The organism is Pseudomonas sp. Z1-14 (assembly GCF_051132005.1).
Classification (GTDB): domain Bacteria; phylum Pseudomonadota; class Gammaproteobacteria; order Pseudomonadales; family Pseudomonadaceae; genus Aquipseudomonas.
In genome coordinates this window covers 4,377,501-4,431,860 of sequence record NZ_CP071646.1, presented here as the reverse complement: position 1 = coordinate 4,431,860, position 54,360 = coordinate 4,377,501, and the positions used below count along the sequence as shown (strand labels likewise).

The 54,360-nt window shown below is 60.0% G+C and carries 59 protein-coding genes, 1 tRNA gene and 3 pseudogenes (2 of these 63 running past the window's edge); 31 read left to right on the top strand and 32 right to left on the bottom strand.

Features of this window, described 5'->3' with window-relative positions; genetic code table 11:
• The 3 genes from J3P89_RS20335 to J3P89_RS20325 form a co-directional block, all read right to left on the bottom strand.
• Nucleotides 1-632 carry the 5' portion of a magnesium and cobalt transport protein CorA gene (locus tag J3P89_RS20335; RefSeq protein ID WP_434603299.1) on the bottom strand. It extends 340 nt beyond the left edge of the window, so the window shows 632 of its 972 coding nt (coding positions 1-632); the start codon lies at nucleotides 630-632; its stop codon lies beyond the left edge, outside the window.
• Nucleotides 633-767: 135 nt separating this feature from the next.
• On the bottom strand, nucleotides 768-1,490 hold the full coding sequence (locus J3P89_RS20330; RefSeq protein ID WP_434695476.1) for a 1-acylglycerol-3-phosphate O-acyltransferase: 723 nt from the start codon (nucleotides 1,488-1,490) through the stop codon (nucleotides 768-770).
• 317 nt (nucleotides 1,491-1,807) lie between these two features.
• Nucleotides 1,808-2,497, bottom strand: a complete 690-nt coding sequence (locus J3P89_RS20325) for a crotonase/enoyl-CoA hydratase family protein (RefSeq protein WP_434695475.1) — start codon at nucleotides 2,495-2,497, stop codon at nucleotides 1,808-1,810.
• A 308-nt stretch (nucleotides 2,498-2,805) separates the two neighbouring features.
• Between J3P89_RS20325 and J3P89_RS20320 the strand changes: the two genes are divergently transcribed.
• Nucleotides 2,806-2,895: transfer RNA gene (locus tag J3P89_RS20320), tRNA-Ser, on the top strand.
• 29 nt (nucleotides 2,896-2,924) lie between these two features.
• Here the strand turns inward: J3P89_RS20320 and J3P89_RS20315 are convergent.
• Nucleotides 2,925-3,176 carry a hypothetical protein gene (locus J3P89_RS20315; protein WP_434695474.1) on the bottom strand — a complete coding sequence of 84 codons (252 nt, stop codon included), beginning with the start codon at nucleotides 3,174-3,176 and terminating at the stop codon, nucleotides 2,925-2,927.
• Nucleotides 3,177-3,220: 44 nt separating this feature from the next.
• Nucleotides 3,221-3,403, bottom strand: coding sequence for a hypothetical protein (locus tag J3P89_RS20310; protein ID WP_434698034.1), 183 nt, complete (start codon nucleotides 3,401-3,403; stop codon nucleotides 3,221-3,223).
• A gap of 317 nt (nucleotides 3,404-3,720) precedes the next feature.
• On the opposite strand from J3P89_RS20310, the gene uvsE reads away from it, so the two are divergent.
• Together uvsE and J3P89_RS20300 are read left to right on the top strand one after the other, a co-directional pair.
• Nucleotides 3,721-4,761, top strand: a complete 1,041-nt coding sequence (uvsE, locus tag J3P89_RS20305; protein ID WP_434695473.1) for a UV DNA damage repair endonuclease UvsE — start codon at nucleotides 3,721-3,723, stop codon at nucleotides 4,759-4,761.
• Nucleotides 4,721-5,383 (top strand): nuclear transport factor 2 family protein, encoded by a 663-nt coding sequence (locus J3P89_RS20300; RefSeq protein ID WP_434695472.1) that lies wholly within the window; start codon nucleotides 4,721-4,723, stop codon nucleotides 5,381-5,383. Before uvsE ends, J3P89_RS20300 begins: the two co-directional genes overlap by 41 nt.
• A gap of 32 nt (nucleotides 5,384-5,415) precedes the next feature.
• Here the strand turns inward: J3P89_RS20300 and J3P89_RS20295 are convergent, their stop codons facing one another.
• From J3P89_RS20295 to J3P89_RS20285, 3 genes and pseudogenes are all read right to left on the bottom strand, one after another.
• Complete coding sequence (locus tag J3P89_RS20295; protein WP_434695471.1) at nucleotides 5,416-6,231, bottom strand: DUF1206 domain-containing protein; 816 nt, start codon at nucleotides 6,229-6,231, stop codon at nucleotides 5,416-5,418.
• Between the two features lie 187 nt (nucleotides 6,232-6,418).
• Complete coding sequence (locus J3P89_RS20290) at nucleotides 6,419-7,261, bottom strand: hypothetical protein (protein ID WP_434695470.1); 843 nt, start codon at nucleotides 7,259-7,261, stop codon at nucleotides 6,419-6,421.
• Nucleotides 7,262-7,957: 696 nt separating this feature from the next.
• A pseudogene (locus J3P89_RS20285) lies at nucleotides 7,958-8,152 on the bottom strand (helix-turn-helix transcriptional regulator); the annotation flags it as partial.
• Between J3P89_RS20285 and J3P89_RS20280 the strand changes: the two are divergent.
• From J3P89_RS20280 to J3P89_RS20270, 3 genes and pseudogenes are all read left to right on the top strand, one after another.
• A pseudogene (locus J3P89_RS20280) lies at nucleotides 8,153-8,487 on the top strand (NAD(P)-dependent oxidoreductase); the annotation flags it as partial.
• Nucleotides 8,488-8,665: 178 nt separating this feature from the next.
• A complete protein-coding gene (locus tag J3P89_RS20275; protein ID WP_434695469.1) occupies nucleotides 8,666-8,998 on the top strand; it encodes a type II toxin-antitoxin system HigB family toxin in 333 nt (110 codons plus the stop codon).
• Complete coding sequence (locus J3P89_RS20270; protein WP_434695468.1) at nucleotides 8,995-9,633, top strand: helix-turn-helix domain-containing protein; 639 nt, start codon at nucleotides 8,995-8,997, stop codon at nucleotides 9,631-9,633. Before J3P89_RS20275 ends, J3P89_RS20270 begins: the two co-directional genes overlap by 4 nt.
• A 14-nt stretch (nucleotides 9,634-9,647) precedes the next feature.
• On the opposite strand, the gene J3P89_RS20265 is transcribed toward J3P89_RS20270, so the two are convergent.
• Nucleotides 9,648-10,613, bottom strand: a complete 966-nt coding sequence (locus tag J3P89_RS20265) for an EamA family transporter (RefSeq protein ID WP_434695467.1) — start codon at nucleotides 10,611-10,613, stop codon at nucleotides 9,648-9,650.
• Between the two features lie 205 nt (nucleotides 10,614-10,818).
• On the bottom strand, nucleotides 10,819-11,160 hold the full coding sequence (locus tag J3P89_RS20260) for a DUF2834 domain-containing protein (protein WP_434625098.1): 342 nt from the start codon (nucleotides 11,158-11,160) through the stop codon (nucleotides 10,819-10,821).
• A gap of 116 nt (nucleotides 11,161-11,276) precedes the next feature.
• Here J3P89_RS20260 and J3P89_RS20255 point away from each other — a divergent pair, with 116 nt between their 5' ends.
• Both J3P89_RS20255 and dapF read left to right on the top strand, forming a co-directional pair.
• Nucleotides 11,277-12,083 (top strand): helix-turn-helix domain-containing protein, encoded by an 807-nt coding sequence (locus J3P89_RS20255; RefSeq protein ID WP_434698033.1) that lies wholly within the window; start codon nucleotides 11,277-11,279, stop codon nucleotides 12,081-12,083.
• Nucleotides 12,084-12,102: 19 nt separating this feature from the next.
• Entirely contained in the window at nucleotides 12,103-12,918 is an 816-nt protein-coding gene (gene dapF / locus J3P89_RS20250; RefSeq protein WP_434695466.1) for a diaminopimelate epimerase, read from the top strand.
• 326 nt (nucleotides 12,919-13,244) lie between these two features.
• Here dapF and J3P89_RS20245 read toward each other — a convergent pair.
• Nucleotides 13,245-13,391 (bottom strand): annotated as a pseudogene (locus J3P89_RS20245) (nucleotidyltransferase family protein); the annotation flags it as partial.
• A 75-nt stretch (nucleotides 13,392-13,466) separates the two neighbouring features.
• On the opposite strand from J3P89_RS20245, the gene J3P89_RS20240 reads away from it, so the two are divergent.
• The 10 genes from J3P89_RS20240 to J3P89_RS20195 all read left to right on the top strand — a co-directional run bounded on the left by J3P89_RS20240 (nucleotide 13,467) and on the right by J3P89_RS20195 (nucleotide 21,467).
• Entirely contained in the window at nucleotides 13,467-14,282 is an 816-nt protein-coding gene (locus J3P89_RS20240) for a suppressor of fused domain protein (RefSeq protein WP_434695465.1), read from the top strand.
• A 72-nt stretch (nucleotides 14,283-14,354) separates the two neighbouring features.
• On the top strand, nucleotides 14,355-14,657 hold the full coding sequence (locus J3P89_RS20235) for an ArsR/SmtB family transcription factor (RefSeq protein WP_305501316.1): 303 nt from the start codon (nucleotides 14,355-14,357) through the stop codon (nucleotides 14,655-14,657).
• A 63-nt stretch (nucleotides 14,658-14,720) separates the two neighbouring features.
• Entirely contained in the window at nucleotides 14,721-15,695 is a 975-nt protein-coding gene (locus J3P89_RS20230) for a zinc-dependent alcohol dehydrogenase family protein (RefSeq protein ID WP_434625092.1), read from the top strand.
• Nucleotides 15,696-15,734: 39 nt separating this feature from the next.
• Nucleotides 15,735-16,076 (top strand): antibiotic biosynthesis monooxygenase family protein, encoded by a 342-nt coding sequence (locus tag J3P89_RS20225; RefSeq protein ID WP_434695464.1) that lies wholly within the window; start codon nucleotides 15,735-15,737, stop codon nucleotides 16,074-16,076.
• A gap of 156 nt (nucleotides 16,077-16,232) precedes the next feature.
• Nucleotides 16,233-18,422: a response regulator gene (locus tag J3P89_RS20220; RefSeq protein ID WP_434695463.1), complete on the top strand. Its 2,190-nt coding sequence runs from the start codon at nucleotides 16,233-16,235 to the stop codon at nucleotides 18,420-18,422.
• Nucleotides 18,423-19,112: 690 nt separating this feature from the next.
• Nucleotides 19,113-19,523: a glycine zipper domain-containing protein gene (locus J3P89_RS20215; RefSeq protein WP_434603324.1), complete on the top strand. Its 411-nt coding sequence runs from the start codon at nucleotides 19,113-19,115 to the stop codon at nucleotides 19,521-19,523.
• A gap of 121 nt (nucleotides 19,524-19,644) precedes the next feature.
• Nucleotides 19,645-19,818 carry a hypothetical protein gene (locus J3P89_RS20210; RefSeq protein ID WP_305495999.1) on the top strand — a complete coding sequence of 58 codons (174 nt, stop codon included), beginning with the start codon at nucleotides 19,645-19,647 and terminating at the stop codon, nucleotides 19,816-19,818.
• A gap of 36 nt (nucleotides 19,819-19,854) precedes the next feature.
• A complete protein-coding gene (locus J3P89_RS20205) occupies nucleotides 19,855-20,058 on the top strand; it encodes a hypothetical protein (protein WP_305495998.1) in 204 nt (67 codons plus the stop codon).
• An 87-nt stretch (nucleotides 20,059-20,145) separates the two neighbouring features.
• Entirely contained in the window at nucleotides 20,146-20,517 is a 372-nt protein-coding gene (locus J3P89_RS20200; RefSeq protein ID WP_434695462.1) for a hypothetical protein, read from the top strand.
• Between the two features lie 254 nt (nucleotides 20,518-20,771).
• Nucleotides 20,772-21,467, top strand: a complete 696-nt coding sequence (locus J3P89_RS20195; RefSeq protein WP_305495996.1) for an HAD-IA family hydrolase — start codon at nucleotides 20,772-20,774, stop codon at nucleotides 21,465-21,467.
• 66 nt (nucleotides 21,468-21,533) lie between these two features.
• Here J3P89_RS20195 and J3P89_RS20190 read toward each other — a convergent pair whose 3' ends face one another.
• Entirely contained in the window at nucleotides 21,534-22,280 is a 747-nt protein-coding gene (locus J3P89_RS20190) for a 3-oxoacyl-ACP reductase family protein (RefSeq protein ID WP_434695461.1), read from the bottom strand.
• Between the two features lie 128 nt (nucleotides 22,281-22,408).
• Here J3P89_RS20190 and J3P89_RS20185 point away from each other — a divergent pair, with 128 nt between their 5' ends.
• Entirely contained in the window at nucleotides 22,409-23,332 is a 924-nt protein-coding gene (locus J3P89_RS20185; RefSeq protein ID WP_434603326.1) for a LysR family transcriptional regulator, read from the top strand.
• 144 nt (nucleotides 23,333-23,476) lie between these two features.
• On the opposite strand, the gene J3P89_RS20180 is transcribed toward J3P89_RS20185, so the two are convergent.
• The 3 genes from J3P89_RS20180 to J3P89_RS20170 all read right to left on the bottom strand — a co-directional run bounded on the left by J3P89_RS20180 (nucleotide 23,477) and on the right by J3P89_RS20170 (nucleotide 26,988).
• Nucleotides 23,477-24,205: an aspartate/glutamate racemase family protein gene (locus tag J3P89_RS20180; protein ID WP_434695460.1), complete on the bottom strand. Its 729-nt coding sequence runs from the start codon at nucleotides 24,203-24,205 to the stop codon at nucleotides 23,477-23,479.
• A 59-nt stretch (nucleotides 24,206-24,264) separates the two neighbouring features.
• Nucleotides 24,265-25,794 carry an NCS1 family nucleobase:cation symporter-1 gene (locus tag J3P89_RS20175; RefSeq protein WP_434695459.1) on the bottom strand — a complete coding sequence of 510 codons (1,530 nt, stop codon included), beginning with the start codon at nucleotides 25,792-25,794 and terminating at the stop codon, nucleotides 24,265-24,267.
• 450 nt (nucleotides 25,795-26,244) lie between these two features.
• Complete coding sequence (locus J3P89_RS20170) at nucleotides 26,245-26,988, bottom strand: phosphoadenylyl-sulfate reductase (protein WP_434569302.1); 744 nt, start codon at nucleotides 26,986-26,988, stop codon at nucleotides 26,245-26,247.
• A 172-nt stretch (nucleotides 26,989-27,160) separates the two neighbouring features.
• On the opposite strand from J3P89_RS20170, the gene thrH reads away from it, so the two are divergent.
• The gene (gene thrH, locus J3P89_RS20165; protein ID WP_434603332.1) at nucleotides 27,161-27,778 is read left to right on the top strand and encodes a bifunctional phosphoserine phosphatase/homoserine phosphotransferase ThrH; all 618 of its coding nucleotides are present in this window, start codon (nucleotides 27,161-27,163) and stop codon (nucleotides 27,776-27,778) included.
• Between the two features lie 131 nt (nucleotides 27,779-27,909).
• On the opposite strand, the gene pabB is transcribed toward thrH, so the two are convergent.
• From pabB to J3P89_RS20145, 4 genes are all read right to left on the bottom strand, one after another.
• A complete protein-coding gene (gene pabB, locus J3P89_RS20160) occupies nucleotides 27,910-29,253 on the bottom strand; it encodes an aminodeoxychorismate synthase component I (RefSeq protein ID WP_434695458.1) in 1,344 nt (447 codons plus the stop codon).
• A 289-nt stretch (nucleotides 29,254-29,542) separates the two neighbouring features.
• Nucleotides 29,543-30,529 (bottom strand): alpha-L-glutamate ligase-like protein, encoded by a 987-nt coding sequence (locus J3P89_RS20155; RefSeq protein WP_434695457.1) that lies wholly within the window; start codon nucleotides 30,527-30,529, stop codon nucleotides 29,543-29,545.
• Nucleotides 30,529-32,061 carry an inactive transglutaminase family protein gene (locus J3P89_RS20150; protein WP_434695456.1) on the bottom strand — a complete coding sequence of 511 codons (1,533 nt, stop codon included), beginning with the start codon at nucleotides 32,059-32,061 and terminating at the stop codon, nucleotides 30,529-30,531. The genes J3P89_RS20155 and J3P89_RS20150 overlap by 1 nt, the downstream gene beginning before the upstream one ends.
• A 5-nt stretch (nucleotides 32,062-32,066) precedes the next feature.
• Entirely contained in the window at nucleotides 32,067-32,603 is a 537-nt protein-coding gene (locus tag J3P89_RS20145; protein WP_305495987.1) for an ATP-dependent zinc protease family protein, read from the bottom strand.
• 280 nt (nucleotides 32,604-32,883) lie between these two features.
• Between J3P89_RS20145 and J3P89_RS20140 the strand changes: the two genes are divergently transcribed.
• The 5 genes from J3P89_RS20140 to prpF all read left to right on the top strand — a co-directional run bounded on the left by J3P89_RS20140 (nucleotide 32,884) and on the right by prpF (nucleotide 39,688).
• The gene (locus J3P89_RS20140) at nucleotides 32,884-33,597 is read left to right on the top strand and encodes a GntR family transcriptional regulator (RefSeq protein WP_434569299.1); all 714 of its coding nucleotides are present in this window, start codon (nucleotides 32,884-32,886) and stop codon (nucleotides 33,595-33,597) included.
• Nucleotides 33,594-34,484, top strand: coding sequence for a methylisocitrate lyase (prpB, locus tag J3P89_RS20135; protein WP_434695455.1), 891 nt, complete (start codon nucleotides 33,594-33,596; stop codon nucleotides 34,482-34,484). Before J3P89_RS20140 ends, prpB begins: the two co-directional genes overlap by 4 nt.
• 41 nt (nucleotides 34,485-34,525) lie before the next feature.
• The gene (prpC, locus tag J3P89_RS20130; RefSeq protein WP_434695453.1) at nucleotides 34,526-35,653 is read left to right on the top strand and encodes a bifunctional 2-methylcitrate synthase/citrate synthase; all 1,128 of its coding nucleotides are present in this window, start codon (nucleotides 34,526-34,528) and stop codon (nucleotides 35,651-35,653) included.
• Between the two features lie 199 nt (nucleotides 35,654-35,852).
• On the top strand, nucleotides 35,853-38,444 hold the full coding sequence (gene acnD / locus J3P89_RS20125) for a Fe/S-dependent 2-methylisocitrate dehydratase AcnD (protein WP_434695452.1): 2,592 nt from the start codon (nucleotides 35,853-35,855) through the stop codon (nucleotides 38,442-38,444).
• 53 nt (nucleotides 38,445-38,497) lie between these two features.
• On the top strand, nucleotides 38,498-39,688 hold the full coding sequence (gene prpF / locus J3P89_RS20120; RefSeq protein ID WP_434695451.1) for a 2-methylaconitate cis-trans isomerase PrpF: 1,191 nt from the start codon (nucleotides 38,498-38,500) through the stop codon (nucleotides 39,686-39,688).
• Nucleotides 39,689-40,226: 538 nt separating this feature from the next.
• On the opposite strand, the gene J3P89_RS20115 is transcribed toward prpF, so the two are convergent.
• From J3P89_RS20115 to soxR, 9 genes are all read right to left on the bottom strand, one after another.
• On the bottom strand, nucleotides 40,227-41,120 hold the full coding sequence (locus J3P89_RS20115; RefSeq protein WP_434695450.1) for a metal ABC transporter solute-binding protein, Zn/Mn family: 894 nt from the start codon (nucleotides 41,118-41,120) through the stop codon (nucleotides 40,227-40,229).
• Complete coding sequence (locus J3P89_RS20110; protein WP_434695449.1) at nucleotides 41,121-42,020, bottom strand: metal ABC transporter permease; 900 nt, start codon at nucleotides 42,018-42,020, stop codon at nucleotides 41,121-41,123.
• The gene (locus tag J3P89_RS20105; RefSeq protein ID WP_434695448.1) at nucleotides 42,020-42,772 is read right to left on the bottom strand and encodes a metal ABC transporter ATP-binding protein; all 753 of its coding nucleotides are present in this window, start codon (nucleotides 42,770-42,772) and stop codon (nucleotides 42,020-42,022) included. Before J3P89_RS20105 ends, J3P89_RS20110 begins: the two co-directional genes overlap by 1 nt.
• Nucleotides 42,769-43,698 carry a metal ABC transporter substrate-binding protein gene (locus J3P89_RS20100; RefSeq protein WP_434569292.1) on the bottom strand — a complete coding sequence of 310 codons (930 nt, stop codon included), beginning with the start codon at nucleotides 43,696-43,698 and terminating at the stop codon, nucleotides 42,769-42,771. The genes J3P89_RS20105 and J3P89_RS20100 overlap by 4 nt, the downstream gene beginning before the upstream one ends.
• Before the next feature lie 35 nt (nucleotides 43,699-43,733).
• A complete protein-coding gene (locus tag J3P89_RS20095) occupies nucleotides 43,734-44,309 on the bottom strand; it encodes a DUF6162 family protein (protein ID WP_434695447.1) in 576 nt (191 codons plus the stop codon).
• Complete coding sequence (locus tag J3P89_RS20090) at nucleotides 44,306-44,632, bottom strand: hypothetical protein (protein WP_434695446.1); 327 nt, start codon at nucleotides 44,630-44,632, stop codon at nucleotides 44,306-44,308. Before J3P89_RS20090 ends, J3P89_RS20095 begins: the two co-directional genes overlap by 4 nt.
• A complete protein-coding gene (locus J3P89_RS20085) occupies nucleotides 44,629-45,171 on the bottom strand; it encodes a thiamine pyrophosphate-binding protein (RefSeq protein ID WP_305495975.1) in 543 nt (180 codons plus the stop codon). Before J3P89_RS20085 ends, J3P89_RS20090 begins: the two co-directional genes overlap by 4 nt.
• A complete protein-coding gene (locus J3P89_RS20080; RefSeq protein WP_434673896.1) occupies nucleotides 45,168-46,382 on the bottom strand; it encodes a PepSY-associated TM helix domain-containing protein in 1,215 nt (404 codons plus the stop codon). Before J3P89_RS20080 ends, J3P89_RS20085 begins: the two co-directional genes overlap by 4 nt.
• Nucleotides 46,383-46,663: 281 nt before the next feature.
• The gene (gene soxR / locus J3P89_RS20075) at nucleotides 46,664-47,116 is read right to left on the bottom strand and encodes a redox-sensitive transcriptional activator SoxR (RefSeq protein ID WP_434695445.1); all 453 of its coding nucleotides are present in this window, start codon (nucleotides 47,114-47,116) and stop codon (nucleotides 46,664-46,666) included.
• A gap of 92 nt (nucleotides 47,117-47,208) precedes the next feature.
• On the opposite strand from soxR, the gene J3P89_RS20070 reads away from it, so the two are divergent.
• From J3P89_RS20070 to J3P89_RS20050, 5 genes are all read left to right on the top strand, one after another.
• The gene (locus J3P89_RS20070; protein ID WP_434653113.1) at nucleotides 47,209-47,622 is read left to right on the top strand and encodes an antibiotic biosynthesis monooxygenase; all 414 of its coding nucleotides are present in this window, start codon (nucleotides 47,209-47,211) and stop codon (nucleotides 47,620-47,622) included.
• A gap of 65 nt (nucleotides 47,623-47,687) precedes the next feature.
• Nucleotides 47,688-47,954 (top strand): hypothetical protein, encoded by a 267-nt coding sequence (locus tag J3P89_RS20065; protein ID WP_434603355.1) that lies wholly within the window; start codon nucleotides 47,688-47,690, stop codon nucleotides 47,952-47,954.
• Nucleotides 47,955-48,050: 96 nt separating this feature from the next.
• Nucleotides 48,051-48,665, top strand: a complete 615-nt coding sequence (locus J3P89_RS20060) for a LysE family translocator (RefSeq protein WP_434569284.1) — start codon at nucleotides 48,051-48,053, stop codon at nucleotides 48,663-48,665.
• 162 nt (nucleotides 48,666-48,827) lie between these two features.
• Nucleotides 48,828-49,994 carry an aminotransferase class V-fold PLP-dependent enzyme gene (locus J3P89_RS20055; protein ID WP_434695444.1) on the top strand — a complete coding sequence of 389 codons (1,167 nt, stop codon included), beginning with the start codon at nucleotides 48,828-48,830 and terminating at the stop codon, nucleotides 49,992-49,994.
• Nucleotides 49,995-50,043: 49 nt separating this feature from the next.
• A complete protein-coding gene (locus J3P89_RS20050; protein WP_434695443.1) occupies nucleotides 50,044-51,852 on the top strand; it encodes an aminopeptidase P family protein in 1,809 nt (602 codons plus the stop codon).
• Nucleotides 51,853-51,861: 9 nt separating this feature from the next.
• On the opposite strand, the gene J3P89_RS20045 is transcribed toward J3P89_RS20050, so the two are convergent.
• The gene (locus tag J3P89_RS20045; protein WP_434603360.1) at nucleotides 51,862-52,452 is read right to left on the bottom strand and encodes a 2-hydroxychromene-2-carboxylate isomerase; all 591 of its coding nucleotides are present in this window, start codon (nucleotides 52,450-52,452) and stop codon (nucleotides 51,862-51,864) included.
• A gap of 32 nt (nucleotides 52,453-52,484) precedes the next feature.
• Nucleotides 52,485-53,213, bottom strand: a complete 729-nt coding sequence (locus tag J3P89_RS20040) for an SDR family oxidoreductase (protein WP_434695442.1) — start codon at nucleotides 53,211-53,213, stop codon at nucleotides 52,485-52,487.
• An 89-nt stretch (nucleotides 53,214-53,302) separates the two neighbouring features.
• On the opposite strand from J3P89_RS20040, the gene J3P89_RS20035 reads away from it, so the two are divergent.
• Complete coding sequence (locus J3P89_RS20035; protein WP_434695441.1) at nucleotides 53,303-53,872, top strand: TetR/AcrR family transcriptional regulator; 570 nt, start codon at nucleotides 53,303-53,305, stop codon at nucleotides 53,870-53,872.
• Nucleotides 53,873-53,880: 8 nt separating this feature from the next.
• Here the strand turns inward: J3P89_RS20035 and J3P89_RS20030 are convergent, their stop codons facing one another.
• A complete protein-coding gene (locus tag J3P89_RS20030) occupies nucleotides 53,881-54,162 on the bottom strand; it encodes a hypothetical protein (protein ID WP_434569278.1) in 282 nt (93 codons plus the stop codon).
• Nucleotides 54,163-54,328: 166 nt separating this feature from the next.
• On the bottom strand, nucleotides 54,329-54,360 hold the 3' portion of the coding sequence (gene rhtA / locus J3P89_RS20025; protein ID WP_434625037.1) for a threonine/homoserine exporter RhtA. It continues 856 nt past the right edge of the window; the window shows 32 of its 888 coding nt (coding positions 857-888); its start codon lies off the right edge, out of view; its stop codon occupies nucleotides 54,329-54,331.

Here is a 54,360-nt window from a genome sequence, read left to right as displayed (position 1 = left end):
TCCAGGCGCTGCAGCTCTTCGCTGATTTCCACCATAGGTGCCGCATAACGACGCAGGCGTAGCACGTCGCGGCGCAGACTGTGCAGGTTCTGGATATCGCGCTCGTTCAAGGCGCTGCACAGTACGTTGCGCTCCAGTTCATCGATCTCGGTGTGGATGGCTTCGCCGACGGGCTGGTAGTTCTCGATGACGAAATCGAGGATGGCGTAGAGGACAAAATCCTCCCCATGCTCCAGCAAGATGGGACGCGCCTCACAGCGCTGCCGGACATGTGCGTAGGACGCCGAGTGGCCGTTGCGAGCGGTGATGATATAGCCCTTGCCGGCGAAGATATGGGTCTCGATGAATTGCAGCTTGCCGTTCTCGCGTACCGGTGAATAAGTGACGATGAACAGCGCATCGCCAAACGTCTCCAGCTTGGGACGGCTATGTTTCTCCATGGCGTCTTCAATTGCCAGTTCATGCAGGTTGAACTGGCGTTGCAGGTTGGTCAGTTCCAGCGCGCTGGGCTCTTCGAGGCCGATCCAGACAAAGTGTCCTGGTTTTGCAGCCCAGGCGCTGCCTTCGTCGAGGGTGATATTGGTGACTTTTTTACCGGCGCTGTAAACCGCAGCAGCAACGACTCTACCCATGGTGATGGTTCGCTTCTTCTTGGAAATTGGCAGTGGCAGGCAACGTGCAGCTTAGCGCGCCATGGTCTTTGAGAGTCAGCAAAATGCGCCGAGTTCGGTGCAAAAGAAAACCCGCCGTGAAGGCGGGTTTTTGGTTTACGCAACGCGCAGTTGCCGGTCCATCGTCTCGATGCATTCACGCATCTGTTCGCGGCATTGGGCGATGAGGCGGGGCATGTCATCCATGCTCAGGCCAGCGGTAGGAATGGCTGGCAGCGAACGAATGAGAATGTCACCGGCGTGCCAGCGATCCAGGCGCATATGCTTGATATAAGTGCTGACGCACACCGGGATAATCGGCACCCCGGCGGCAATCGCCATCTGGAACGCGCCTTTCTTGAAGGGCAACAGGTCTTCCCCCAAATTGCGCGTCCCTTCCGGGAACACCCAGATGGACGTGTTTTCATGCTGCAATGTATGGGTGGTGGTCAGCATCGATTTGCGCGCCTTGATCGCATTGCCGCGATCAATCAACACGTTGCCCGCCAGCCAGAACAGTTGGCCGAACAACGGCACCCACTTCAGGCTCTTCTTGCCAATGCACACGGTACGACGCGGCACCACATTGCCGAACACGAAAAGATCGTAGTTGGACTGATGATTGGCGATGATCACGCAGCCGTGAGTCTTGTTGACCAGCGTGTCGACCTCTGCCTTGACCCGCAGGCGTAGAAACCACATCGCAGGCAGCGCGTACAACCTGGCGCATATACGACTGTTGTCAGGATTGAACGGCCGGCACAGACCCAGGATCACGCCCAGCACACCCGCCAAAATAAAATGCAGGCCCATCAAACACATACGCAGTGCAAACAACATCAACAGGCCCCATCGGGACAAAAGGTGGCGCAGTGTACGGATGTGCACTGTTTTCGGCAATTGCGCCTGTATAGGGAGGAGATAGGCGATGTTTAAGCGTATGTTTCTAAACGACGCGTAAGAAGCGGGATAGAGCGGTTACCGATTCCTCAGTAACTTGCATGGGAAACGCACAGGTCCCGTGGCGAGGGAGCTTGCTCCCGCTTGAGTGCGAAGCGCTCATGAAAATGGGCCTGCTACGCAGTCCAGCGGGAGCAAGCTCCCTCGCCACGGGTATGTTGTTTTTCCAGGTGAGCGATATCGTCTTTAGCCAACGTTCAGCCCGTGTATTCCTGATCCAGCAGAATCGCGCTGTCCAATGCATCCAGCAACGCCTTGCGAACCTTGAGCTTGGTGTTCTTGTGGGCGGTCATGTTGATCTTCTTCAACTGACGCGCTGCCTCCAGTGCTGCAGCTTGCAAGTCGTCAGCCGCGACCACCTTGTCGAGGAAACCAGCGTCCACGGCGCTCTGCGGATTGAACATCTCGCCATTGATCACCGAGCGGTGGAACGCAGACTTGCGCAAGCGATCACGGGCCAGCTCGATACCGGCGTGGTGCATGGTCATGCCGATCTGCACCTCGTTCAGCCCGATGGTAAACGGCCCCTCCACACCAATGCGGTAGTCCGCCGACAGCAGCAGGAACGCACCCTTGGCCACCGCATGCCCAGGGCAGGCGACAACGACGGGGAAGGGGTGCGACAACAAACGACGGGCCAGAGTCGAGCCAGACGCGACCAGACTGACTGCCTCCTTGGGGCCGGCGGTCATCACCTTCAAATCGTAACCGCCCGACAGAATCCCCGGTTGCCCGGTAATGATTACCACCGCGCGATCAGACACTGCCTGGTCCAGCGCAGCGTTGAATGCGACGATCACATCAGGCGAAATGGCATTGACCTTGCCATTGTTCAAGGTCAGGGTCGCGATACCGTCTTCGAGATGGTAGGCAATCAGGTCGCTCATGACGCTATTCCTTGTAAGAGAAGTGAAGCAGACGTTACCCACCGCCGCAGGCCAGGTAAAGCGCCGTGACTGACTCACCGGTCAGCGCCGCCCCGCCCAAATCTCGCGAGGCGCCCAACAGCCAGCGCTTGCCCTCGTGGAGCCGCCCATAGCCGAAGCCGGAGTTTGGCCGGTTTGCCCTGCCTCGCCGCGTCCGAAATACCCGACCGGCCTTAACCGCATGAAAATTCTGAAAAAAACCTTTGCCATCGGAAAGGCTTTCGACTACATTAGCGCGCCTCGACAGACTGAACAGTTTGCCGAGACACGGTGAAGTGTCCGAGTGGCTTAAGGAGCACGCCTGGAAAGTGTGTATACAGGAAACTGTATCGAGAGTTCGAATCTCTCCTTCACCGCCATATTCTGTAAACACAAACCCCTGATTTTCCTAGAGAAAGTCGGGGGTTTGTGGTTTTTTGTGTCTGGAAAAGGGCGATATGGGAACATCTTGGGAACATTGGCTTTTTCTGCCGCATTTGCCCTTCAGCTCGCGCCACCCGTGTACTTGCGCCATTGCCCACCCTGAGCCCTGAGCCAGCCCTACCAGTTCGGCCATTTGCTGGCTGGTATAGCCGAGGTTGATTTTCAAGCGCGCCAATGCGTCCGCGGAGGGCGGACTGTACTGCTCTATGGTTTTCATGTGGCTCAAGGTAAGAAGGCCCCACGTTTGCAGGGCCTGTCAGGTTAGACGAATTTGATTAGCAGCGTAGTGACGGTGGCCACCGTACCGATCAGGCCGGTGGCAACCGCGACTGGGTACCAGAACGTTTCGCGAGTCATCTTGCCCGCTTCGGTGTTGAGCTTTTTGGTCTCAGCCATCAATTTGGCAATTTCGACATGGACCTTTTCCAATTCTGCGCCGCTCATACCGAATTCCCGCATGTGTGCGTCCTGTCGGGTCATGGGTCGCGCTCTGTGCGCTGCCCTGAGATCCATATTGTGCCTTTAAGGTACGGCTGCGAGTTTTTTCCTGCCCCAAGTATAGCCATTTGAATTCATCGCGGCTTGCCGATCAGCATGTACTTGGGTTTCAAGGTATGCCGAGCGCATCGCAATCGGTTTTTCTTGGCAGCGCCAAGCGTGTTCAACATATCGCCGAAAACAGTTTTCATCGAGCCAATCAAAAAGGACAACTCAGCCTCCAGAGTGTCTACCGCCAACACGGATGACGGCCAGGACCTCCCATGACTCACCCACGAATCGGCTTCGCCTGCCAATACCGGCACCCTGATCGCGGCCTTGCAGCGAGTGCGTTAAAGACCATCGAAGCGCCATACAACCCCCGCACCACGACGTTACGCTGGATGGATGGCGTCCCTCTCCAGGTCGCCCGCGATAAGCTGCTTGAAGTCGTGACGCACAATCTCGACGCACAGCTGCGCCTCATCGCTTACGTTGCCGAGCTTGGGCCAACGCTGCGCATGCTTCGATTGAGCAGTGATCTGTTGCCGTTCTACAGTCATCCGAAGGTGAGCGCTTTCTATCAGGACCCGGCCATTCAAAGCCAGCTGGAAGAACGCTTCGCTGTGATTGGCAACCTCGCGCGTTCGGCGGCTATCCGGCTGTCCTTCCACCCTGGCCAGTATTGTGTGTTGGGCTCGGATAAACCGGGCGTGGTGGAGAACAGCATCGCCGAGTTCGAGTACCACGCCGACATGATCCGGATGATGGGTTACGGTCGGCGCTTCCAGGACTTCAAATGCAACGTGCACATCGCCGGGCGCCTCGGGGGCGAGGGGATCCGTTCGATCTGGCCGCGGTTGTCGCAGGTGGCGCGCAATTGCATCACCTTCGAAAACGAGGAGAAGACCTACGGCGTCGATGATTGCCTGCAACTGGCTGACCTTGCCCCCGTCGTGCTGGATATCCACCACTGTTGGATCAACGAGAACGATTACATCGCACCGGACTCCCCGCGAGTCGATCGCATCATCGAAAGTTGGCGTGGAGTTCGGCCTACCATGCATTATTCACAGCCGCCGGAGCGATTGCAGGAATTGGGTTTCGATGCAGGCAAAAAGCTTGAGATGGATGCGTTATTGAAGGTGGTGTCCAAACGTGACTTGTACGGTCATAGTGACCAGATGTGGAATCGCTGGACCAACTCATACGCGCTCAAGTTTCTGAACCGTTTCGACATCATGTTGGAGGCGAAAGACAAGAATCTGGCTGCGCAGGCATTTTATGAAGATGTCGCTCGGCCTTATCTTCATCCCTGCGCATAGATCAAACGACCTGCGAACAGCATCAGGCAACCCCACAGCAGTATCGAGCAAAAGCTTCAAGGCGCATGCCGTTAAGGTTCTCAGAAAGAACTTCTATCAACTGCATTGCCGTGAGGTAAACATCATGACTACATGGAAAAGTTTGGCCTGGCGTGCCCAGGTTGTTGTTTTGGCGTTAATGCTTTCCACGAACACCTCCTGGGCTTCGGGAAACATTCAAGAGGCCAATACGAATCTGGTCCGCCAGGCATTCGCGAACTGGCAGCAGGGCAAAGGCACGGTCTTCGACCTGCTGGCGCCCGATGCGGTCTGGACAGTCGCCGGATCGAGCCCGGTTTCCGGCGTGTATTTCGGCAAGACCGAGCTGATCGAACAGGCCGTGCGGCCGATCAGCGCCCGACTGGCGACGCCAATTTCCCCCACGTTGCAGAGCATCATCGCCCAGGACGACATTGTCGTCGTCCTATGGAACGGCACTGCGACAGCCCTCGATCAAAAACCCTACAACAATACCTACCTGTGGCAACTGACCTTCAAGGATGGCCGGATCATTCAGGCAATGGCCTTCCTCGACACCTACGCGTTGAATGAGCTCATGCGCCGGGTAACGCCTGCGCAGTAGAGGGCAGCTGACATCGCAACGGCGCAAGTGCCTTATGTGTGCGCCACTCCTGGCACATCCATATTGATCTTGCGCCATGCCGCCTCGGAAAAGCTGTAGACCGAAAAGGCGATCAGCCCCAGGGCCATCACCATCAACACCAAGCCTCCGGCCGGCAGATTCTGCAACGCATCGAGGGCATCTTTCATGTCGGGCGGGTCCACGGCTTTATAGGCCGAGCCGCTGATGATCAGCAGCACGGCGATCTCGATAAACACCACCCCGCGGGCGATCAGGCCGAAGCGCGACACCGGCCGCACATAACGCATCACTTCTTGGTCAGCCTCGAAATATTTTTCGAACGAGGCCTTCCAGCCTTTAATGATGTGGGCAATGCCGACGCCCAGCGGCACCAGGGCGGCGAGGTAAACCAACAGGTTCGAATGGTCCCAGGACAGGACGCGCGCCAGCAGGTCCTGGGTTTGCCCACCGCCGGAATCCCCGGAGCTTTTCAAGCCACTGATCAGCAGGCCCAGGGCAAAGAACGCCAGCGCGCCATTGACCAGGCCGCCCGCCAGCAACCCGGCGCGAATCACCAGGCCCTTGAACTGCGTGCCGTGATGATCAACGTCGCGCGTGGCTTGCAAGATGCGCCAGCCGGCGAAGGCAAGCAGGCCTGCTACCACCAGCCCGACCAAGGCATGGCCGAAGGGCTGGCTAAGCAACATCTCCAGGCTTTTGTGACTGTCCTTCGGTTTGGTGGAGTCCTGGGCCGCGAGCAAGGCAAGAATGCCGACGATGAGATAAATAACGCCACGAGCGGCATAACCACCTCGGGCAAGTAGCACCAGGCTCTGGTGTGGGGACATGGGATCGATTCCGCGACAGTGATACAAAAACAGACCCATGGCGTCGGAAGGGGTTCGATTGAAGATGGGGCGCTGACCCATTGGCCCGATTCAAGGCCAACTGACCCACCGCATTCCGTGTCGGACTCGCGGATCAGTTGGGCTCCGGTCTTCAGGGTTTTTTAGCAATCACCCTTCAATACGTACTTTAAGCTTGCTTCTGCTTGTTGTGTATATCGACCAGCTTCGATAAGAAATCCAGAGAAGCGTCGGTGGCTCCCCTAAGTCCAAGTCTTGGGTTCAGCAGGTAGTCAATGAAATCACTGCCCAGACCCAGGTCACCTTGGATTTTGTTTCTTATCTCGTCGGCCTTGCTGGTGATTGAGTCCGGAAGCCGAATGATGGCTGCAGCGATCTTATCAGGGTCTGTTTCTGTAAAATCCCAGTCGCCAGGATAGAGATTACTTTCTTGTACGGTGTCTCCGTAGCGGTTTTGAACCCCTTTACGTAGTGCAAATGCTCCCGCTTCTTCAAGGTTCAGGCCGTTTTCCTTAGCCATGATGTAGACATCCGTCATGTTGTCCAAGTCGGAAAGCGTCAAGTCGGTAAAAACACTGCTTTGCCCCAGCTTGGCTTTCCGATCCCGATCATCCAGTTTTATAGCGGTTATATCAGAATTATCATTTTTCAACTGAGCCAGGACTTCTTCTTTGTCCAGAGTGATGCCGTTGTCTTTGGCCGCTGCCACCATGGTGGTTGCGGCTTTGTCGAATAGATAGGCATTGTATTTTTCAACGTTTATATAGCCGGAAGGAGCGATGTAGCCTTTCACCATTCCGGGGAAAGGCTCCATGTGTTCGGTCTTCAAATAATCGCTTGCAGAGGTGTATAAGGACGAGAGTATTTTTGCCTGGTCTGAAAGGAAGGGTTTGCTCCCGATCGCCGGTAACGGCGCCGCGGAGCTCGCCGTGTCCGCGTCACTTTTGATGGAGTTGGGTTTGAGGGTGACGGTTGTTACCTGAGTAGCATTTGACGTATTTATAGTCGTCATGGTTCTCTCCTTGAGAAGGATATCCCTTATCGTGGGCTTCGATAGTGTGCGGTGATTGAGTTGCTATGGGACGGATAAGCAGGGTAGGTCCCGCCAAACAGAATTCCTGTTATCTTGAATTTTCCCTTGGCATCCAGTCCATTAAAAAATTCGGTTGCGTTGGCAAGAATCGGTACGGAGTCCGTGCACTTGTCGTAGACAGTAGAGTAGCGGGCTGCATAGCAGACCTTATATAGCTGAGTCGTGGCTCCGTTTTTGTAGAGCCCGATATTCCAGGATACGGATGTTATCGTAGCTCCCAAGGGGATATCGAGCGGAGTCGAGAAAAAGTTCGAATTCTCCGAGCTTGGGCCGTACACGCTAGGCGCCAAGCGCGTTTGTGTCCAGCTGGATGTAGCGCCCAAAGAAGTTTGGCTCAGGGCCAATGCGACGATACCCGCAGACACTTGGATCAATTTTTTCACGTGCTTGGATTCCTTTTGATAGAACCTATCCTTGTTGTGTTTCCCATCTCTGTGTACATGTAGGAGTTGTACTACAGATATTCATCCGCGGTATAAGCCTTGGACTTTAAAAGTTGTCGGCGGCCCGGCGTTTAACTTTATCGATATTTATTGTTGATGAATCAAGTGCCCCTTTCCGCCGCTCCGTTAAACAGCGTTTGCGTCTGGGGCAGCGATCCTGTTCTTTGACTTCTCAGGTATTCAGCGGCGATTGCGGGGTGTCCGGGTTGAGTTGCTGCCGACGGAACTGACCCGGTGGCTGTCCATGAATCTGGCGAAAACGCCTGGAAAAATAAGCCTCGTCGGCAAAGCCGCACAACCTCGCCACTTCACCCACCGGACGGGTGCCGTTGAGCAAATAATTGCGTGCGGCATGCATTCTGCGTTCGCCGCAGCCGCCGACAAAGGTGAAGCGATCCAATGCCGAGGTGCTACGTGCCTTGGGCAAGGGCGGTTACCTGATCAACGTGGCCCGAGGCAAACTGGTCAACGAGCCGGACCTGGTAGCCGCCCTTGCCACCGGTGACATTGCCGGTGCCGCGCTGGAGTGTTTATCGATGAGCCGAACGTGCCTGAAGCGTTGTTTGGTAATGAGCAAGTGGTGCTGCAACCGCACAGGGCGAGCGCGACGCTGCAGACTCGCACGCGAATGGGCGAAATGGTGGTGGCGAGCCTGTGGACAGTTTTGCTGGAAAAGTCCCTCAGGGCTGCGTGACGGGTTGACGAGCGGGGCGCATCAGAAAGGCATTAGTGGAAGATGCGCTTGCGTCAGGCGTATCCAGGTGGGAACGCTTTGCGAATGGAATCGCGGGGTTCCCACAATGGAGCTTACATTTGCCAACAAACAAAAGTTGTTAAAAAACACAACCAGAGTACCATCGGCTCAAAGACAAGGACGCCCATGGATATACTCACGCCATCCCGCTTTGACGACGCTGCGATTCTGTACCCGAACGACAGGGCTGGGCTTGAACGCTGCCTGCGCATTTTGAGAATGGCGCGCCCCAAGGAATTCGCAGACCTGCAAAAGCTTTTCGGTACGCACGGTGTCGACTTGTTCAAGCCAAGAGCCGCAATGAATTGGGTTGTGATTAATGTAGGCGGCAATAATCTCAGGGTGATAGGCGGCGTTAACTACGCGCGGCAGAAGTTCTACGTCAAACACGTCTACACGCATGCCGATTACGACGTCGCCAACGTCTGGTATGCAAGAAACAAAGGGACAAAACGATGAGCGCAGCCCGGAACGACTTTCAAACGGTGATTGCAACGCTTGGCGAGCTTTACGCGATACTGGATCGCCTGCGGGGTGAGTTTGTGCACGGCATCAAGACCCCGGCCGACTACGAGCGCGCGACCGATTTGCTCGATGAACTCACCGATGGGCGTGGGCTGAGCAAGACCGAGGAAAGGATTCTCGCTGAGCTTGAAGAGGAAATCCTGGCGTACCAGCGTGATTCCGACCAGTTTCGCGAATCGAACGCTGCTTTTGAGGCGACCTGCACCCCGGTGCAACTGATCAAGGACCTTATGGAGACGCTCGGGCTCACCGGCTCAGACCTTCCTGAAATCGGTGATAAAACCGCGGTGTCCAAGGTGCTCAATGGCGATCGCCCCATCAGTCACAAGATGGCATATGCGCTGGCTGAGCGGTTTGCGATGGAACCGAGTGCTTTCTTGTCGGCTGGTCCTGCAAAGGCTGCTCATCTCGGAACTGTCGATCTTCCTGTCAGGAAACCCTCAGCGTATTACCGTTTTCGCAGCAACTCTCCAACTGCACAGCCAGTGAAAGAGGCCGATGCCGCCGATTACAAAGTAATGACTTCGAAGGGCCGCCGAAAGGCAGTGAAGGAGCCAGATAGGGGATAGCGATAACCTGTTGATCAAGTGGCAGCGGCCATTGTCGATCCACGCGAAACCAGAATGATACGCACCGCCATGATCACCCCGACAAGCACGGCAGCAAGCCCCGACATCTCCAGTAGCGTCGGCAGCCGGCCATGAAACCACAAGCCAAGCAGTGTCGCGAACAGCGATTCCAGGGCGATCAACTGCCCGGAAAGCACCATGGGCAGGCGCCGGGACGCGGCGTTCCAGGCCCAGGCACCGACGAAGGATGACATCAACGCAATAACGAAACTCCAGAGATACAAGTGTCCTGCAACGGAAAAACTCAAACCCACGCGCGGCAGTTCGAGCAAGTCGAACGCTTGTATCGCCGGTAACAGGCACACGGTGCCGATTCCCGCACCCGCCATCATGAGGCCTGTCCATACGCCCGAGGCGTTGGGCGATAGCTTCAGCAAGGCGCGTTGATTCAACCAACTGAACGCGAGCCACAAGATCACGGCACCGATAGAAAACAGCAAACCCATCAGCCAGGAACCCTGGCCTGCAACGGGTTGATGGACAGCGCCGAGATTGGACAGCAGCAGGCCCACGGTCAGGAAAACCAGTGGGATCGCCAGTTTGCTCCACTGGAGAGTTTTGGTCGTGGCGTTGCCCAGCAGTGCCAGCAAGACCGGCACCATGCCAATAAAGGCCGGGGTCAGCACCGGCCCACCAAAAATGATACCGGCGGCGATGCATGCGCTATAGCCGAGATAGCCGATCACACCCAGGCCAGCGGCCAGGAGCACCTGATCGAGGCGCAGGAGCCGAAGTCGGGCCCGGTAGAGCAGCACGACACCCAGGCCCAGCGCTCCGGCGATCAGGAATCGTACGATCATCAAATCATAGATTGTGTAGGCCCCGGTGACGTAGGGCGCAATGAAGTTCAGCGCCCAGCTCAGCGTTGCGACTACCGCGAGGGCCAATCCGACGATGAGGTTCGAGCGGACCCGCATCATCAGTCGTGCCCTCCGACATACTGCCCATTGACCAACAACTGCCTTGGTTCAGTACAACCATTGCAACGAATCCGAGTACCTTCGATAAAATCCTGCGTAGACATCGCGTTCTTCTCGACCGTCGTTGGGCCCTGGATGTTTGACAGCAGCGGGGTTCTGGAGGAAATACCCAAGGAAGTTTGGGTAATAATGCCTGAAGCGTGGTTCAAGACGGCGGATGAGCAGGTGCAACCGTCACCGGCGATTGACGTCCAAATCCGTTAACAACGATGTACAGCAACGGACCGATTGATACGAAGATGGCCGTGATCAGGATGTAAGGTAGCAACGATACGAGCGATTTGCCTCTTGCGCGTATGTCCCGGTACATCCAGATGCACGCCATGCAGGCGAGCAGATAAAGGTCGATGACTACTTGCGCGGTGTCTGCGCTGGACATAAGTCTGACGCCGAACGCCAAGAGCGATTGCTCGGCGAGCAACAACGTACACGCCGTGTAAACGGTAAAAAACAGCAGCGTAACAAGTGCGATATAAGGCTTCTTCACTTTGCCTCCCGGGACAGGTTCGTTGATCAGGGAGGTAGGCTAGTGATTTGACCATCATGGTTTCAATGACCTCCGAGGTCATCGACGCCGCCCACCTGCAATGCCAGAGTCAATGGATGACCAATCGACCCATGTCCCGAGCAACGCCGCCAACTTCAGCCGGTGCGCAACTGCGTCACTTGCGCCAACAGGCCAGACTGAGTCAGTTGGATTGCGCACTGATAACAGGGATATCTCAGCGTCACCTAAGCTGCATCGAGACGGGGCGCGCCACGCCAAGCCCTGGCACTCTGCATAACTTACTGACTGCCTTGGATGTACCTTTGGAGCAATGCAACGGCATCTTTCTCGCCAGCGGCTACGCCCCTCGCTACGAAACGACACCGCTCACGTCGTCGTCAATGGAAGTGGTACGTGATGCCATTGATCATATCCTTAATGCCAATAATCCCGCGCCGGCGATTGTTCTGGGCGCTCAATGGGACATCCTTGCAGCCAACGCCAGCGCGGGTGTCCTGTTCGATCTGGTGGGTCTTGCCAGGGATGCCGCGGATGGACTCAATCTCTTGGTGACACTGCTGCAACCCGGCGGCTTGGGCGACCATCTGAGCAACGCCGAGGAAATAAGATTAGTGGCCTGGCAACGGGCATCTCGGGAAGCCTTGAACAATCCCGCATTGGCTGGGATTCTGAAGAGTCTGCCGACTCCACACAGCGCTTCGGCGCTGGCTGACGATCTGCCTCCGTTGTTATTGACGCAGGTCGAGTCGCCCCATGGCGAGCTGACGTTCATGTCAACATTCACCACTTTTGGCATGCCGCTCGACATCACGATGAGCTCGTTGCGTATCGAGCATCTCATTCCTGCCGACGCCAAGACCTGGAAGGTCATGGCCAAGGCGTACGAGCAGACGCAACGCTAACGATTTCAGGGAAGAAAACATGCAACCGACACTCAATCTCAACTTCCAAAAAATGCACGCCAATGGCGACGATTTTGTCATCGTCGATTCGCGAAACTCGCCCAGTCCGGTGACCAGCGCGATAGCCCGGCGGATGGGGGATCGGAACCGCGGCGTGGGCTTCAATCAACTCGCGGTGCTGCTCGATTGTGAAGATGCCGATGCGCGGGTGGTGTTCTGGAACGCAGATGGCTCCGCGCTGGATGTGTGTGGCAGCGCGACGCGCGGGGCGGCGGACCTGCTCATGCGCGAAGCCAATGTTGCTTCGGTAGCGCTACGCACCAACCGCGGTCTGTTGATCTGCGAGCGAACGCCAAACGGCGACATTTGCGTCGACATGGGCGTGCCACTTTGCGGCTGGTCGGACATTCCCCTGTCGCAGGACCTCGACTCCACCGTTTTGCCCCTTGCCGGTAGTCCAGCCGCGTGCAGCATGGGCAACCCGCATTGCACATATTTTGTCGACGATCGGGCTGACGTTGATATCGCCACTATCGGACCAGCCATCGAAACCCACCCGCTATTTCCACTCAAGACCAATGTTCATTTCGTCCAGGTAGTTGATCGCACGCATATCCGATTGCGCATCTGGGAGCGCGGGGCGGGCATTGCGCTGGGTTCAGGTTCTTGCTCGTGCGGCGCGGTTGTCAACGGAATCCGTCGTGGACTGCTGGACAGTACCGTCGAAGTTGAATGTGATGGCGGAAACGTGACGGTGCAATGGGACGGCGTGGGTTCGGTCTTTCTGATCGGGCCGGTGGAGGCAAGCTTCTCAGGGACAATGAGTCAAGCTTGAATGGGCAGGTGCTTGAACCCTGAGCCGATTTCTGTGGCAGCGAGCCTGCTCGCGAAGGCGGCAGCAACTTCCGTACATAATCTTCCAGGTACACGCTTCGTGGCGAGGGAGCTTGCTCCCGCTCGGCGGCGTAGCCGTCGTAGACCGGTGGATGCAGTTCGTCTGGAAGAACGTTTGGGGCGGCTTTGCCCCCCAGCGGGAGCAAGCTCCCTCGCCACCAGGACCATGGAGATTTGCATCATGTCTCCATGATCCTGAGCCACGGCCAGCGGGCCTGATAACTTCTCGCTTTCTCGACGAACAAATCCGGCTGGGGGCGCTTGCTGCGTTTGATGATTCCAGACGGCCTGGAACAGGCAGCCAGCGGTAAGCATGCATTGATCCAGGCCGAGCGAAGGCAGGCGCGCGGTGATTTGCGCGTTGATGGGGTTGGTCATTGCTATCCTGACCAGGCTTTCGACCGTCAGCGTCATAGGTATCCCTTTGGAAAATCGATCCAGGCTGGCGCCTGACCTTACCGCAACTGCAAGTTTCAAACAGGAACACCCATGAATTTCTTCAAGAAGCTCTTCGGTTCATCAAAAGCCCCTGAAACCCAGGACGCGCAGCCAACGCCGCAGGTCCACGAGCTCGGCGACCTGACCGAGGCTGAAGCAGCCAATCTTGCGATCCGGGAAGCGGGTGAAGCGTGCCTGGATCGTCATTGGCGGGCTGTCGGCACCGTCGAGCGGGATGTCCTTGCCTATATGATCAGTCCAACCTTTTCCGGTGGCCCTTACTGGCCCTCCACCCGCCAGGCCTACCGCGTGGTTCGCCGTGGGGACACGATCATCCTAGCCACGGAAGGCCTGTCGGATCCGTTCGATGATACGGAAGGAATGGGCAACGGTTTCGAAATGGAGCTGTTCGTCGAAACTGCGGATATACCCGAGCACGCCTATGGCCCCGTGGGTGAGGTCGATCCTTTCAAGCGCAGTTGGGCATTCGAGCTCGTGGAGCATGTTGCCAGGACGGTCGCCGACGCTGGCGGCATCACGCACCAGCTTGATCAGTACGGGGCGCTGTCCCTGGAAATTCCCGGGTTCAGTCAATCGCACCATATGAGCGAGCAACTGCCCAAGCTCTTCGTAACGGATGATGATTGCACTGGGGTCCTGCTGGGAGGCCCGGAGCCGGATTTCTCTACTCGAGTGGAGGGCATGCCCTTGTCACCGGTCAGATTGGTGCCGGTGGTGTTGATCACCGCGGCGGAGTTGGATTACGTGCGTTCCGGTGGGCGAGCGGCGCGGGAGGATCTGGTGGGCCGTTTGCAGGAGGCGGGCGTCGGACATATGAGCAGCCTGCATCGAGCGAGTGTGGTGTGAGTCGGATGGGCTCGGACGAAAAGCTTGAAGTTGCGTATTGACATATCTAAAAATCTCGATATCCTCGGCGTCATGGAATTGATCGAAATATTCAAAGCGCTCTCGAACCCTACACGCCTTCAGATCCTGAAAGGTCTGAAGGATCCCGCAAAGAACTTCCCTCCGCAGGATGAAGGTGACGTTCATACGGTGGGAGTCTGCGTCAGCAGTATTCAGGAAGGTATCGGACTGTCGCAGTCGACGGTGTCCGGTTATCTTGCGACGCTGCAACGAGTGGGGTTGGTCGAAGTCAGGCGCATCGGTCAGTGGACTTACTACAAGCGCAATGAAGCAGCCATCAGCGCGCTGGCGGAGATCATAGGGACAGAACTGTAATTTTTTTGCCGTAATATATCGAGATATCTCGATATCCCTTTTTATCGATACGAGGATTTTGCAATGAAAGCGATGGTACTCAAGTCATTTGGCGGGTCGGGTTCGTTCGAGCTTCGCGATGTGCCCAAGCCTGTGCCGCAGACAGGACAAGTCCTGGTCCGGGTACATGCAACCTCCATCAATCCGTTGGATTACCAGGTTCGACGCGGCGACTATCCCGACCTGGTGCAACTGCCGGCCATTACCGGCCACGATGTATCGGGCGTTGTCGAAGAAGTTGGGCCGGGAGTGACCAACTTCGCTCCGGGCGATGAAGTCTGGTACACCCCGCAAATATTCGACGGGCCAGGAAGTTATGCCGAGTACCACGTCGCTGCCGAGAGCATCGTCGGGAAGAAGCCAGCCTCGCTGAGCCATCTTGAGGCGGCGAGCCTGACCCTGGTTGGCGGGACGGTATGGGAAGCATTGATCGTGCGTGCGGCGCTTAGAGTGGGAGAGAGCATTCTGATACACGGCGGCGCGGGAGGCGTCGGCCATGTGGCGATCCAGTTGGCAAAAGCCATGGGAGCACAGGTGTTCACCACCGTGCGCGAGGCAAACGCCGAGTTCGCACGCAGCATGGGCGCCGATGTGATCATCGACTACGAAAAACAGGATTATGTTGAAGCCGTCATGCGAGAAACGGGTGGCCGCGGTGTAGATGTCGTGTTCGACACCATCGGCGGCAACACATTGTCACGCAGCCCTGACGTGCTCGCACAACTTGGCCGCGTCGTCACGATCGTCGACATTTCACAGCCACAGAACGTCGTTCAGGCCTGGGGCAAGAACGCGAGTTATCACTTCGTTTTCACCAGACAGAACCGCGGCAAACTCGATGAGTTGAGCGCATTGGTAGCGCGAGGTCTGCTGCGGCCACATGTCGGCGCCGTCTATTCGCTGGCCGACATCGGGCTCGCCCATGCCCGGCTGGAAAGTCCAAACAATGGCATTCGAGGAAAAATCGCGATCGCAGTCGAGCCGTCGCTCATCGCGTAATGCGCTTTTTCAACCGCTTGAATCATTTCGAGGTACGCCATGATTTACGAGATCGCTCTGCTCCCGGTTCACAAAGAACGCATTGAAATGTTCAGACGAGCATTTGCCGAGGTCGCCCCTTTGCTCACCCGAGCAAAGGGCTACGGCGGCCATTTGCTGGCGCAAGGGATTGAAACCCCCGAGCAATTCAACCTGATCGTGCGATGGCAATCGCTTGAGCATCACACACCGGGTTTCGAAGAGAGTGAAGACCACCGGCTGTTCATGCTGGGCTTGGAGGAATACTTTTCTGAAGAACCGAGGGTTTACCACATCGAGGGGGCGGCGTTTTTTATCGGTGAAGGTGCTGATCCAGGCGGCGCCGTCAGCCGGGGAATCTAAGCCGATCCCCATTCTCCGAGTGTCCGGTCCTTCAGCCCGGCCCATCCGACAATCCAATCGCGCATTCTCACGTGACGCGGGATAATACGGCTCAGCTTGGGGTCACAAGCGTTTCCCCCCTCGTTGGGATTGGCGGTTGAGCAAGGATCGAAGGCAATGACAGATTGGCTCCAGAGCTACGGAGAAATGGCTGAACGGGTCCGCCGCCATGACTGGGACAGCACGCCACTCGGGCCGCCCGCACAATGGCCCGATGTGCTGAAGACGACCGTGGCGCTGAGCCTGGCTTCGCATTTCCCTCAGGCCATCGTCTGGGGACCGGACTTGATCACGTTATACAACGATGCGTTCATGCCCATTCTCGGCAGCAAACCCGAGGCGCTGGGGCGGCCGTTCAATGAGGTCTGGCGGGAGGCCTGGAGCGAGATCGGCCCTATCGTGTGGGCGGCTTTCGATGGGCAGGCGACGTTTATCGAGAACTTTCCCCTGGTGATCGAGCGCGGTGGTGGTCCTGAACAGGCCTATTTCACCTTCTGCTACAGCCCTATCCGCGACCAGTTCGGCAAAGTGGTGGGCATGCTCGACACCGTCACCGAGACCACTGCGACCGTATTCATGACCCAGCGCCTGGCGGTGCTCGATGCAATCGGCAGCGCCGTGGCGAATGCCACCGATCCACAGGCGATCATGGCGACCACCGCCCGGATCCTGGCGGCGCACCTCAACCTGTCCAACTGCGCATACGCAGACATGGACGAAGACGAGGACGGCTTTACGATTCGCGGCGATTGGGCCCGGGCCGGGTCGCCGAGTATCGTCGGGCACTACCGACTGGCGGATTTCGGTCGGCTGGCGGTCGCCAACCTGGGGGCCGGCAAGCCGCTGGTGATCAATGACAACCTGGCGGAGCTGGCACCGGAGGAGGCGGCAGCGTTCCAGTCGATCGGTATTGCGGCGACCATTTGTGTTCCATTGATCAAGAATGGACGGTTGACCGCCCTGATGGCCATCCACGATAAAACGCCCAGGATCTGGTCATCCAACGACCTCGCGCTGCTGCTGGAAGTCACCGAGCGATCCTGGGCGCACATCGAACGCGCTCGGGCGGACGCGGCCGTGCGTGAAGGCCTCGCCGCCCTGGCCGAACTGAACGCAACGCTGGAGCAACGGGTCGAGGAGCGCACTACACGATTGAGGCAGACCGAAGCGGCGCTGCACCAGTCGCAGAAACTCGAAGCCATCGGCCAGCTCACCGGCGGCGTGGCCCACGATTTCAACAATCTGCTGACGATCATCCGCTCCTCTGTCGACTTCCTGCGCATGCCCAACCTGTCCGACGAGCGCCGGCAACGCTACATGACCGCCGTTTCCGAGACGGTGGAACGTGCTTCGAAGCTGACCAGCCAACTGCTGGCGTTTGCCCGGCGCCAGCCGTTGACGCCGGAAATCATCGACGTGCGCAAGCAGGTACAGAGCCTCGGCGACATGTTGGAGACCGTGACCGGGGCGCGTATTCACGTCAAGGTCGAACTGTGCGAGCAGCCCTGTTACATCCGCGCCGACCTGAGCCAGTTCGAAACGGCGTTGATCAACATGGCCCTGAACGCCCGGGACGCAATGAACGGCCAAGGAACGCTGTGGCTACGGCTCAATTGCGGTGCAGGCATGCCGCCGATCCGCGGCCATTCCGGGGCAGGGCAGGCATTTGCCGCGATTGCCCTGGAAGACACCGGCACGGGTATTGCCCCGGAGGCACTTGAACACATCTTCGAACCGTTCTTCACCACCAAGGAGGTGGGCAAGGGAACGGGGTTGGGATTGTCCCAGGTGTTCGGTTTTGCCAAGCAGTCTGGCGGCAATGTCGATGTCTCTACCGTGGTCGGAAAGGGCAGCGTGTTTACCTTGTATCTTCCGGAGGTGGAGCCCGAGGAGCAGCATGAACCCGAGGGAGAGGAAGACTCTCTGCTGGTGCTGGAAAAAGGCCGGCGCCGGGTATTGGTCGTGGAGGACAATCTGGAGGTGGGGCGCTTTGCCAACCAGATCCTGCAAGACCTGGGCTATGAAACGGCCTGGGCGACCAATGCCGAACAGGCGCTGGAAATGGTCGGCCCGGATGCGATGGCGTTCGACGCGATATTTTCCGATGTGATCATGCCGGGCATCAGTGGCATTGCGCTTGCCCGGCAACTGCGCCAGCGCCGCAAGGATCTTCCGGTGGTGCTGACCTCCGGCTACAGCGAGGAGCTGGCCCACAGCGGGCATGAAGGTTTCGCGTTTTTGTCCAAGCCTTACTCGGCCGATCAGGTTTCCCGGGTTTTAAACCAGACGCTGTTGGGCTCGGACTGAGTTGTTTCGGTTTTGAAACAACGCTTACCCGTTCGTCGGCGAGGCGGTCCCTTGAATCATTGGTCTGTTGATGACCGGCTAGTCTCAATTCGAAGGTCGGTATTTCCAGGCAATTGGTTATTGCCGGTATCGGCTCGATGAAAGGGGAAAAATGCGATGGGAGCACCGTACAGCGAGGAGAACGGAGCCGCGTATCCGATCAATGAAGGGTTGCAGTGTGGGCAATCGGCCTATCGGTCGGATTTTGGTGACGAGCCAATCAAGTCAATCCGGACCAAGGTGGCCAAGGTGCCGCGGGGTGAGAAGGCCAAGTTCTTGCCCAGGGTCCCGCTCAGCAAATAACCGCCGTGGCCAGGGGGCATGTTCGCGCTCGGGCGCGATGGGATTGCGGTGCAATCCAGCGGGAGCAAGCCCCCTCGCCACTGGGAATTCCAGCGTTTGTATAAATATTTTTTTATCTTTTTTCGACTGACGTTTTCTTTCACGTTTCTTTCACAAGCAGGCGCGTAGTCTGAGCTCATCCGTTAGAAAGCAGTACCTGCCCGTTTCCCCAGCGGGCTTTTTTTTGCCTGTCATAAAACTACCCCTGCGTTTGTTGTCGAACCGTCATGGCTGACACGGTTTGGCGTACACTCGCGCCAGCGCGCACCGGCCATCTCTCCCCGATGCGGCATTCTTGAGGTTTTTATCATGCGTTTGACTTTGTCCACCTTGGTGCTTGGGCTTGTGTTCGCTCAGGGCGCGATGGCCGCTGGCGACGGTACCGCTGCGGTTGGCGGTGGCTTGGGCGGTGTTCTGGGGAACGTGGTCGGCCAGCAGATGGGCGGCAGCACAGGCGCGGCGATTGGCGCCGGTGTCGGCGGTGCAGCCGGCAGTGCGGTCGGGGCTCGCAAGGGCAGCCGTACGGAAGCGGCCATCGGTGGTGGTCTGGGATCGGCCGGTGGTTCGATTGTTGGCAATCGCCTGGGCGGGTCCACGGGCTCGACTATCGGCGCGGGCGTCGGTGGGGCGGCAGGCGGCGCGTTGGGCAGCAACCTGTCCAACGATAACGACGGACATTCGAAGAGCAAGAAGCACAAGCACAAGAGAAAGCATCGCTGAGCGAATGCATGCATGAAAAAACCCGGCCCTGTGCCGGGTTTTTTCATATTGGTTATTTCCCGGAACGTTTACCTCGTCATCGCCTCGAATTGATACATCCACTTGCATTGTGAGGTATGCCATGACCCCGGAAACCGAAGGCAAGGAAGAAAAAGGCCCCTCGGGCGTCCCGTTCATCAATGATCCAGGCGTCAACGACCCGGGCAACGAAGATCCCGGTTCCCTGATGGATGACGCCCAGGTGCCCTTGATCGAGGATGAAGAGACCGAAGTTGAGGATGAATCCTACGATTGAGCCTTCCAGCCCAAACTGCACGACCAGGAGATTGTTATGACTGCCGACTCGCCTGTTCCCGACGACGATGAAACCCCGGAATATCCGTTGCCTTCGCCAACCGACTCATTGAGCCGCGATCAGCGTCCACCTGACGACGATGCTGGAGTAGAGCAGGTGCCAAGCGAAGATGAAGACGTCGAGGCGGCGCCGGACGATCCCGATATTGCCGGTGATGATGCTTCCGGCAAGCCAAGCTGAAGAGCAGTTCCGTCCGTCCGGTTGTCGGCACCATCGGTCAATGATGGTTGCCACACATCAGGTAGCTATCTGAAAAGGAGACTTACCATGATGAAGCCAAACATGACCGCGCTGGCGTTGACCGGGATTCTGTCGGCCAGCTCGTTGGCGGCTTTTGCCCAATCCGACAGCGCGCCCGTGGACAAGGGAGGCATGCCGCCCTCTACCCAGATGGACGCCGGCTCCACCACCGAGAAAGCCGGTAACGCTCTGCCACCCGGTTCCGTGGGAGGAGGCAATGGCGGCGACGCCAGCGGCAGCAGCACCAGCCCGGGAACCGGGAGTGGCTCCACCAGCGGTGGCAGCACGATGGGCGGCGGTTCTTCCGGCTCAAGTAGTGGAACCGGTAGCAGCAGCAGTAGCGGTGGCAGCTCCAGCGGCGGCGGATCGGGCTCCGGCTCAGGCGGCTCCGGCGGCTAATACATGACCCTCTGCTGATCATCCAATCTGTTCGTGGCGAGGGAGCTTGCTCCCGCTGGGCGCCAAGCGTCCCTGAAACGTAGTCAACTGCCGCCCGGCCAAGGCGCGGCCGATCCCTCGTCACCTCTTGAAAATTTCCCATTGCCTGCGCCAAGCACGGCTCGTTATTCTGCTGAATCCTTTAAGGCGAACACGCTGCGCTGGCCGCACCTGAGCCATCCCTGGAATGTTGTGTTGATAACGGATCAGATGCGATGAATGCACCGCTGAAAAAGTTTGGACCGATCAAGGCTGTGATTTTCGATATGGATGGCCTGCTGCTGGATACCGAAGGTATCTACACCGAGGTCACCTCCATCATCGCCGAGCGCTACGGGCGCACGTTCGACTGGAGCGTCAAGCAGAACATCATCGGGCGCGGCGCCGGGGACCTGGCGCGCTACGTGGTGCAGGCGTTGGAGCTGCCGATCACCCCGGAGGAATTTCTGGTGATTCGTGAACCGCTCATGCGCGAACGTTTCCCCCACGCCCTGGCGATGCCCGGTGCGGAGGAATTGGTGCGGCATCTCAAAGCCCATGACGTGCCGATTGCAGTGGGAACCAGTTCGTCGCGTCAGTCGTTCGAGCTGAAAACCACCCTGCACCGGGATTGGTTCGCGCTGTTCGACTTCATTGTTACCGCCGATGACCCCGAAGTGGGAGCGGCGAAACCGGCCCCGGATATCTTCCTCACCGCTGCCCGTCGCCTGGGTGTCGCGCCGGCGGATTGCCTGGTCTTCGAGGACTCCCCGTTTGGTGTGACGGCGGCGAAGGCGGCAGGCATGACGGCTATTGCGATTCCCGACTCGGCCATGGCCGACGAAAAGTACAGCCATGCCGACGCCATTATCCGTTCGCTCAAGCTGTTCCAGCCAAGCCTGTGCGGTTTGCCGGAACTGGAATGGGCCTGAAAAAGGGCTGCTGCGCCCGAAAGCGTCGAAGCAGCCCAGCGGGAGCAGGCTCCCGCGCGACGCGGGTCAGGCGCCGAAACCACCGTCGATTGTCAGGCTGGCCCCGGTGATATAGGCCGCTTCCGGACCCGCGAGGTAGGCGACGAAGCTGGCGATTTCTTCCACCGTGCCATAACGGCCTACCGCCATGAGCTCCATCAGGCTGGAGGCGAAATCGCTATCCGCGGGGTTCATGTCAGTGTCCACCGGGCCGGGCTGAACATTGTTGACGGTGATGCCGCGTGGGCCCAGGTCGCGAGCCAGGCCTTTGGTCAGGCCCACCAGCGCGGATTTGCTCATGGCGTAGGTGGCGCCGCCAGCGAAGGGCATGCGGTCGGCATTGGTGCTGCCGATATTGATGACCCGGCCTCCTTCGCTCATATGCCGTGCGGCTGCCTGAGTGGCGACAAATACGCTGCGCACGTTGATGGCGAGGGTCTGGTCAAAATCTTCCAGCTTGAATTCATCCAGCGGCGCCAACGCCAGGATGCCCGCGTTGTTGACCAGGATGTCCAATCGGCCAAAGGCGTCGACGGTGGCGGCGACGGCATTGCGGATGGCGTCGGCATCGGCGCTGTCGGCCTTGATTGCCAGGGCCTTGCCGCCGGCGGCGGTGATGCTGTTCTGCAGTTCTTCAGACTTGGCGCCAGAGCTGACGTAGGTGAAGGCCACGGCCGCGCCTTCTGCGGCAAGGCGTTTGACAATGGCGGCGCCGATGCCGCGGGAACCGCCTTGGACCAAGGCGACTTTGCCACTCAGTGTTTGCATGCTCATGCGGGTGTTCTCCAAAGGTGCCGGGGCGAGATGCCGCGGTTGATGGGGTGAGTATCAAGACTAGGCCATCGGCTGTGTAGACCTTCATTGATATAGTCTGTGTAAACCAAAAGTTTAGAGTGGGCGTCATGGAGAGTTTCAGCAGTATCGAATGTTTTGTCCGCAGCGCCGAGGTCGGCAGCTTCGCCGAGGCCGCACGCCGCTTGAGCCTGACCCCGGCGGCGGTAGGCAAAAGCGTCGCCAAGCTTGAAGCGCGCCTGGGCGTTCGGCTATTCCAGCGCAGCACTCGACGCCTGGCCTTGACCGAGGCCGGCCAACTTTTCCTGCGGGAAGTGGGCAGCAGTTTTAATACCATCCAGAACGCCGTCGCTAACCTGGCCAGCGCCGGCGGGCAGCCAGCCGGCACGCTGAAGGTGAGCATGGGCACGGCGTTCGGCCGGTTGTATATCGTGCCGTTGCTGGGTGAGTTTTTGCGCCGATACCCGGCAATCAACCCGGACTGGCATTTCGATAACCGTCAGGTGGACCTGATCGGCCAGGGCTTCGATGCCGCCATCGGCGGCGGCTTCGAGCTGCCCCAGGGCGTCGTGGCGCGCAAGTTGACGGTGGCCCATCGGGTGCTGGTTGCGTCCGGACAGTACCTGCAAAACCATGCCGCCGTCGTTGAGCCGCAGGATCTGGGGCAACATCAGGGAATCCTGATCCGCTCACCGCAGACAGGGCGTATCCGTTCCTGGCAACTGACCAGCCGCAACCGCGAACACAGCCCGCTGACACTCAAGGCGCAAATGACCATGAGTGACTCGGAAGCCGCCTGCATCACCGCAGCCCAAGGGCTGGGCATTGCCCTGGTGAGCATGCCGTTTGCCGTGCCGTTCCTGGACAGCGGCGCACTGCAACGGGTGCTGCCGGACTGGTACGTCGACGATGGCAACATCTCGATCTACTACGCCGAGCACAAACTGCTGCCGGGCAAGACCCGGGCGTTCGTGGATTTCATCATCGAGCAGTTTGCCGAGCAGGGGCTGGCGCAGCGGTTCAGTGCTGTTTGAGCCTGGCTGGGAGTCGAGTCGCCCTCATTCGCGAGCAGGCTCGCTCCCACACTGGTTCGGCGGTGACCGCACCTCTGTGCCCCGCAAAAAACTGTGGGAGCGAGCCTGCTCGCGAAAGGGGCAACGCAGTCTAAAGCCGCAAACTCACCGCCCAAACCGCCCCGGCCAGCCAATGATGGTCTTCGGTCGCGGCGTCGCATAAGTGCGCACTTTCGACGTGGACAACCCCAGCCGCACCAGCGACTCGGCAATCGTCACCGCCGCCGTCACGCCATCGACCACAGGCACTCCGGTGCGTTGACGAATCTGCTCATCCAGCCCGGCCATGCCGCCGCAGCCCAGACAGATCACTTCGGCCTTGTCCTGGCTGACGGCGAGTTCCGCCTGGTGGACGATGGCGTCAACCGCCCGCTGCGGGTCTTGCTCAAGTTCCAGCACCGCCAGGCCACTGGCCCGGACTGAGGCGCAGCGGTCGAACAGGCCGGAAAGCTTGAGCCGGTCCTCGATCAGCGGCACCGTGCGGTCCAGGGTAGTGACGACCGAGTAGGCATGACCAAGAAACATGGCCGTGCTGGCGCCGGCGTCGGTGATGTCCACCACTGGCACGTTGAGCAGTTCCTGCAGTCCTTCCCGACCGTGTTCGCCGTAGCCCGCCTGGATCACCGCGTCGAACGGCTGGTCGTAGGAGATCACCCGGTCCATTACGGCGATGGCGGCCAGGTAGCTTTCAAAATTGCCTTCGATCGAGTCTGCCCCGAAATACGGCGTGAGCCCGATGATCTCGGTTCCCGGCGCGGCAACGGCCTGGGCCTGGCGCGCGATGGACTGAGTGATGGACTCGGTGGTGTTGACGTTGACGATGAGAATTCGCATGAGTGGTCCTTTTTTCAGCGTAACGGTAGATGGCCCGAATCCCCGGGCCTTTCGAACAATCAATGGCTGACGTTATCCACGGCAATGGACTCACCGCTGACGTCCTCGTAATACCCCTCGCGCTTGGCAACGATCAGGTACAGCAGCCCTGCAATCGAAGCGCCAATCAGCCAGGAGAAGGGAGAAATACTGTCGAAGCCGGGCACCAGCGCCAGGACAATCGCGATCAGCGCCGCTGGAATGAACGCCGCTACCGCCCGCAGGTTGACCCCATTGCTGTAGAAATACGCACCGTTTGGGTCCTCGCTGTAGAGTTGCGGCACGTTGATGCGGCCTTTTCGCAGCAACCAGTAGTCGACCATGATCACGCCGTACAGCGGCCCGAGCAGGGCGCCGAGACCGGAGAGGAAATACACGATCACCAGCGGGCTGTTGTAGAGGTTCCACGGCAGGATCAGCACGGCAATGGCGGCGCTGATCAGCCCGGCACGACGGAAGTTCAGGTACCTGGGCGCCAGGTTGCTGAGGACGAAGGCCGGGGCGACGAAGTTGGCCATGATATTCACCGCCACGGTGACGATCAGGAACGCCAGGCAACCGAGCACCAGGAAAAAGGTGTTGGGAATCGAGGCGATGACCTGGGTCGGGCTCTCGATGACCTGGCCATTGATCTGGAACTGCGCACCGCACAACAGGATGGTGATGGCGGCAAATATCAGAATATTCACCGGCAGGCCCCAGAAATTTCCGACGACGATTGTCCGCCGGCACGGCGAGGAGCGAGCGAAATCGCAAAAGTTGAGGATCAACGTGCCATAGATCGCCAGCCACAGCGCACCACCGGCGAATATGTTGCGCCACATCTCACCGCCGGCCAGCGGCTCGCGGATCGACCAGGCAATCGTTGCACCGGCCTGGAAGTACATCCAGCCGGCCAACGCCGCGACTGTCACCAGGATGACCGGGCCGGCGAAGCCTTCATAGCGCCGCACGGTTTCCATGCCATAGGCCAGGATCATCAGTTGCACGAACCAGATGGCGACGAAGCATACCCAGCCCAGGCTCGACAGCCCGAGGATCGAGTTCTGATCATAATCGGCAAAGCCCGGATGAATCGCCACCAGCAGCACCCGAAACACCACGGACGCCAAATAAGTCTGGATACCAAACCAGGCAATTGCGATGACGGCCCTGATCAGTGCGGGAATCTGCGCACCGTGTATGCCAAAACTGATCCGGCTGATGACCGGAAACGGCACGCCGGTCTTCTGCCCCATATAGCCGGACAGATTCATGAAGCCGTACACCAGCGCCGCGCCGATCCCCAGCGACAGCAGAATCTGCCAACCGCCCAGGCCCAAGGCGTACAGGCCGATGGCGAATGAATAATTGGCAATGTTATGCACGTCGTTGGTCCACAGGGCGAAGATGCTGTAGCGGCCCCAGCGTCGCCCTTCGGCTTTGGTGGGCGCGAGGTCCTTGTTATGTAGCCTTGGACTCAAGGTGAGGGGGGCTGCGGTTTGTTCATCCAGGGCAGCGGTTGGGGAGGGCAGATCCAGCGCGATGTTATTGGAAAGACTTGTACGCATTCCGGCAGGCTCCTGACTCTCAGGCCACGATGACTGTGCTTGAGCGCGAGGCTCGGCAGATCTTCGTCGCGGCGGTGAGCATCATTGGTTACGGGGCATCTGCAGCCTGTACGGGATAGGGCGCTTCAGGCTTGCGGATCGAAAAGTGTGTGTATGTTTTTGTATTGTTGTATACAAAACACTTGTCGAGTTAAGCCAGATGTATGCCACTTGCGAGTCTAGCTTTGGCGTCGTTAATTTCGTTTCGTTATGTTTGACGGATAAATTACTGAAATGCTGGAAGTTAAAACTGACCGTTTGAACAGGTATTTATTTTAGGGGGCGAGCGCCAACGGGAAGGAAAGCAGGCAGCGCGCAAGGGTGCCTGTAACTTTTAGGGGCATTAAAACCAGAGGTGCACACAAAAATGCCACCTGAGGTGACATTTTTGTGTACATGGCTGCGGCGGGATCAGACGGTCTTGGATTTGGCGATGATATTGCCAGCGTGCAGCCCGCATTCTTTTTGCGTGGCTTCTTCCCACCACCAGCGGCCTTCGCGCTCGTGCTGGTTCGGCAGGACAGGGCGGGTGCAGGGCTCACAGCCGATGCTGATGAAACCGCGCTCATGCAGGCTGTTATAAGGCAACTCCAGCATGCGGATATAACCCCAGACTTCCTCGCTGGTCATCTGCGACAACGGGTTGAATTTGTACAGCGTGCGCTCCGGCGTGGAGAACGCCGTGTCGATTTCCAGCACGGCCACCTGGCTGCGGGTGCCCGGGCTCTGGTCGCGGCGCTGACCGGTAGCCCAAGCGCGGACATCGGTCAGTTTGCGGCGCAGCGGCTCGATCTTGCGGATGCCACAGCATTCACCGTGACCGTCCTTGTAGAAGCTGAACAGGCCTTTTTCCTTCACGAAAGGGTCCAGTTTCGTATGGTCGGGCGAGATCAGTTCGATATCGATCTTGTAATGCTCGCGCACTTGTTCAATGAAACGATAGGTTTCCGGGTGCAGGCGACCGGTGTCGAGGCTGAACACCTTGACGTTCTTGTTCAGCTTCCAGGCCATGTCCACCAGCACGACGTCTTCAGCGCCACTGAAGGATATCCACAGGTCGTCACCGAATTCGGCGAAGGCCAGCTTGAGGATGTCCTGCGGGGACTTGTTGGCATAGGTCGTGGCGAGTTCCACGACATCAAACGATGGGCTCATCAGGGCGGTTTCCTACAGGTCGGTGGCGCTGGGCGCTCTATATGGGGCTGATGGTAACAAAAGCTGCCGGGGCTGGCGCGCTCCTGTGCGTTGCGCGGGCTTCGGCGAATGGCTAGAGTCGGCAGTCCTTTTGTTCGCTCAACCGATAAACATCAAAAAATGGGAGTGTCTTGTGGAAATTGCCTGTCTCGACCTGGAAGGTGTGCTGGTCCCGGAGATCTGGATCGCCTTCGCTGAAAAAACCGGGATTGACTCCCTCAGGGCAACCACTCGGGACATTCCCGACTACGACGTGCTGATGAAGCAACGGTTGCGCATCCTGGATGAGCATGGCCTGAAGCTCTCCGACATCCAGGAAGTCATCGCTACGCTCAAGCCGCTGGATGGCGCCATCGAGTTCGTCGACTGGCTGCGCGAGCGCTTCCAGGTGGTGATTCTTTCCGACACGTTCTACGAATTTTCCCAGCCGCTGATGCGTCAGCTGGGCTTCCCGACGCTGCTCTGCCATCGTCTGGTTACCGACGACAGCGGACGGGTGACCGGCTATCAATTGCGTCAGAAAGATCCGAAGCGCCAGTCGGTCCTGGCCTTCAAGAGTTTGTACTACCGAGTAATTGCCGCCGGGGATTCCTACAATGACACGACGATGCTGGGCGAAGCCGATGCCGGGATTCTGTTCCACGCGCCGGAAAACGTGATCCGTGAATTCCCGCAGTTTCCGGCGGTGCATACGTTTGCCGAGTTGAAACAGGAGTTCATCAAGGCCTCGAACCGCCCCCTGAGCCTGTAAACCCAACCCTCAATGTGGGAGCGAGCCTGCTCGCGAAAGCGGTATCTCAGTCGCCATCAATGTTGGCTGAACCAGCGCTTTCGCGAGCAGGCTCGCTCCCACAGGGTTATGCGTCAGGTCCGAGGGATGGTTCAGAGGTTCTGCAAGGTTTCCAGCAAGACCCTCACCTTGGTCATCGACTCCTGATACTCCGCCTGCCAATCCGAATCCGCGACGATCCCGCCGCCACCCCAGCAACATACTTGCCCGTCCTTGACCAGCAAGCTGCGGATGGCGATGGAGCTGTCCATCTCCCCGCGCACATCGAGGTACAGCAACGAGCCGCAATACAGACCGCGTCGGGTCGGTTCGAGCTCGTCAATGATCTGCATGGCACGGATCTTCGGCGCGCCGGTGATCGAGCCGCCGGGAAAGCTGTCGGCGATCAGGTCCAGGGCGTCCTTGTCGTCCGCCAGTTCGCCAGTCACGCTGCTGACCAGGTGATGGACGTTCGGGTAGCTTTCCAGGCTGAACAATTCCGGCACCCGCACCGAGCCGATGCGGCAGGTGCGGCCCAGGTCGTTGCGCAGCAAGTCGACGATCATCAGGTTCTCGGCACGGTCCTTGGGGCTGGCCAGCAGCTCGGCGGCGTGGGCCGCGTCGTCTTCGGGCGTCGTGCCGCGAGGGCGGGTGCCCTTGATCGGACGGGTTTCAACGTGACCTTCACTGACCTGGACGAAGCGTTCAGGCGACAGGCTCAGCACCGCACCGCCCTCCGGCAGGCTCTGGAAGCCGGAAAACGGCGTCGGGCAAGCCGCCCGCAGCGCCTGGTAAGCGGCCCACGCATCGCCCTGGCACGGCGCGCGAAAGCGTTGGGCAAAGTTGACCTGATAACAGTCGCCGGCCTGGATATACGCCTGGATACGCTCGAATGCCTGTCGATAGGCTTCAGCGTCGAGATCGGGCGCCATCGGGCCGTCCAGACTGAACGAGGAGATAGGCACCGCGGTTGGCTGACTGAACAGCTCGGTCAAGCGTTGGCGTTGGTTTTCGCCGCAATGGGGATGGAAGACCAATTGGCTTGTGCGAGTCTGGTGATCGGTGACCAGTGCCCAGTCGTACACGCCAAAACGCGCGTCCGGCAGTTGCAGATCGTCCTTGGCGCAGGACGGCAGGGCTTCGAGGCGTCGGCCGAAGTCGTAACTCAAATAACCGATCAGGCCACCGGCGAAGGGCAATTGCACGGCGGCTGGTAATTCGGCGTGGCCCAGTTGCGTCAGCTGTATCCGAAGACGTTGCAGGAAATCGCTGCCACTCTCTTCCGGCAATACCGCCAGTTGCTTCAGCGGCCAGGCGCTGAGCAAGTCATAACGCCCGCGCTCGGCGCTCGGCCGGCCACTGTCGAGCAGCACGCTGCCGGGGGCATGACGGATCGCCGCGAAATACTCGGCGGGGTTGGCGCGGTAGGGCAGAGGATGTACGAAGCAGGTTGGCATGGGCGGGGCGGGTCGGCCGTTCAGGCGGGGTGGCGATTGTAATCCCCTGTAGGATTTGCTCCTAGGGGGATGTCGGTATTGAACACGTCTGAAAGCTTAATGGGATCCGTGGCGAGGGAGCTTGCTCCCGCTGGGTTGCGAAGCAGCCCCTTGTTCAGATGAACGCGATCAACCTGATGCACCGAGGTGCCGGGCTTTGGGGCTGCTTCGCAACCCAGCGGGAGCAAGCTCCCTCGCCACGGGGTTCAACTTTTGACCCTCGACTTTCTTCCCCCTTCAAACCTCAGGCTCACCCCTCAACCGGCGGAATATGCCCGAACAATTCCTGGGCAAACGCCACGCGCTCTTCCACGGTTTCGGTGACGCCCTTGGCCTTGAGCTCTTCCAGGCGTGCTTCCACGGCGTGGGTGCGCAGGGTCAGGCCGCAGTCGTTGGCGATCTGGATGTTCAGCCCTGGGCGGGCGTTCAGTTCCAGGATCAACGGGCCTTTTTCCTGGTCCAGCACCATGTCGACGCCGATGTAGCCCAGCCCGCACAGTTCGTAGCAACCGGCGGCCAGTTTCATGAAGCCGTCCCAGTAGGGCAGTTGCACGCCGTCCACCGCGTTGGTGGTGTCGGGGTGCTTGGTGATGATGTTGTTCAGCCAGGTACCGCGCAATGTCAGGCCGGTGGCGAGGTCGACGCCGACGCCGATGGCGCCCTGGTGCAGGTTGGCCTTGCCGCCGGACTGGCGGGTCGGCAAGCGCAGCATGGCCATCACCGGGTAGCCCATCAGCACGATGATGCGGATATCCGGTACGCCTTCGTAGCTGATGCTCTTGAAGATCTGGTCCGGGGTCACGCGGTACTCGATCAGCGCCCGGTCACGGTGCCCGCCGAGGGAGTACAGGCCGGTGAGGATGCTGGAGATGTGGTGCTCGATTTCCTCGTGGCTGATGATCTTCCCGGACACGGTTCGATAGCGGCCCTCGAAGCGGTCGGCAATAACGATGATGCCGTCACCGCCGGCGCCCTGGGCCGGCTTGATGACGAAGTCGGTGCGTCCGCCGATGATCCCGTCGAGCTTGTCGATTTCCTTCTCGGTGGAGATCACTCCGTACAGCTCCGGCACGTGAATGCCGGCCGCGATAGCCCGTTCCTTGGTGATGATCTTGTCATCGACGATCGGGTAAAGGCTGCGCTTGTTGTACTTGAGCACATAATCGGCGTTACGCCGGTTGATGCCCATGATGCCCCGGGCTTCCAGGGCCTTCCAGGTCTTCCAGAGGCCGAACATCAGGAATCAGCCTTGACGAAGGCCTTGAACCGCACCAGCTCGGTCAGGCGGTAGCCGCGATAGCGACCCATGGCCAGCATGAAACCTACCAGGATCAGCAGGATGGCCGGGAACGTGAACACGAAGTACACCAGCTCCGGGACGCTCATGATCAGGTGCGCCAGGGACGCGGCGAACAGCGTGCCGATGGCGACTTTCATCGCATGACCGGCGCCGCGCTCTTCCCAGGTGATGGACAGGCGTTCGATGGTCATGGTCAGGATCACCATCGGGAACAATGCCACCGACAGGCCACGCTCCAGGCCCAGCTTATGGCTGAACAAGCTGATGGCGGCGATCAGCACCACCACGAACGTCAGCACCACCGAAAGCCTCGGCAGCATTTGCAGCTTGAGATGCTCCAGATAGGAACGCAGCGACAGGCCCAGGGTAGTGATCACCGTAAACAGGATGATGCCGAAGCCCAGTTGGGTTTCGCGGAAGGCCAGGGCGATCAGCACCGGGGTGAACGTCCCGAGGGTCTGCAGGCCGATCAGGTTGCGCAACACCAGGATCACCAGCACGCCGATCGGAATCATCACCATGATCATGAAGGTCTGCTGGGTTTGCAGCGGCAGGCCGTAGAGCGAGTATTCGAGGAAGTTGGCGTCGGTGTTCTCGTCCGTCAGCTTGGCCAGGCGAATGGCGTTCATTTCGCTGTTGTTCATGCTGAACGTGACGGTGGCTTTCTTGCCGCCATCGACGGTGATCAGGTTTTCATCGCCGGTCCACCACAGCAGGCGGTCGGTGGGCAGGCCTTGCTCGCCGGTGTCGGGGTTGAAGTACAGCCAGTCGGTGCCGTTGAAGCTGCGCAGCCACAGCTCGGGCGTCTGCGGCTGGTCGGCCACCAGGCGGATGGTGTGGACCTTCTCGACCGGCACGTGGGCAATGGACAGTACCAGTTCGACGATTCTGGCCTTGTTGCTCGAAGACGGGTCGCCGGCCAGCAACAGCTTGACGTTATCGTCGTTGAGGTTGTTGACCCGCTTGATGGCTTCGCTGATGAACGTTTCGACGTCGGCCGAATGCTGGCGAATCGGTGCCAGCAGCGCTTCGGCGGCGAGTTTTTCCGGCCCTTCGACGGCGATGCTGTCGCGGAAGGTCGGGCCCTTGACCTTGGTTTTCTCGGCGCTGTAGCGCTTGGTCAGCACCAGGCGGTAATAAAGGGTCTGGTTGCCCTTGGCGCGCCGGGCCGACCACGTCACCTTGCGGTTGCCGTCGACGCGGTTCACCGCTACGCCGTAATTGTTGGAGATGAAGCTCTCGTTGAGGCTGACGTAATCGCGGCTCAGGGGCGGCACGAACATCTGGATCTTCACCGGATCCTTGGCGTTGGGCACGAACTCGACCTTGGCATCGATATTCCACAGGTCATCGGTGGCGTCTTCGGTCACCGGGATGCCGAGCACGAAAATCTGATAGGCCGTCACTGACAGGCCCAGCACCACCAGGATGGAGATCAGCATTTTCAGATGGAGGGTAAGGGAGCGCATTGGAATTACTCTGCGGTATGAGCGGCATTGGCGCAGGCGGGTTTGCCGGCAGCGTATTTGAGACTGGGATCGACCAGCGCGTCGAAACGCTTGAGCGCTTCGGAGCCGATCAGCAACGGGTATTGGAAGGCGCTACGGTCGGTCAGGTTCACTTCGATGCTGCGCAGGGCCGAGCCCATGCAGATATCCAGTTCGATGACCGGCCGGGCCGTGTATTTCTTGCCTTCTTCCGGGTCGTAGTCACCGGCGCGGCGCTTGATCTTGCTGACCCGGGCCAGCGGGCGTTCGATGGGGTGCGAATGGGCCGCGTCGATGGCCAGGTAGAAACGCACCCAGGATTCGCCGTTGCGCTTGAAACGCTTGATGTCACGGGCGCTGAGGGAGGCGGTCTTGGCACCGGTGTCGAGCTTGGCCGCGACCTCCAGGTCAATGCCCTGCAGGGCTGCATATTCGTTGAGGCCGTACACGGTTTTTTCACCCGCCGCGGCAATCCCTGGCAGGCAGATAAAGCATAGGGCGGCAGATAAGGGCTTGAGTGTCATAGATCCTGGTGCGCAGCGTTCCGTTTTTCGGTTCAGGCCCTGGCATTACTGCACAAGCTCCCTAGGTTGCCTTCTCTATATAGGGAGAGCGGCAATTGCGGCGGCATTCTAGCACGGTGGTTTTCTGACGCCACCGCTGGCCGGAGGCTACGACACTTCGAAACGAGGGGTTATGTCTGGGACCGTTATTAGACGATTGTCGACATTCCATATTTTTGTTTTGACGTTAAGGGTGTCAAAGGGTAGTTTTTGCCGTATTGATTTTAAAGGTGTCGACAATATGCTCGATCAGCTCGAAACGCCGGTCCTCGTCCAGGAAGATGCCGAGACGCTGTCCGAGAACGTCTTCCGGCGTATCCAGGCCGCCATCGTCAAGGGTGAAATTGCCCCCGGCAGCAAGATCTCCGAGCCCGAGCTGGCCCGCACCTACGGCATCAGTCGCGGGCCGCTGCGCGAGGCGATCCATCGCCTGGAAGGCCAGCGGCTGCTGGTGCGCATTCCTCATGTTGGCGCGCGGGTGGTCTCGCTGAGCCATGCCGAGCTGCTGGAACTCTACGAAATTCGCGAATCCCTGGAGGGCATGGCCTGTCGCCTTGCGGCGGAGCGCATGACACAGGAAGAAATCGACGAACTGCGTCGGGTGCTGGAAACCCACGAGCGCGATGCGGCGTTCCAGGCCGGCGTCGGTTACTACCAGCAGGAAGGCGATTTCGACTTCCACTACCGGATCATCCAGGGCAGCGGCAATCGCACCCTCACCCAAATGCTCTGCGGCGAGCTGTATCAACTGGTGCGCATGTACCGCATCCAGTTTTCCACCACGCCGAACCGTCCGCGCCAGGCTTTTGCCGAGCACCACCGGATTCTCGATGCCATCGCCGACCGTGACGGCGAACTGGCCGAATTATTGATGCGCCGGCACATCGGCGCCTCCAAACGCAACATTGCGCGTCATTTCCAGGACAGCGCCGCCACTCAACGAGGTGAGTCATGAGTTCCAGCAAGAGCACGCCAGGCCAGCGTTTTCGCGATGCGGTCGACGCCGAGCATCCATTGCAAGTGGTCGGCACCATCAACGCCAACCATGCGCTGCTGGCCAAGCGCGCCGGCTTCAAGGCGATCTACCTGTCGGGTGGCGGCGTGGCGGCCGGTTCCCTCGGCGTGCCGGACCTGGGCATCACTGGCCTGGATGACGTGCTCACCGATGTGCGCCGCATCACCGACGTGTGCGACCTGCCGCTGCTGGTGGACGTGGACACCGGCTTCGGCTCCTCGGCGTTCAACGTGGCGCGCACAGTCAAGTCGATGAGCAAGTTCGGCGCGGCGGCGATTCACATCGAGGACCAGGTCGGCGCCAAGCGTTGCGGCCATCGGCCGAACAAGGAAATCGTCTCGCAACAAGAGATGGTCGATCGCATCAAGGCTGCCGTCGACGCCCGTACCGATGACAGTTTTGTGATCATGGCGCGTACCGATGCGTTGGCAGTGGAAGGCCTGGAGTCGGCCCTGGATCGCGCCGCCGCGTGCATCGAGGCCGGTGCCGACATGATTTTCCCGGAAGCGATCACTGAGCTCGAAATGTACAAGCTGTTCGCCAGCCGCGTGAAAGCGCCGATCCTGGCCAACATCACCGAATTCGGCGCGACCCCGCTCTACACCACCGAACAACTCGCCGGGGCCGACGTTTCCCTGGTGCTGTACCCGCTGTCGGCGTTCCGTGCGATGAACAAGGCCGCCGAAAATGTCTACACCGCCATCCGTCGCGATGGCACCCAGCAGAACGTCATCGACACCATGCAGACCCGCATGGAGCTTTACGATCGCATCGACTACCACACCTTCGAGCAGAAGCTCGACGCGTTGTTCGCCGCGAAAAAGTAAGGCGCGACTCCCTACAAATTCAAGAAAATGGAGACAGCAACATGGCCGAAGCAAAAGTACTCAGTGGCGCCGGGCTCCGTGGCCAGGTGGCCGGACAAACCGCCTTGTCCACCGTGGGCCAGTCAGGCGCCGGGCTGACCTATCGCGGCTACGACGTTCGCGACCTGGCGGCTGACGCGCAATTCGAAGAGGTGGCCTACCTGCTGCTGTACGGCGAGCTGCCGACCCAGGCTCAGTTGGACGCTTACACGGGCAAACTGCGCCAGTTGCGCGACCTGCCCCAAGCCTTGAAAGAAGTGCTGGAACGCATTCCCGCCGACGCCCATCCGATGGATGTGATGCGCACGGGCTGCTCGTTCCTCGGCAACCTGGAGCCCGAGCAGGATTTCTCCCAGCAGCACGACAAGACCGATCGTCTGCTGGCCGCATTCCCGGCGATCATGTGCTACTGGTATCGCTTCAGCCACGAAGGCCAGCGCATCGAATGCGTAACCGACGAAGTCTCCATTGGCGGCCACTTCCTGCATCTGCTGCACGGCAAAAAGCCGAGCGAGCTGCACGTCAAGGTGATGAACGTGTCGCTGATCCTCTACGCCGAGCATGAGTTCAACGCCTCGACCTTTACCGCGCGGGTTTGTGCTTCGACATTGTCCGACCTGTTCTCCTGCATCACCGCTGCCATCGGCTCGCTGCGCGGCCCGTTGCACGGCGGCGCCAACGAGGCGGCGATGGAAATGATCGAGCGCTTCAGCTCGCCGCAAGAAGCCATCGAGGGCACCCTCGGCATGCTTGCGCGCAAGGACAAGATCATGGGCTTCGGCCATGCCATCTACAAGGACAACGACCCGCGCAACGAGGTGATCAAGGGCTGGTCGAAAAAGCTCGCCGATGAAGTCGGCGACACGGTGCTGTTCCCGGTTTCCGAAGCTATCGACAAGACCATGTGGGAGCAGAAGAAACTGTTCCCCAACGCCGATTTCTACCATGCCTCGGCGTACCACTTCATGGGCATCCCGACCAAGCTGTTCACGCCGATCTTCGTCTGCTCGCGCCTGACCGGCTGGGCCGCCCATGTGTTCGAACAACGCGCCAACAACCGCATCATCCGACCGAGCGCCGAATACACCGGCGTCGAACAGCGCAAGTTCGTGCCAATCGAACGACGCTGAGCTGGAGGGTTCTAGCCGCCGGAACTGAAGGAACCGAAAACCCCTTGTGGGAGCGGGCTTGCTCGCGAAGACGGACTGACATTCAACATTGATGTCGGCTGATACACCGTATTCGCGAGCAAGCCCGCTCCCACACTGGACCGAGTTCACTTCAATGGCTGCGCCCCCTCCTGAAACCACCGTGACCCGAGTCCTGACGATGAACACAGAATTTCGCAAACCGCTGCCCGGCACTTCGCTGGATTATTTCGACGTTCGCGCGGCCGTGGAGGCCATCCGCCCCGGCGCTTATGACGGCCTGCCGTACACCTCCCGCGTGCTGGCGGAAAACCTCGTGCGCCGCTGCGATCCGGCGACGCTGCGCGAATCGCTGCTGCAACTGATCGAGCGCAAGCGCGACCTGGACTTCCCTTGGTTCCCGGCGCGCGTGGTCTGCCATGACATCCTCGGCCAGACCGCATTGGTCGACCTGGCCGGCCTGCGCGACGCCATCGCCCTGCAAGGCGGCGACCCGGCGCAGGTCAATCCGGTGGTGCCGACCCAACTGATCGTCGACCACTCGTTGGCGGTAGAGAGCGCCGGTTTTGATCCGCAGGCGTTCGCCAAGAACCGCGCCATCGAAGACCGCCGCAACGAAGACCGCTTCCACTTCATCAACTGGACCAAAAAGGCCTTCAAGAACGTCGACGTGATCCCGCCGGGCAACGGGATCATGCACCAGATCAACCTGGAGAAAATGTCTCCCGTCATCCAGCAGCGTGACGGCGTGGCGTTCCCCGACACTTGCGTAGGCACCGACAGCCACACGCCTCACGTCGATGCCCTGGGCGTGATCGCCATCGGCGTCGGTGGCCTGGAAGCCGAAAGCGTCATGCTCGGTCGCGCCTCGTGGATGCGCCTGCCGGAAATCATCGGCGTCGAGCTGACCGGCAAGTTGCAACCGGGTATCACTGCCACCGACATGGTGCTGGCGCTGACCGAATTCCTGCGCAAGCAGAAAGTCGTCGGGGCCTGGCTGGAGTTCTTCGGCGAAGGCGCCCGGGCCCTGACCCTGGGGGATCGCGCGACGATCTCCAACATGGCCCCGGAATACGGCGCCACGGCAGCGATGTTCCATATCGATCAGCAAACGATCGATTACCTGAAACTCACCGGCCGCGAAGATCAACAAGTGCAGTTGGTCGAACATTACGCCAAGACCACCGGCCTCTGGGCCGACAGCCTGGAAGGCGCGTTATATGAGCGCGGTCTGACCTTCGACCTGTCCTCGGTGGTGCGCAACATGGCCGGTCCGAGCAATCCGCACGCCCGTGTCGCGGTGTCCGATCTGGCCGCCAAAGGCATTTCCGGCCAGTGGGACGATGTGCCAGGGCAAATGCCCGACGGCGCGGTGATCATCGCGGCGATCACCAGTTGCACCAACACCAGCAATCCGCGCAACGTGATCGCCGCCGGTTTGCTGGCGCGCAACGCCAATCGCCTGGGCCTGGCCCGCAAGCCGTGGGTCAAGTCATCCCTCGCACCAGGCTCGAAAACCGTCGCGTTGTACCTGGATGAAGCGGGCCTGACGTCTGAACTTGAGCAACTGGGTTTTGGCGTGGTCGCGTTCGCCTGTACTACCTGCAACGGCATGTCCGGCGCGCTGGACCCGGTGATCCAGCAGGAAATCATCGACCGTGACCTGTACGCCACTGCGGTGTTGTCGGGCAACCGCAACTTCGACGGGCGTATTCACCCGTACGCCAAGCAGGCGTTCCTGGCGTCGCCGCCATTGGTGGTGGCTTATGCCATCGCCGGGACCATCCGTTTCGACATCGAGAAGGATGTGTTGGGTGTGGTGGACGGTCAGGAAATCCGCCTCAAGGACATCTGGCCGAGCGACGAGGAAATCGACGCGGTGGTCAAGGCTTCGGTGAAACCCGAGCAGTTCCGCCAGGTGTACATCCCGATGTTCGCCATCCAGGAAGACACCGGACCGAAAGTGACCCCGCTGTACGACTGGCGCCCGCAAAGCACCTATATCCGTCGTCCGCCGTATTGGGAAGGCGCATTGGCCGGTGCGCGGCCGCTCAAGGGCATGCGTCCGCTGGCGGTGCTGCCGGACAACATCACCACCGATCACCTGTCGCCGTCCAACGCCATCATGCTCGACAGCGCCGCGGGTGAATACCTGGCGAAAATGGGCCTGCCGGAAGAAGACTTCAACTCCTACGCGACCCACCGCGGCGATCACCTGACCGCGCAACGGGCCACCTTTGCCAACCCGAAACTGTTCAACGAAATGGTCGTTGAGGACGGCAAGGTCAAGCAGGGCTCCCTGGCTCGGGTCGAACCGGAAGGCAAGGTCATGCGCATGTGGGAAGCCATCGAAACCTACATGGAACGCAAGCAGCCGTTGATCATCATCGCCGGCGCCGACTACGGCCAGGGTTCGTCCCGGGACTGGGCGGCCAAGGGCGTGCGCCTGGCCGGTGTCGAGGCGATCGTCGCCGAAGGTTTCGAGCGCATCCACCGTACCAACCTGGTGGGCATGGGCGTGTTGCCGCTGGAGTTCAAACCCGGCACGGATCGCAAGACGCTTGGCATCGACGGCAGCGAAGTCTATGACGTGATCGGCGAGCGCACCCCGCGGGCGACGCTGACCCTGGTCATCACGCGCAAAAATGCTGAACGCGTCGAAGTGCCGGTGACCTGCCGCCTCGATACCGCCGAGGAAGTGTCGATCTATGAAGCCGGGGGCGTGCTGCAACGCTTCGCCCAGGATTTCCTTGAATCGGCGATTGCCGTTTAAATCGCTCGGGTGGCCGGTTTTCTGGCCACCCTTTTTTTCAGGAGTTGGAGCACATGGCTCACTCGCCTCAAATCAAGATCCCCGCGACCTATATGCGTGGCGGCACCAGCAAAGGCGTGTTCTTCAGCCTGCAAGACCTGCCCGAAGCGGCGCGCGTTCCCGGCCCGGCCCGGGATGCGCTGCTGCTGCGGGTGATCGGTAGCCCCGATCCGTACGAAAAGCAGATCGATGGCATGGGCGGTGCGACGTCCAGCACCAGCAAGACCGTGATCCTGTCCAAGAGCACCCGGGCCGATCACGACGTCGATTACCTGTTCGGCCAGGTGTCCATCGACAAGCCGTTCGTGGACTGGAGCGGCAACTGCGGCAACCTGTCGGCGGCGGTGGGGGCGTTTGCCATCGGTAGCGGTCTGGTGGATGCCAGCCGTATCCCGCAGGACGGTATGGCCGTGGTGCGGATCTGGCAGGCGAACATCGGCAAGACGATCATCGCCCATATACCGATCACCGACGGCGCGGTGCAGGAAACCGGTGACTTCGAACTCGACGGCGTGACCTTTCCGGCCGCTGAAGTGCAGCTGGAGTTCATGGACCCGGCGGCCGAGGAAGAGGGCGGCGGTGGTTCGATGTTTCCTACCGGCAACCTGGTGGATGACCTGGAAGTGCCCGGTGTCGGCAAGCTCAAGGCGACGCTGATCAACGCAGGCATTCCGACGATATTCATCAACGCTCGGGATGTCGGTTACACCGGCACCGAATTGCAGGGCGCCATCAACGGCGATCCCAAGGCGCTGGAGATGTTTGAAACGATTCGTGCCCATGGCGCGTTGCGCATGGGCCTGATCAAGCACCTGGACGAAGCTGCCCAGCGCCAGCACACGCCGAAAGTCGCGTTTGTCGCGCCGCCGGCGGATTACCTTTCATCCAGCGGTAAAGCCGTGGCGGCGGGTGACGTCGATTTACTGGTTCGGGCGTTGTCCATGGGCAAGCTGCACCACGCCATGATGGGCACCGCCGCCGTCGCCATCGGCACCGCCGCGGCGATTTCCGGCACCCTGGTCAACCTCGCGGCCGGTGGCGTCGAACGCAACGCGGTGCGCTTCGGCCACCCGTCCGGCACCTTGCGCGTCGGCGCCGAGGCGAGCGTAGTCAATGGCGAATGGACCGTGAAAAAAGCCATCATGAGCCGCAGCGCGCGGGTGTTGATGGAAGGGTTTGTGCGGGTGCCGGGGGATGTTTTCTAACTCGTCGCTTGAGAAATAACACAAAACCTGTGGGAGCGAGCCTGCTCGCGAAAGCGGTGTGTCAGTTGGCATTGATGGTGGATGTGTCGACGCCTTCGCGAGCAGGCTCGCTCCCACAGGGGATTTCCAGCGGGCCCGGAATCCAGGTCTGCCCTCAATCAAAATGTGGGAGCGAGCTTGCTCGCGATGGCGGCGTGTCAGCTGGCATCAAAGTCGGATGTGCTGGCGTCATCGCGAGCAAGCTCGCTCCCACAAGGGATTTCCAGCGGGCCCGGAATCCAGGTCCGCCCTCAATCAAAATGTGGGAGCGAGCTTGCTCGCGATGGCGGCGTGTCAGCTGGCATCAAAGTCGGATGTGCTGGCGTCATCGCGAGCAGGCTCGCTCCCACAAGGGATTTCCAGCGAGCCCGGAATCCAGGTCCGCCCTCAATCAAAATGTGGGAGCGAGCTTGCTCGCGAAAGCGGTGTGTCAGTTGGCATTGATGGTGGATGTGCCGACTCCTTCGCGAGCAGGCTCGCTCCCACAGGGGGCTTTTTGTCAGCCTTTCGTCAGTGCGGTGACGACCAGCCCCACGTTGTTTTCCAGTTCCGCCACCGGATCGGCACCGTCGGTGCTCAGCACCAGCAGCTGGCTACCGCCTTCGGCGATGGCCGCTTTCACAGCTTCCGGCGGCTGTCGGTGATGCAGCACCAGTGCGACATCGTTCTCCTTGAGCGTGGCTGTCAGCTGCTTCAGGGCTTCGGCTGTCCATTCGGCGTCGGGGCGGGCATCGGTGTTGATGCCATCCAGGTTCAAGCCACTGATCAAGTAACCGAAGTGCTCGCTCAGGCTGACCACGCTCAGGTTGTCAGCGCTGGCGAGGCGCTTTTCACTGTCGGCGCTGAGCTTGAGCAGGCGCTGCTTGAGTGCCGCCAGGTTGGCATCGATTTTCGGTTTGTCCGCCGGGACGAGGCGCACCAGATCAGCAGCGATCACGTCGGCCATCCGCCCCAGATTGTGGCTGGCCATCCACGGCTGGCTCGCCAGGCCGTCGGTCATGCCCGGCTGTATGGCGATGCCGGGCAGGGCGCCGTCCACCGGACGAGCAGCGTCGATTTCAACGATACGGATATTGCTGCGGCGGGCCATGGGGTACAGCGGATCGTCCGGCCAGAGTGAACGCAGCCCGATCACCGCGTCGGCCTCGCCGGCCAGCTTGCTCAGGGCCGGGGCGCCACGGCCACTGAAATAGGCGCTTTGCCGGGTGCCGGGAAGATTGTCCGGAGCGGCCCGGGCCAGGCTGACGTCGGTGCCCTTGAGCAAGGCCTCGCCCAACCCGTAGGTGACGGGCAGCGAGGCCAGCAGTTGGGTCTTTTCGGCGGCCATCGACGAGGTAATCACTGCGCCGCCGAGGGCTAGAGCCCAGACCAATCGTCGTAATGAAAAAAACATTTATCCAAGATTCCCTTTCAGATGGGGGACGACGCCACGGGCGATGGCGCTCAGGGCGAAGGCGATGCCGGCCACCAGAATGATTGCGGCACCGGACGGGATCGGCAGGTCGAAAACGATCGGCGCCAGGATCCCGCATAAAGTGCTGACGGTCGCGATCAGCACCGAACACCAGAAAAAACCTTTCAACGATTGGCTGAGCAAACGTGCGGCCGCGGCCGGAATCACCAGCAACGCACCCACCAGGATTGCGCCGATGACTTTCACCGCCGCCACAGTGATCAGCGTCACCAGGACCACGAACAGATAGTCCAGCGCCTTGACCGCCACCCCGCGTACCGCCGCCAGCTGCGGGTTGAAGCTGGCAAGCATGATCCGGTTGTACAGCGGCAGCGCCAGCGCCATCACCAGCGAACCGACCACCGCCAGCACCGCGAGATCATTGCCGTTGACCGTCAGCACTGAGCCGAACAGCACGTTTTCCAGGATGTGCACATTGATCTTGCCCGCCAGGATCAGCAGCAGGCTCGCGCCCAGGGCCAGGGACACCGAGAGGAATACGCCGATCAACGTATCCGGGGCCAGGCCGGTGCGGTTGCGCAGGTAATTGAGCAGGATGCCGAACAGCAGGCAGTAGCCGAACAGGCTGCCGTAGGGCCCGGTGTAGGGTTCGCCGAGCAGGATGCCGACGGCCACGCCGGTCAAGGCCGCATGGCCCACCGCTTCGGAGAAAAACGCAAAGCGCTTGACCACCACCAGCGTGCCGAGGCCGCCCAGCACCGGGCCGATCAACAGCCCGGCCAGCAAGGCGTTGACCACAAAACCATAGGCCAGCGCCTCGGGCAGGTAACCGGAGGAGGCCCAACCCTGGACCATCAGGCGGAAGGCTTCATAACTCATCAGGCGGCGCTCCCGTTGGCACGTGGATGGGTCGAAAACAGCGTCAGCAGCCGTTCCGGGGTCAGGGTCTGGCGCGGCGGGCCGTCGAACAACACCCGTCGATTCAGCCCGGTAACGCGATCGGCCAGACGCCCGACGGCTTCCAGGTCGTGTTCGATCCAGAGCACGGTAATGCCGGCCTGGCGCCAGTCCTGCAGCAAGCGTTCAAATACCTGGATGCCGGCTTCGTCCAAAGCCGACATGGGTTCATCCAGTACCAGCAGTTGCGGCGGCGGAATCAATCCCTGGGCCAGCAATACCCGCTGACGCTCGCCACCGGACAGCGCGCCCATGCGTCGCTTGCGCTTGTCCTGCAGGCCGACCCGCTCGAGGGCCTGACCGATGGCGCCAGCATAATGCTTGCTCAAACCGAGGAAGGCCGGGCGCCGCTGACACATGGCCGCCATGAAGTCGTCCACCGTCATGGGCAGGCCCCGGTCGAATTCCAGCGCCTGGGGCACGTAGCCGATGACGCCGGGTTCGCCCGGCCATTGCAGGCTCAAGCGCCCCTGGTGCGGCATCTGTCCAAGCAGGGTCTTGATCAATGAACTCTTGCCGCCGCCGTTAGGGCCGACCAATGCATGGATGCTGCCGGCTTGTACCTGAAAAGCCACATTGTCGAGAATCGCGGTGCGCCCAAGGTTCAGGCTGATGTCGGCGAACTCGATCATCGGGCCGACATGTTGCTGGATGAGGGGTTCCTGGGCCGTCATGCGCCGGACTCCTGGATCGCCCGGACCACGGTGTCGAGGTTGCCGGTCATTTCCTTTTCGTATTTCTCGGCGCTGTAGTCGCCGTAGGAAATGTGCGACAGCGGGTACAGCTTCACTCCCGATTCACGCTGGATGGTGTCGACGTAGGTGGATGGAAAATCCATCTCCGAGAAGATCACCTTCACGTCCAGCTCACGCAGCTGGTCGATGGTCTTTTTCAACTGGCTGGGGCTTGGCTCGATGCCATGGGCCGGTTCGACCACGGCAGTCACTTCCAGGCCGAATTCGCGCAGCAGGTAATCGTAGGCGGCGTGTACCGTGGCGACCCGCAGTTCGGCGTTCGGCGCCTGGGTCAGCTTGGCCAGGGCGGCGGCGCGCATCTGCCGCAGGCGCTTGCCGTAGGCCCGGGCGTTCTGCGTGTAGGTCTTGGCGTTGTCCGGGTCGAGCTTGCCCAGTTCCCGGGCGATGTTGTTGACCTGGGCAATGGAGGCGCTGATGGACAGGAACGTATGCGGATTGACGACTTTGCCCGCGCCCCGCGCCGCGGTGCCGGTGGCGGCGAGCAAGGGGACGTTCTCGTTGGCCTCGATCACCTTCACGTCCGGGGTTTCGCTGGCGGCGATCATGCGGTCGGCGAAATCGTCGTGACCCACGCCGTTGAGCACGATCACATCGAGCCCGCCGATGCGCTTGATGTCCTCGGCGCGGGGTTCATAGGCGTGAGGGTTGAAGCCGGCCGGGATCAACGGCACCACCTCGGCCTTGTCGCCGACGATGTTGGCCACGTAGCTGTAATAAGGGTGCAGGGTGATGCCGATGCGCAGGCGCTTGGCCGTTTCGGCGCTGGCCATGGGAGTGAACAGGCAGGCGAGCAGGCCAATCAGCAGCAGGCGCAGCAAGGGGCGGCGTGAAGGTGCAATAGACATGGGCAAGCGGTCTTCTCTGGAGTGAAGGCGTGGGGTCAATGCCGATGCTGGCGGGTTACGCCAGCGTCGAATTGCGCGACGATCTGTTGCCAGCCGGCGGCGGACAAAGCGGCGTCGTCCAACGTGGTAGGGGTGGTTGGAGGATTGCCGCGGTTGAGCCAGATGTCCGGGGACGCATCGGGCACTTCGCTGATGCGCATCAGAAAGGAGCCTGCGACGGACGAATTGGCGCTCGCGCCGAAGTAGGCTCGGTCTGCCAGCAGTTGCCAGGCGTGGCCGCCGCGGCTGACGGAACTGGCGTCCTGGGCGAACGGGGCGAAGCCTTCATCGGCCAGGGCTTGCGGGCCGGGGAGGGCCGGCTCGCTCTCGCGCAGGATCCGAATCTCATCCAATGTCACCCGCAGATCGGCATAAATGCCTTGCTCGGCGGCGCTGAGGTCGCGGCGTGCGTCCAACTGATGGGCGTCCAGGTGGACGACATCCCGGGTTTCCCCATGCCAGGCCACGACCGAACCGGCGCCCAACAGGATAATCATGCACAGCAACAATACATACAGGGTTTCGTGGCCGGCACCGGCGGGGCGGATGACCTGGGTGGTGGGTGCGCTCATGGGGCCTCGATGTCGGCTTGGTCGATTTCCACGACGTGGCCGGGGCCGGCGTCAAAAAGTACGTAGAACTCGGCGTTGGGTTTCTTGAAGGTCAACGTCGAGTCGGCGCCGAGCTTGCCGGGGACCAGGATGGTTTCGTCGTAGCCGATCACGTCCAGCGTCACTCCGGGGGCGCCGCTGCCATCGGAAAAACCGCCAGTACACTGGATCTGTTCAGCGTCGATAGCCTTGCATTCGCACATCGGATTGTGGGCCAGGGCGCTGGTGCTCAAGCCTGCGAAGAGCAGCAGCGCCAGGCTGTTGAAAGAGGCGCGGAGGTTCATGGTCGGGCTCCTTGGGATTGCAACCAGGCGACGGTGGCCGGGGAGGCCTGGCTCAGGGGGATGGAAGCTTGATGCATCGAGCCGTCCCAGCCTTCGAGGGTGATCCACAGTTCGGCGTCTGGCTGGGTCTTTTTCGGCACCGGCAACAAGGCACCCATGCGATAGGGCGAGCCGAAGAAAATCACCCCGGCGGCCCGCAGGCTGCGGGGCTTGCCGATGCGCAGGTAGGTGGCTTTAACCTCGCTGATGCAGCGCTGGCACAGGGCGGCGTTGAAGTGTTTCATCGGTCCGGCCGGGCCCTGGGTACGTGGCGCTTCGTTGCGAAATTCCGCCAGGCGCAAGCTCCAGGGGCCCACCTGGACTTCGCCGACTTCCCGCTCGCCAAGCCCGCCGTCGCCTCGGAACAACGCGGCCTCCGACAAGTACTTGGGCATGAAACCCAGGGGAATCAGCAGCAACAGGACGTTGATATGGAAGCGCCATTTATGCCAGAACTGGCCCAGGCGTGACGGTGATGTTGTCGTAGTGGACGGGTTCACAGGCTGCCCTCCGGTGAGTCACGGTGCATGGAAGGCTGCAGTTGCGGCGTGGTTTGGGCTGGCCGCACAGGTTTCTGGTTGCGCTTGAGGGCGTTGGCGGTCGCCAGCGCCGTGCGTTTGGTCCAGATCAGCAGGCCGCTGAGGACCATCATGCTTAGCACCAGGCCGAAGAAACACCAGATGAGCTTGATCCAGAGGCCACCGAAATCCCCGGTGTGCAGCGGGCGCATGGATTCGGTCACGAACTCCAGCGCCGTGCGGTCCGACAACAATCGGGAAGCGTCGACATCACCGTTGTAGGGATTGATGGTCGCCGTCTGGTACATCAGCGGATACCAGCCGCGTCCGCCGACTTCCAGATGGCTGTAGGCATTGCCGGGCAGGCTGACGAAACTCGCTTCCAGGCCCGGGATCCGCTGCTGGGCAATTTCAATGGCGCGGTCCAGGTTCAGTTGCGGCGGAGGCGTACCACCCGTCGACAGCGGAACGTTTTCCCGGGCCACCACGGGGACGACCGGAGCACTGGAGATGGAAATGCCGTTATCGGCCAGCGTGGCCTCGATCAGGAACCAGGTGCCGGTGATGGAAATGACGGCAATGAACCAGATCGACCAGATGCCGCTGAGCCGATGGAAATCGCCCCAGAAAATGCGGGCCCCGTGGCGAATACGCAGGGTCGGGCTGAAAAAACCTTTCCAGAAACGTTTATAGACAACCAGCCCGGTCACCAACGACGCGAGCATCGGCAGGCCGAGGAAGGACACCAGGTACCAGCCCCAGCTGTAGCCGTTGGTGAACGGCACCAGCCACCAGCCATGCAATGCACGGGTGAACCCCCTGAAGTTGAATGCCGGTGCCGAGCCCTGGATGACGCCGCTGTAGGGGTTGACGTACACAGTGTCGGGGCGACCGTCGGGGTAGGTGACCTTGACCTCCAGGGCGAAGTGCGACTCGTCCGGACGCACAATGTTTTGCACCTGAGTCAGGGGCTGGGCTTGCTTGATGGCGGCAACGACCTGGTCGTAGCTGAGCAACGGCGCGTCATCGGCGGGCTTGCTGGCGCGCATTTCCGGATTGACCAGCCAGACGATCTCCTGGCTGACCACCGCCAGGGTACCGGTGACGCAAACGATCAGAACGAAAAACCAGATGGGCAACGCCAGCCAGCTGTGAACCAGGAACCAGAGTTTGGAGCGGGACTTCTTCGACATGATTGAGCGTCTTGATTCGATGAAAGGTTCCGTGTCGCGGGCTTCGCAACACCATGAAACCTGGAAAAGCCGGCCGTGGCTTTTGCCGACGCGGCCTGCTGCATCTAATTAAGACGAACGAGCAGCCGGAATCCTGAAAGGGAAGATGAAAGAAAATGTTTCGCGTTCTCGAACAGGCGCCCGGTCTTCTCGTGGCGAGGGGACTCGCTCCCGCCGCGTCGCGTAGCGGCCCCAAGCATCTTCCACGCAACCACGGCGGGACTCATTGGCCGACGAACGTCTCAGGATTCCAGCAAATGCGCCCCTGGCCCACGCTTGCCGAGCACATCACCCTGGTTGCGCAGCGGGCAATTTTCCATCGACAGGCAGCCGCAGCCAATGCAACCGTTGAGCCGGTCTCGCAATGCGATCAGCTGGTTGATCCGGTCATCCAGATTCCGGCTCCACTGCGCTGACAGGGTCTTCCAGTCGGCCGCCGTGGGCGCACGGTTGTCCGGCAGGTTTTTCAGCGCCTCGCCAATTTCCGCCAGGGGGATGCCCAGGCGCTGGGCGACTTTGATCAGCGCCACGCGCCGCAGAACGGCCCGGGGGTAACGACGTTGGTTGCCCGGGTTGCGCGTGCTTTTGATCAGGCCCTTGGTTTCATAGAAGTGCAGCGCGGTGACCGCCACGCCGCTGCGGGCGGCGACCTGGCCGACGGTCAGTTCCTTGTGAATGTTGATGGACGTCGTCACCTGAATCACCGCTTGACCTTGACTTAACTGGAGGTTTTACCCTGCAGGCCTTTGGATCGCAAGATCCGCCTTACCTGAACGGGGGACTTTTCATGCAATCGCCAAGTGGTCATCGCAGCTTCACGCAGTTGATCGAGTTCGACATCGAGCCTCAGTGGCAGCAGACGCTGGTCAACGCCCTGTCAGCGCAGACCGAGCGCCTGGCTCGTAATCATTCGGGTTTCCTCAATGCCAGTATCCAGGTCAGCGAGGACGGGCGTCGGGTGCTTAATTACCTGCAATGGCAAACCCGCGAGGCGGGTGAAGCGGCGTTCCGCAGCGTTGAGAATGGTGAGGAAAGTTTCTGGCAGTTCATCCAGGCGCATCGGGCCAAAGCGGTGACGTTTGGCTCGTTCCAGGTGCTGCGCAACATCGAGCGCAGCCTGGACGATGCGTTGCATTGCCCGTTGGTCAACCAAGCGCAACGGGAGATCCGAGAGGGCGATACCCATTATCAAAAGCGTTGATTTCTGCCGCCAAGTGCCGGCGGGTAGCCTTTGTTCATCGCCCAACTGAACATCGGACACCCGCCATGAATCGTATCCTTGCTGTCTTGTTGCTGTTGACTGTCACCGTATTGAGCGGTTGCGCTTCGTCGTCCCCGGAGCTGCGTCCTTACACCGCCGAGGAATCCCGTGAGCTGGCCCTCGAAGCCTTGAATCGCCGGGGGCTTTCGTTTGATGAATACCATGCGAAGAAAGCCGAATTGCTCGGTCCTTCGCAGAAAAACGTCGGCTTCGACGAGCGCGGCGAGATGAGCGCCGAGCAGACAGTCCAGGCACCGGGCCGGTCGAGCTGAGACTGTACCGCCAGAAGTTTTGCCTAACTGTCCATGGGTTTGCGCCGGGACGTGGGGTAGGGTCAACTCCTGACTGCCCCGACGGATTGACCTGCCATGACCCTCTCGCTTGACCTGCTGCTGGGCTTCGCCCTGTTTGCCCTGGTGACCTCGATAACGCCCGGCCCCAACAACACCATGTTGCTGGCATCGGGTGTGAATTTCGGCTTCAACCGGACCATCCCGCACATGCTCGGCATCACTTGCGGCTTCTTTTCCCTGGTCCTGGCGGTGGGCCTTGGGCTGGGCGCGGTGTTCCAGACATATCCGCTGCTCTACACCGTGCTGCGCTACGTCGGTGCGGCATATCTGATATACCTGGCCTGGAAAATCGCCCACTCCGGTCCTGTCTCGGACGGCGGCGCGGGTGAGAACAAGCCGATCAGCTACTGGGGCGCAGCAGCGTTCCAATGGGTCAACCCAAAGGCCTGGATCATGGCCATCGGCGCCATCAGCACCTATACGCCTCTGCAAGGTTACTTTTTCAATGTGGTGGTGATCGCGGCGGTGTTTGCGTTGATCAACCTGCCTAGCGTCAGCCTGTGGGTAGTCTGCGGCAGCCTGCTGCGCAACTTGTTGCAGGATCGCCGGTGGCTGCGTGTCTTCAACTGGGGCATGGCGCTGCTGTTGGTCGCGTCGCTGTATCCGTTGTTGCTCGAAAGCGTGAGTTAAGGGCTGAGCTTCAACGCGATGCCTGCTAAGCTCGCTGTTTCAGGAGCGTTCCTACGCACTTTTAAATGAAGTCCGACTTCTTTTAAGGTCTTGATCAGTTAAAGCTATGTCTCGAACCCAACGAGGGCATCTGGTCTTGGAACAGATTCTGCGAGCTTCCTTATGAATAAGCGTCCTTTGTATTTTGATTACGCCGCCACCACCCCGGTGGATGAGCGGGTGATCCAGGTCATGGTCCAATGCCTGGGTTTCGACGGTAACTTCGGTAACCCGGCCTCCAGCTCCCATGCCTTCGGCCAGGAGGCCCGGCGCTCGGTGGAGCTGGCGCGCCAGCAGGTGGCTCGGTTGGTGGGTGCTCAGGCCGGACAAATCGTCTGGACTTCCGGCGCCACCGAATCCAATAACCTGGCCCTCAAGGGCGTGGCCCAGGCGCGTGAAGCGCGTGGCGGCCACGTCATTACCAGCCTGATCGAACACAAGGCCGTTCTCGATACGGTCAGGCAGCTCGAGGAAAGTGGCGTCGCGGTAACCTGGCTGGCGCCGGGCGCCGATGGCCTGATCGACCCGCAAGCGGTTCGCGAGGCGCTCCGCGAAGACACTTTCCTGGTGTCGCTGATGCTGGTCAATAACGAGTTGGGCACCGTCAATGACGCCATCGCCATTGGCGAGATCGTTCGAGAGCATGGCGCGTTGTTTCATATGGACGCGGCCCAGGGGGCGGGAAAAGTGAGCATCGACCTGGCCCGGTGGCCGGTGGACTTGATGTCGTTTTCCGCACACAAGATCTATGGCCCCAAGGGGATCGGCGCACTTTATGTCGGTGATCGCGCGCGCCCGCGGCTGTCGGCCCAGATCCATGGCGGCGGTCATGAAGGTGGCTTGCGTTCCGGGACCTTGGCGACCCACCAGATTGCCGCGATGGGCGCGGCATTCGAGCTGGCGGCGCAGTCCTTTGATGAAGAGCTCGCCGACATCGCCCGACTGCGCAATCGTTTGCTTGAACCTTTGCTGGCTTTGCCCGGTGTGTGTATGAATGGCAGTGCCAACTGTCGCATTCCCCATACGGTGAGCCTGACGTTCAACGAAGGTGAGTTCAACCCGGCGACGCTGGGCGCATCGATGGCATTCTCCGCGACCTCGGCTTGCAACTCGGCGCAAAACACTCCATCCCACGTGTTGCTCGCCCTTGGGCATGATGCACGCGCGGCCGGGCGGACCATTCGTTTGAGCCTGGGCCGCTTTACCAGCGAACAGGATATTGATGAGGCGGTGCGATTGATCAAGGCCGCCTGTGTTGCCGCGCCGGCCTTCTGGGCGGCAACCCCCTGAGCCGAACGCATTCGACACCGAACAATAAAATTGATTAGCAGGAGTGATGATGAGTACCCAGCCTTCGACCCCAGGACAGGTTCCCCAGCGCCTGGCCCGAATTCGCCAATTGATGAGCCAGGAGGGCATCCATGCGCTGTTGGTGCCTTCCGCCGACCCGCATCTTTCGGAATATCTGCCGGGGTACTGGCAAGGGCGTCAATGGTTGTCCGGGTTCCATGGGTCGGTCGGTACATTGATCGTGACCGCGGATTTCGCCGGGGTCTGGGCGGACAGTCGTTACTGGGAACAAGCCACCAGCGAACTGGAAGGCAGCGGCATCGAGCTGGTCAAACTCATCCCCGGAAAGCCCGGGCCGTTGGAGTGGCTGGCCGAAAACACGCCTGAAGGGGGTGCGGTAGCGGTCGATGGTGCGGTCATGGCGGTGGCATCGGCGCGGACCCTGAGCAGCAAGCTGCAAGAGCGTGGCGCACGGTTGCGTACCGACATCGATCTGCTCGCACAAGCCTGGACCGATCGTCCGAGCTTGCCTGATCAACCGGTCTACGCGCATTTGCCGCCGCAAGCCACGATCGGTCGTGTCGAGAAAATCGCCCAGTTGCGCGAAGCCCTTAAGGAGCGTGCTGCGGATTGGCATTTCATCGCCACCCTGGACGACATCGCCTGGCTGTTCAACCTGCGCGGCGCGGATGTGTCATTCAATCCGGTATTCGTCTCCTTTGCCCTGATCAGCCAGCAGCAGGCGACGCTGTTTGTGGATTTGAACAAGGTCGCTGCTGCGCTGCGTTCTGTTCTTGAGCAAGACGGCGTAACGCTGCGCGACTACAGCGAAGTGGCCACTGCGTTGCGTGAAGTGCCGAGCGGCGCGAGCCTGCAGGTCGATCCGGCCCGGGTCACGGTCGGCTTGCTGGACAATCTGGACAGCGGCGTGAAACTCGTCGAAGGGCTCAACCCCACAACACTGGCCAAATCGCGCAAAAGCCCGGCCGATGCCGAGCACATCCGTCGAGCCATGGAGCAGGACGGAGCGGCGCTCTGCGAATTTTTTGCCTGGCTGGAAAGTGCCTGGGGCCATGAGCGCATCATTGAACTGACCATCGATGAGCACCTGACCGCAGCGCGCAAGCGCCGGCCGGAGTTCGTCTCCTTGAGCTTCAATACCATCGCGGCGTTTAATGCCAATGGCGCGATGCCTCATTATCACGCCACCGAAGAGGCGCACGCGGTCATTGAGGGCGATGGCTTGCTGTTGATCGATTCGGGCGGCCAGTACCTTGGCGGTACGACCGATATCACCCGCATGGTGCCGGTCGGGACACCGACGTCGGAGCAGAAGCGTGACTGTACCCGCGTGCTCAAAGGCGTGATTGCCTTGTCCAGCGCCAAATTCCCCAAGGGCATTCTGTCGCCTCTGCTGGATGCCATCGCCCGGGCGCCGATCTGGGCTGAACAGGTGGATTACGGTCACGGCACCGGCCACGGTGTCGGCTACTTCCTCAACGTCCACGAAGGCCCGCAAGTCATTGCCTATCAGGCTGCCGCCGCGCCCCAGACCGCCATGCAGCCGGGCATGATCACGTCCATCGAGCCGGGTACTTATCGCCCGGGTCGCTGGGGTGTTCGTATCGAGAACCTGGTGTTGAACCGGGAGGCGGGCAGCAGCGAGTTCGGCGAATTCCTCGCATTCGAAACCCTGACGTTGTGCCCGATCGATACCCGCTGCCTTGAGCCGTCGTTGCTGAACCAGGACGAAAAGGACTGGCTCAACGCCTATCACGGCGAGGTTCAGCGTCGCTTGAGTCCGCTGCTCGATGGTGCTGCGCTGCAATGGCTGAACACACGGACAGCGGCAATCTGAAGCATAGGGTCAGCCGAGGGCTTCACGGACGAAGTCCAGGCGATCCTGGCCAAAGAACATCTCGTTGCCGACAAACATGCTCGGCGCACCGAACACGCCTCGGCGCACCGCCTCTTCGGTTGTGCTCCTTAGTGTTTCCTTGACCTGCTCGTCGGCTGTAAGGGCAAGCACATAGGCAGGGTCGAAACCCCCTTCGTCCAGCACGGCCGCGACTGTTGCCGGGTCGTTGAGGTTGCGGGCATTCACCCAGAGCGCCCGGAACAGACAGCTCGTGAAAGTCTCGAAACGATCCGGATGACGCAGTTGCATGCCCGTGACGGCGCGCATCAATAGCAATGTGTTGATTGGAAAATGCGGGTTGAGCTTGAAGTCGACACCGTAGCGCTTGGCGAAACGGTTCAAGTCCTGGAACAGATAAGGCCCCTTGGCCGGCACGGTAACGGGCGACGCGTTGCCCGTTGCCTTGAATACGCCGCCCAGAAGCATGGGGCGATAGATGAGCTCGCTATGGGTTTCAGCGCAGAGCGCGGGCAATTGGGTATAGGCCAGGTAGGTGGTCGGGCTGCCCAGGTCGAAAAAAAACTCGACGGATCTGTTCATGGCTACGCTTCTCTTATTGTTGTGAGGGAGACTTACCAGCGTTCGTTCCAGGGGCGCAGATCCAGTTCGAAGGTCCAGGCATCCCGCGGCTGGGTATGCAGGTACCAATAGTTTTCGGCGATGTGCTCCGGGTCGAGGATGCCGTCTTCGGCCCTGGTTGCGTATTTTTCCGGGAAATTATCGCGGATGAAGTCGGTGTCGATGGCGCCATCCACCACCACATGGGCTACATGAATATTCATCGGCCCCAATTCTCGCGCCATGCTCTGGGCCAAGGCCCGGATGCCATGCTTGGCCCCCGCAAATGCGGCGAACCCTGATGCCCCGCGCAAGCCTGCCGTGGCGCCAGTAAACAGGATCGTGCCGCGCTGACGTTTGACCATGCGCCTGGCCACTTCTCGAGCATTGAGGAAACCTGAAAAGCAGGCCATTTCCCAAATCTTGAAATATTTGCGAGCCGTCTCTTCGAGAATGCTGCAAGGCACGTTGGCGCCGATGTTGAATACAAAGGCTTCGATCGGGCCCACCTGCTCCTCGATTTGCTCGATAAGTGCGATCACATCATCTTCCTTGCGTGCGTCGCAGGCAAAACCGTGGGCTTCACCGCCCTGGGCACGGATTTCGTCGACCAGTGCTTCAAGTTTGCCAGCGTCGCGGCGAGTGACGCAGGCCACGAAGCCTTCCCGAGCGAAACGCCGGGCTATCGCGCCACCAGTAGCATCGCCAGCTCCCACTACCAGTACCACCTTCTTGTTATTCATGATTGGCCTCATTGGTAAACGGTCGTTAGCTAAACGGACGTTATGCTAAGATTCGCCGAGCGTCAAGATGAGCATCCAGAGGCAAGCACATGCGTTATTCAGCCAATCACAAGATGGAAACCCGAGAGAAACTGCTGACCAGCAGTGCCATGTCGGCCAAGAAATCAGGATTTTCGACGGTAGGGGTAGATGGCCTGATGAAGGCGATCGGTCTTAGCGGCGGGGCGTTCTACAGCCATTTCTCATCCAAGGATGAGCTTTTCAAGGCGATCGTCGAGCGCGAGTTGAGCCAGAGCCTGGAGCGCTTGAGTGGTAACGGCGTCATGGACTCGATGAAACTGGAGCGTTGCCTCAAGCAGTACCTGAGCATGAGCCATGTGGAGCAACCCGAGGCTGGTTGCGCCTTGCCGGTTCTGGGGGCTGAGATTGCGCGTTCGGATATGTCGGTGCGTGAGGCCGCGCAAAGCTGGATCTGCCGCCTGCACGAAAGCTGGGCGCGGATACTTGAGAGCGATAGCCTGGCTTGGGCGATCCTGTCTCAATGCGTGGGTGCGCTGGTTGTTGCGCGAATGCTGGCAGCGCCTGAGCTCCAGCAGGAGGTTCTCAGGTCCAGCCATGACGAGATCAGCCATCGCCTGGCCAAACGACAGTCCAGCTGAAGCGCCGCCTATTTGCAGATGACGATCATGCTGCGGCTGGTGTATCCGGCTGGATTGAGCCCGAAAGGATAATCCCCGGGCTCCTCAACGGCGTCACCTGATTTGGCGATGATTTTGTAACCTTTGGGCGCGCATGAGTTGGCGGCGCTGGCCCTGCACTGGTCCCAGGAAGAGGACAGGCCGGAGCAGTTGATATGCAGGCCTTTTTTTCCGCGTTTGACTTCGGTTTTCGACGTCGCCGCGCAGCCCGTAACCGCTAGTACGGCGATCAGTATCAAGATTCGTTTCATTCCCGTCCTTAATGCCGCCGCGGATCTTATGCCTACGTACGGCTACGTTCGCTTTCGCTTCAAGCGTTCATGACATCCTGTACGAAAAATCCATGTCTGACATTAGGTTACGGGGCTAAACATGGCCTAAATGCGCGATAAATGCCAGACCTGCGTTAGAACGTTATCAATCTGCGGCAATGGCGGGCTTGGCTGAAT

Coding starts and splice junctions, on each gene's coding strand:
- acnD (WP_434695452.1), top strand. CDS start 35,853: ATGAACACAGAATTTCGCAAACCGCTGCCCGGCACTTCGCTGGATTAT.
- J3P89_RS20055 (WP_434695444.1), top strand. CDS start 48,828: ATGAATAAGCGTCCTTTGTATTTTGATTACGCCGCCACCACCCCGGTG.
- J3P89_RS20180 (WP_434695460.1), bottom strand. CDS start 24,205: ATGCGAATTCTCATCGTCAACGTCAACACCACCGAGTCCATCACTCAG.
- J3P89_RS20230 (WP_434625092.1), top strand. CDS start 14,721: ATGAAAGCGATGGTACTCAAGTCATTTGGCGGGTCGGGTTCGTTCGAG.
- J3P89_RS20200 (WP_434695462.1), top strand. CDS start 20,146: ATGATGAAGCCAAACATGACCGCGCTGGCGTTGACCGGGATTCTGTCG.
- J3P89_RS20210 (WP_305495999.1), top strand. CDS start 19,645: ATGACCCCGGAAACCGAAGGCAAGGAAGAAAAAGGCCCCTCGGGCGTC.
- J3P89_RS20235 (WP_305501316.1), top strand. CDS start 14,355: ATGGAATTGATCGAAATATTCAAAGCGCTCTCGAACCCTACACGCCTT.
- J3P89_RS20255 (WP_434698033.1), top strand. CDS start 11,277: ATGACCAATCGACCCATGTCCCGAGCAACGCCGCCAACTTCAGCCGGT.
- J3P89_RS20145 (WP_305495987.1), bottom strand. CDS start 32,603: ATGACACTCAAGCCCTTATCTGCCGCCCTATGCTTTATCTGCCTGCCA.
- prpB (WP_434695455.1), top strand. CDS start 33,594: ATGAGTTCCAGCAAGAGCACGCCAGGCCAGCGTTTTCGCGATGCGGTC.
- J3P89_RS20115 (WP_434695450.1), bottom strand. CDS start 41,120: ATGTTTTTTTCATTACGACGATTGGTCTGGGCTCTAGCCCTCGGCGGC.
- J3P89_RS20080 (WP_434673896.1), bottom strand. CDS start 46,382: ATGTCGAAGAAGTCCCGCTCCAAACTCTGGTTCCTGGTTCACAGCTGG.
- J3P89_RS20095 (WP_434695447.1), bottom strand. CDS start 44,309: ATGAGCGCACCCACCACCCAGGTCATCCGCCCCGCCGGTGCCGGCCAC.
- J3P89_RS20270 (WP_434695468.1), top strand. CDS start 8,995: ATGAGCGCAGCCCGGAACGACTTTCAAACGGTGATTGCAACGCTTGGC.
- J3P89_RS20155 (WP_434695457.1), bottom strand. CDS start 30,529: ATGTTCGGCCTCTGGAAGACCTGGAAGGCCCTGGAAGCCCGGGGCATC.
- J3P89_RS20315 (WP_434695474.1), bottom strand. CDS start 3,176: ATGAAAACCATAGAGCAGTACAGTCCGCCCTCCGCGGACGCATTGGCG.
- J3P89_RS20190 (WP_434695461.1), bottom strand. CDS start 22,280: ATGAGCATGCAAACACTGAGTGGCAAAGTCGCCTTGGTCCAAGGCGGT.
- J3P89_RS20140 (WP_434569299.1), top strand. CDS start 32,884: ATGCTCGATCAGCTCGAAACGCCGGTCCTCGTCCAGGAAGATGCCGAG.
- J3P89_RS20275 (WP_434695469.1), top strand. CDS start 8,666: ATGGATATACTCACGCCATCCCGCTTTGACGACGCTGCGATTCTGTAC.
- prpF (WP_434695451.1), top strand. CDS start 38,498: ATGGCTCACTCGCCTCAAATCAAGATCCCCGCGACCTATATGCGTGGC.
- J3P89_RS20100 (WP_434569292.1), bottom strand. CDS start 43,698: ATGTCTATTGCACCTTCACGCCGCCCCTTGCTGCGCCTGCTGCTGATT.
- J3P89_RS20105 (WP_434695448.1), bottom strand. CDS start 42,772: ATGACGGCCCAGGAACCCCTCATCCAGCAACATGTCGGCCCGATGATC.
- J3P89_RS20170 (WP_434569302.1), bottom strand. CDS start 26,988: ATGAGCCCATCGTTTGATGTCGTGGAACTCGCCACGACCTATGCCAAC.
- J3P89_RS20150 (WP_434695456.1), bottom strand. CDS start 32,061: ATGCGCTCCCTTACCCTCCATCTGAAAATGCTGATCTCCATCCTGGTG.
- J3P89_RS20330 (WP_434695476.1), bottom strand. CDS start 1,490: ATGTTGTTTGCACTGCGTATGTGTTTGATGGGCCTGCATTTTATTTTG.
- J3P89_RS20035 (WP_434695441.1), top strand. CDS start 53,303: ATGCGTTATTCAGCCAATCACAAGATGGAAACCCGAGAGAAACTGCTG.
- J3P89_RS20225 (WP_434695464.1), top strand. CDS start 15,735: ATGATTTACGAGATCGCTCTGCTCCCGGTTCACAAAGAACGCATTGAA.
- J3P89_RS20205 (WP_305495998.1), top strand. CDS start 19,855: ATGACTGCCGACTCGCCTGTTCCCGACGACGATGAAACCCCGGAATAT.
- J3P89_RS20240 (WP_434695465.1), top strand. CDS start 13,467: ATGAATTTCTTCAAGAAGCTCTTCGGTTCATCAAAAGCCCCTGAAACC.
- J3P89_RS20265 (WP_434695467.1), bottom strand. CDS start 10,613: ATGATGCGGGTCCGCTCGAACCTCATCGTCGGATTGGCCCTCGCGGTA.
- J3P89_RS20175 (WP_434695459.1), bottom strand. CDS start 25,794: ATGCGTACAAGTCTTTCCAATAACATCGCGCTGGATCTGCCCTCCCCA.
- J3P89_RS20290 (WP_434695470.1), bottom strand. CDS start 7,261: ATGACGACTATAAATACGTCAAATGCTACTCAGGTAACAACCGTCACC.
- J3P89_RS20295 (WP_434695471.1), bottom strand. CDS start 6,231: ATGTCCCCACACCAGAGCCTGGTGCTACTTGCCCGAGGTGGTTATGCC.
- prpC (WP_434695453.1), top strand. CDS start 34,526: ATGGCCGAAGCAAAAGTACTCAGTGGCGCCGGGCTCCGTGGCCAGGTG.
- J3P89_RS20040 (WP_434695442.1), bottom strand. CDS start 53,213: ATGAATAACAAGAAGGTGGTACTGGTAGTGGGAGCTGGCGATGCTACT.
- J3P89_RS20030 (WP_434569278.1), bottom strand. CDS start 54,162: ATGAAACGAATCTTGATACTGATCGCCGTACTAGCGGTTACGGGCTGC.
- J3P89_RS20065 (WP_434603355.1), top strand. CDS start 47,688: ATGAATCGTATCCTTGCTGTCTTGTTGCTGTTGACTGTCACCGTATTG.
- J3P89_RS20220 (WP_434695463.1), top strand. CDS start 16,233: ATGACAGATTGGCTCCAGAGCTACGGAGAAATGGCTGAACGGGTCCGC.
- J3P89_RS20070 (WP_434653113.1), top strand. CDS start 47,209: ATGCAATCGCCAAGTGGTCATCGCAGCTTCACGCAGTTGATCGAGTTC.
- J3P89_RS20185 (WP_434603326.1), top strand. CDS start 22,409: ATGGAGAGTTTCAGCAGTATCGAATGTTTTGTCCGCAGCGCCGAGGTC.
- J3P89_RS20300 (WP_434695472.1), top strand. CDS start 4,721: ATGAAGATGTCGCTCGGCCTTATCTTCATCCCTGCGCATAGATCAAAC.
- J3P89_RS20310 (WP_434698034.1), bottom strand. CDS start 3,403: ATGAGCGGCGCAGAATTGGAAAAGGTCCATGTCGAAATTGCCAAATTG.
- J3P89_RS20195 (WP_305495996.1), top strand. CDS start 20,772: ATGAATGCACCGCTGAAAAAGTTTGGACCGATCAAGGCTGTGATTTTC.
- uvsE (WP_434695473.1), top strand. CDS start 3,721: ATGACTCACCCACGAATCGGCTTCGCCTGCCAATACCGGCACCCTGAT.
- dapF (WP_434695466.1), top strand. CDS start 12,103: ATGCAACCGACACTCAATCTCAACTTCCAAAAAATGCACGCCAATGGC.
- pabB (WP_434695458.1), bottom strand. CDS start 29,253: ATGCCAACCTGCTTCGTACATCCTCTGCCCTACCGCGCCAACCCCGCC.
- J3P89_RS20215 (WP_434603324.1), top strand. CDS start 19,113: ATGCGTTTGACTTTGTCCACCTTGGTGCTTGGGCTTGTGTTCGCTCAG.
- J3P89_RS20110 (WP_434695449.1), bottom strand. CDS start 42,020: ATGAGTTATGAAGCCTTCCGCCTGATGGTCCAGGGTTGGGCCTCCTCC.
- J3P89_RS20090 (WP_434695446.1), bottom strand. CDS start 44,632: ATGAACCTCCGCGCCTCTTTCAACAGCCTGGCGCTGCTGCTCTTCGCA.
- J3P89_RS20050 (WP_434695443.1), top strand. CDS start 50,044: ATGAGTACCCAGCCTTCGACCCCAGGACAGGTTCCCCAGCGCCTGGCC.
- J3P89_RS20045 (WP_434603360.1), bottom strand. CDS start 52,452: ATGAACAGATCCGTCGAGTTTTTTTTCGACCTGGGCAGCCCGACCACC.
- J3P89_RS20060 (WP_434569284.1), top strand. CDS start 48,051: ATGACCCTCTCGCTTGACCTGCTGCTGGGCTTCGCCCTGTTTGCCCTG.
- J3P89_RS20325 (WP_434695475.1), bottom strand. CDS start 2,497: ATGAGCGACCTGATTGCCTACCATCTCGAAGACGGTATCGCGACCCTG.